The organism is Kocuria dechangensis (assembly GCF_014636775.1).
GTDB classification, from domain to species: Bacteria; Actinomycetota; Actinomycetes; order Actinomycetales; family Micrococcaceae; genus Kocuria; species Kocuria dechangensis.
On the sequence record NZ_BMEQ01000009.1, the window covers coordinates 56,455 to 113,476 of the forward strand.

Annotated in this window: 51 protein-coding genes and 1 tRNA gene (2 of these 52 running past the window's edge); 12 read left to right on the forward strand and 40 right to left on the reverse strand. The window is 73.8% G+C overall.

The annotated features are described in order from the left end of the window. Together IEW07_RS10100 and clpS are read right to left on the reverse strand one after the other, a co-directional pair. Positions 1 to 82: the 5' portion of a DUF2017 domain-containing protein gene (locus IEW07_RS10100; RefSeq protein ID WP_188536818.1), read on the reverse strand. 479 nt of this gene lie to the left of the window's left edge; only the first 82 of its 561 coding nucleotides appear in the window; its start codon is at positions 80 to 82; the stop codon falls past the left edge of the window. Further along, positions 82 to 456, reverse strand: a complete 375-nt coding sequence (clpS, locus tag IEW07_RS10105) for an ATP-dependent Clp protease adapter ClpS (protein WP_188536819.1) — start codon at positions 454 to 456, stop codon at positions 82 to 84. Before clpS ends, IEW07_RS10100 begins: the two co-directional genes overlap by 1 nt. A gap of 124 nt (positions 457 to 580) precedes the next feature. On the opposite strand from clpS, the gene IEW07_RS10110 reads away from it, so the two are divergent. Next, entirely contained in the window at positions 581 to 1,876 is a 1,296-nt protein-coding gene (locus IEW07_RS10110; protein WP_188536952.1) for a nicotinate phosphoribosyltransferase, read from the forward strand. A 55-nt stretch (positions 1,877 to 1,931) separates the two neighbouring features. After that, positions 1,932 to 2,540: an isochorismatase family protein gene (locus tag IEW07_RS10115; RefSeq protein WP_188536821.1), complete on the forward strand. Its 609-nt coding sequence runs from the start codon at positions 1,932 to 1,934 to the stop codon at positions 2,538 to 2,540. Positions 2,541 to 2,564: 24 nt separating this feature from the next. Here the strand turns inward: IEW07_RS10115 and IEW07_RS10120 are convergent, their stop codons facing one another. The 4 genes from IEW07_RS10120 to IEW07_RS10135 all read right to left on the reverse strand — a co-directional run bounded on the left by IEW07_RS10120 (position 2,565) and on the right by IEW07_RS10135 (position 7,545). Beyond that, positions 2,565 to 4,367: a DEAD/DEAH box helicase gene (locus IEW07_RS10120; RefSeq protein WP_188536823.1), complete on the reverse strand. Its 1,803-nt coding sequence runs from the start codon at positions 4,365 to 4,367 to the stop codon at positions 2,565 to 2,567. Positions 4,368 to 4,612: 245 nt separating this feature from the next. Continuing rightward, complete coding sequence (locus IEW07_RS10125; RefSeq protein WP_188536825.1) at positions 4,613 to 4,945, reverse strand: DUF3039 domain-containing protein; 333 nt, start codon at positions 4,943 to 4,945, stop codon at positions 4,613 to 4,615. Between the two features lie 99 nt (positions 4,946 to 5,044). After that, the gene (locus IEW07_RS10130) at positions 5,045 to 6,703 is read right to left on the reverse strand and encodes a hypothetical protein (protein WP_229741733.1); all 1,659 of its coding nucleotides are present in this window, start codon (positions 6,701 to 6,703) and stop codon (positions 5,045 to 5,047) included. Continuing rightward, positions 6,685 to 7,545, reverse strand: a complete 861-nt coding sequence (locus IEW07_RS10135) for an ABC transporter ATP-binding protein (RefSeq protein ID WP_229741734.1) — start codon at positions 7,543 to 7,545, stop codon at positions 6,685 to 6,687. Before IEW07_RS10135 ends, IEW07_RS10130 begins: the two co-directional genes overlap by 19 nt. 409 nt (positions 7,546 to 7,954) lie before the next feature. On the opposite strand from IEW07_RS10135, the gene IEW07_RS10140 reads away from it, so the two are divergent. Then, positions 7,955 to 9,754, forward strand: a complete 1,800-nt coding sequence (locus IEW07_RS10140; protein WP_188536827.1) for an HNH endonuclease signature motif containing protein — start codon at positions 7,955 to 7,957, stop codon at positions 9,752 to 9,754. 363 nt (positions 9,755 to 10,117) lie between these two features. Here the strand turns inward: IEW07_RS10140 and IEW07_RS10145 are convergent, their stop codons facing one another. Then, complete coding sequence (locus IEW07_RS10145) at positions 10,118 to 11,095, reverse strand: tetratricopeptide repeat protein (protein ID WP_188536829.1); 978 nt, start codon at positions 11,093 to 11,095, stop codon at positions 10,118 to 10,120. Positions 11,096 to 11,289: 194 nt separating this feature from the next. On the opposite strand from IEW07_RS10145, the gene IEW07_RS10150 reads away from it, so the two are divergent. After that, the gene (locus IEW07_RS10150) at positions 11,290 to 12,594 is read left to right on the forward strand and encodes an AI-2E family transporter (RefSeq protein WP_188536831.1); all 1,305 of its coding nucleotides are present in this window, start codon (positions 11,290 to 11,292) and stop codon (positions 12,592 to 12,594) included. 94 nt (positions 12,595 to 12,688) lie between these two features. Here IEW07_RS10150 and IEW07_RS10155 read toward each other — a convergent pair whose 3' ends face one another. Then, entirely contained in the window at positions 12,689 to 13,477 is a 789-nt protein-coding gene (locus tag IEW07_RS10155; RefSeq protein ID WP_188536834.1) for an alpha/beta hydrolase, read from the reverse strand. Between the two features lie 40 nt (positions 13,478 to 13,517). Next, positions 13,518 to 13,862 (reverse strand): Rv1322 family protein, encoded by a 345-nt coding sequence (locus IEW07_RS10160; protein WP_188536835.1) that lies wholly within the window; start codon positions 13,860 to 13,862, stop codon positions 13,518 to 13,520. 62 nt (positions 13,863 to 13,924) lie between these two features. Between IEW07_RS10160 and nucS the strand changes: the two genes are divergently transcribed. Both nucS and IEW07_RS10170 read left to right on the forward strand, forming a co-directional pair. Further along, positions 13,925 to 14,620: an endonuclease NucS gene (nucS, locus tag IEW07_RS10165; protein WP_188536837.1), complete on the forward strand. Its 696-nt coding sequence runs from the start codon at positions 13,925 to 13,927 to the stop codon at positions 14,618 to 14,620. Positions 14,621 to 14,931: 311 nt separating this feature from the next. After that, positions 14,932 to 15,135 carry a cold-shock protein gene (locus tag IEW07_RS10170; protein ID WP_188536839.1) on the forward strand — a complete coding sequence of 68 codons (204 nt, stop codon included), beginning with the start codon at positions 14,932 to 14,934 and terminating at the stop codon, positions 15,133 to 15,135. Positions 15,136 to 15,230: 95 nt separating this feature from the next. On the opposite strand, the gene murA is transcribed toward IEW07_RS10170, so the two are convergent. From murA to IEW07_RS10245, 15 genes are all read right to left on the reverse strand, one after another. After that, entirely contained in the window at positions 15,231 to 16,505 is a 1,275-nt protein-coding gene (gene murA, locus IEW07_RS10175) for a UDP-N-acetylglucosamine 1-carboxyvinyltransferase (RefSeq protein WP_188536841.1), read from the reverse strand. Between the two features lie 133 nt (positions 16,506 to 16,638). Beyond that, positions 16,639 to 16,914 (reverse strand): F0F1 ATP synthase subunit epsilon, encoded by a 276-nt coding sequence (locus tag IEW07_RS10180; protein WP_188536843.1) that lies wholly within the window; start codon positions 16,912 to 16,914, stop codon positions 16,639 to 16,641. Between the two features lie 2 nt (positions 16,915 to 16,916). Then, a complete protein-coding gene (gene atpD / locus IEW07_RS10185; protein WP_188536845.1) occupies positions 16,917 to 18,383 on the reverse strand; it encodes a F0F1 ATP synthase subunit beta in 1,467 nt (488 codons plus the stop codon). Positions 18,384 to 18,437: 54 nt separating this feature from the next. Beyond that, positions 18,438 to 19,349, reverse strand: coding sequence for a F0F1 ATP synthase subunit gamma (locus tag IEW07_RS10190; protein WP_188536847.1), 912 nt, complete (start codon positions 19,347 to 19,349; stop codon positions 18,438 to 18,440). Between the two features lie 60 nt (positions 19,350 to 19,409). Continuing rightward, complete coding sequence (atpA, locus tag IEW07_RS10195; RefSeq protein WP_188536849.1) at positions 19,410 to 21,035, reverse strand: F0F1 ATP synthase subunit alpha; 1,626 nt, start codon at positions 21,033 to 21,035, stop codon at positions 19,410 to 19,412. 167 nt (positions 21,036 to 21,202) lie between these two features. Then, a complete protein-coding gene (locus tag IEW07_RS10200) occupies positions 21,203 to 22,015 on the reverse strand; it encodes a F0F1 ATP synthase subunit delta (RefSeq protein WP_188536851.1) in 813 nt (270 codons plus the stop codon). Next, on the reverse strand, positions 22,015 to 22,566 hold the full coding sequence (locus IEW07_RS10205) for a F0F1 ATP synthase subunit B (RefSeq protein WP_188536854.1): 552 nt from the start codon (positions 22,564 to 22,566) through the stop codon (positions 22,015 to 22,017). Before IEW07_RS10205 ends, IEW07_RS10200 begins: the two co-directional genes overlap by 1 nt. A gap of 47 nt (positions 22,567 to 22,613) precedes the next feature. Beyond that, entirely contained in the window at positions 22,614 to 22,817 is a 204-nt protein-coding gene (gene atpE / locus IEW07_RS10210; RefSeq protein ID WP_017833261.1) for an ATP synthase F0 subunit C, read from the reverse strand. A 117-nt stretch (positions 22,818 to 22,934) separates the two neighbouring features. After that, on the reverse strand, positions 22,935 to 23,666 hold the full coding sequence (gene atpB / locus IEW07_RS10215; RefSeq protein WP_229741736.1) for a F0F1 ATP synthase subunit A: 732 nt from the start codon (positions 23,664 to 23,666) through the stop codon (positions 22,935 to 22,937). 93 nt (positions 23,667 to 23,759) lie between these two features. Continuing rightward, the gene (locus IEW07_RS10220) at positions 23,760 to 24,149 is read right to left on the reverse strand and encodes an AtpZ/AtpI family protein (protein ID WP_188536858.1); all 390 of its coding nucleotides are present in this window, start codon (positions 24,147 to 24,149) and stop codon (positions 23,760 to 23,762) included. Next, positions 24,146 to 24,541, reverse strand: coding sequence for a hypothetical protein (locus tag IEW07_RS10225; RefSeq protein ID WP_188536860.1), 396 nt, complete (start codon positions 24,539 to 24,541; stop codon positions 24,146 to 24,148). Before IEW07_RS10225 ends, IEW07_RS10220 begins: the two co-directional genes overlap by 4 nt. A gap of 8 nt (positions 24,542 to 24,549) precedes the next feature. Next, a complete protein-coding gene (locus IEW07_RS10230; RefSeq protein WP_229741738.1) occupies positions 24,550 to 25,662 on the reverse strand; it encodes an MraY family glycosyltransferase in 1,113 nt (370 codons plus the stop codon). Beyond that, positions 25,659 to 27,572: a polysaccharide biosynthesis protein gene (locus IEW07_RS10235; protein WP_371870228.1), complete on the reverse strand. Its 1,914-nt coding sequence runs from the start codon at positions 27,570 to 27,572 to the stop codon at positions 25,659 to 25,661. Before IEW07_RS10235 ends, IEW07_RS10230 begins: the two co-directional genes overlap by 4 nt. A gap of 61 nt (positions 27,573 to 27,633) precedes the next feature. Next, entirely contained in the window at positions 27,634 to 28,437 is an 804-nt protein-coding gene (locus IEW07_RS10240; RefSeq protein ID WP_188536960.1) for a glycosyltransferase, read from the reverse strand. Between the two features lie 73 nt (positions 28,438 to 28,510). Then, entirely contained in the window at positions 28,511 to 29,434 is a 924-nt protein-coding gene (locus IEW07_RS10245; RefSeq protein ID WP_188536862.1) for a glycosyltransferase family protein, read from the reverse strand. 274 nt (positions 29,435 to 29,708) lie between these two features. On the opposite strand from IEW07_RS10245, the gene IEW07_RS10250 reads away from it, so the two are divergent. After that, on the forward strand, positions 29,709 to 30,680 hold the full coding sequence (locus tag IEW07_RS10250) for an NAD-dependent epimerase/dehydratase family protein (RefSeq protein WP_188536864.1): 972 nt from the start codon (positions 29,709 to 29,711) through the stop codon (positions 30,678 to 30,680). Positions 30,681 to 30,694: 14 nt separating this feature from the next. On the opposite strand, the gene IEW07_RS21625 is transcribed toward IEW07_RS10250, so the two are convergent. The 9 genes from IEW07_RS21625 to argS all read right to left on the reverse strand — a co-directional run bounded on the left by IEW07_RS21625 (position 30,695) and on the right by argS (position 43,026). Next, positions 30,695 to 31,780, reverse strand: a complete 1,086-nt coding sequence (locus IEW07_RS21625; RefSeq protein WP_308738225.1) for an L-threonylcarbamoyladenylate synthase — start codon at positions 31,778 to 31,780, stop codon at positions 30,695 to 30,697. Between the two features lie 4 nt (positions 31,781 to 31,784). Further along, positions 31,785 to 32,699 (reverse strand): peptide chain release factor N(5)-glutamine methyltransferase, encoded by a 915-nt coding sequence (gene prmC / locus IEW07_RS10260; protein WP_229741742.1) that lies wholly within the window; start codon positions 32,697 to 32,699, stop codon positions 31,785 to 31,787. Positions 32,700 to 32,712: 13 nt separating this feature from the next. After that, the gene (prfA, locus tag IEW07_RS10265; RefSeq protein ID WP_188536865.1) at positions 32,713 to 33,795 is read right to left on the reverse strand and encodes a peptide chain release factor 1; all 1,083 of its coding nucleotides are present in this window, start codon (positions 33,793 to 33,795) and stop codon (positions 32,713 to 32,715) included. Between the two features lie 108 nt (positions 33,796 to 33,903). Beyond that, positions 33,904 to 36,105, reverse strand: a complete 2,202-nt coding sequence (gene rho / locus IEW07_RS10270) for a transcription termination factor Rho (RefSeq protein WP_188536867.1) — start codon at positions 36,103 to 36,105, stop codon at positions 33,904 to 33,906. A gap of 323 nt (positions 36,106 to 36,428) precedes the next feature. Next, entirely contained in the window at positions 36,429 to 37,388 is a 960-nt protein-coding gene (thrB, locus tag IEW07_RS10275; protein ID WP_188536869.1) for a homoserine kinase, read from the reverse strand. Between the two features lie 6 nt (positions 37,389 to 37,394). Beyond that, the gene (gene thrC, locus IEW07_RS10280; protein ID WP_188536871.1) at positions 37,395 to 38,501 is read right to left on the reverse strand and encodes a threonine synthase; all 1,107 of its coding nucleotides are present in this window, start codon (positions 38,499 to 38,501) and stop codon (positions 37,395 to 37,397) included. A gap of 65 nt (positions 38,502 to 38,566) precedes the next feature. Continuing rightward, on the reverse strand, positions 38,567 to 39,901 hold the full coding sequence (locus IEW07_RS10285; RefSeq protein ID WP_188536873.1) for a homoserine dehydrogenase: 1,335 nt from the start codon (positions 39,899 to 39,901) through the stop codon (positions 38,567 to 38,569). After that, complete coding sequence (gene lysA / locus IEW07_RS10290; protein ID WP_188536875.1) at positions 39,902 to 41,350, reverse strand: diaminopimelate decarboxylase; 1,449 nt, start codon at positions 41,348 to 41,350, stop codon at positions 39,902 to 39,904. It lies immediately after the preceding gene. A gap of 5 nt (positions 41,351 to 41,355) precedes the next feature. Next, positions 41,356 to 43,026, reverse strand: coding sequence for an arginine--tRNA ligase (gene argS / locus IEW07_RS10295; RefSeq protein WP_188536878.1), 1,671 nt, complete (start codon positions 43,024 to 43,026; stop codon positions 41,356 to 41,358). Between the two features lie 107 nt (positions 43,027 to 43,133). Here argS and IEW07_RS10300 point away from each other — a divergent pair. Both IEW07_RS10300 and IEW07_RS10305 read left to right on the forward strand, forming a co-directional pair. Next, positions 43,134 to 43,206, forward strand: a tRNA-Arg gene (locus tag IEW07_RS10300). 186 nt (positions 43,207 to 43,392) lie between these two features. Next, positions 43,393 to 46,116: a PEP/pyruvate-binding domain-containing protein gene (locus tag IEW07_RS10305; protein ID WP_188536880.1), complete on the forward strand. Its 2,724-nt coding sequence runs from the start codon at positions 43,393 to 43,395 to the stop codon at positions 46,114 to 46,116. Positions 46,117 to 46,217: 101 nt separating this feature from the next. Here IEW07_RS10305 and IEW07_RS10310 read toward each other — a convergent pair whose 3' ends face one another. The 4 genes from IEW07_RS10310 to IEW07_RS10325 form a co-directional block, all read right to left on the reverse strand. Next, complete coding sequence (locus IEW07_RS10310) at positions 46,218 to 46,601, reverse strand: hypothetical protein (protein WP_188536881.1); 384 nt, start codon at positions 46,599 to 46,601, stop codon at positions 46,218 to 46,220. Positions 46,602 to 46,747: 146 nt separating this feature from the next. After that, positions 46,748 to 47,575 (reverse strand): ABC transporter ATP-binding protein, encoded by an 828-nt coding sequence (locus tag IEW07_RS10315; protein WP_188536883.1) that lies wholly within the window; start codon positions 47,573 to 47,575, stop codon positions 46,748 to 46,750. 3 nt (positions 47,576 to 47,578) lie between these two features. Further along, positions 47,579 to 48,517 carry an ABC transporter permease gene (locus IEW07_RS10320; RefSeq protein WP_188536886.1) on the reverse strand — a complete coding sequence of 313 codons (939 nt, stop codon included), beginning with the start codon at positions 48,515 to 48,517 and terminating at the stop codon, positions 47,579 to 47,581. A gap of 152 nt (positions 48,518 to 48,669) precedes the next feature. Then, positions 48,670 to 49,671, reverse strand: a complete 1,002-nt coding sequence (locus IEW07_RS10325) for an ABC transporter substrate-binding protein (protein WP_188536888.1) — start codon at positions 49,669 to 49,671, stop codon at positions 48,670 to 48,672. A 230-nt stretch (positions 49,672 to 49,901) separates the two neighbouring features. Between IEW07_RS10325 and hrpA the strand changes: the two genes are divergently transcribed. Then, positions 49,902 to 54,005 carry an ATP-dependent RNA helicase HrpA gene (hrpA, locus tag IEW07_RS10330; RefSeq protein WP_188536890.1) on the forward strand — a complete coding sequence of 1,368 codons (4,104 nt, stop codon included), beginning with the start codon at positions 49,902 to 49,904 and terminating at the stop codon, positions 54,003 to 54,005. Between the two features lie 10 nt (positions 54,006 to 54,015). Here hrpA and IEW07_RS10335 read toward each other — a convergent pair whose 3' ends face one another. Together IEW07_RS10335 and IEW07_RS10340 are read right to left on the reverse strand one after the other, a co-directional pair. Next, complete coding sequence (locus IEW07_RS10335) at positions 54,016 to 54,444, reverse strand: HIT family protein (protein ID WP_188536892.1); 429 nt, start codon at positions 54,442 to 54,444, stop codon at positions 54,016 to 54,018. An 84-nt stretch (positions 54,445 to 54,528) separates the two neighbouring features. Continuing rightward, on the reverse strand, positions 54,529 to 55,191 hold the full coding sequence (locus IEW07_RS10340) for an MBL fold metallo-hydrolase (protein WP_188536894.1): 663 nt from the start codon (positions 55,189 to 55,191) through the stop codon (positions 54,529 to 54,531). Between the two features lie 136 nt (positions 55,192 to 55,327). Here IEW07_RS10340 and IEW07_RS10345 point away from each other — a divergent pair, with 136 nt between their 5' ends. Both IEW07_RS10345 and IEW07_RS10350 read left to right on the forward strand, forming a co-directional pair. Next, entirely contained in the window at positions 55,328 to 55,756 is a 429-nt protein-coding gene (locus IEW07_RS10345) for a Fur family transcriptional regulator (RefSeq protein ID WP_188536896.1), read from the forward strand. 79 nt (positions 55,757 to 55,835) lie between these two features. Next, positions 55,836 to 56,750 (forward strand): diacylglycerol kinase family protein, encoded by a 915-nt coding sequence (locus tag IEW07_RS10350; RefSeq protein WP_229741744.1) that lies wholly within the window; start codon positions 55,836 to 55,838, stop codon positions 56,748 to 56,750. Positions 56,751 to 56,774: 24 nt separating this feature from the next. Here the strand turns inward: IEW07_RS10350 and IEW07_RS10355 are convergent, their stop codons facing one another. Continuing rightward, positions 56,775 to 57,022, reverse strand: partial view of a metal ABC transporter permease gene (locus IEW07_RS10355; protein WP_188536900.1) — the final stretch only. The gene runs 631 nt beyond the window's last position; only the last 248 of its 879 coding nucleotides appear in the window; its start codon lies beyond the right edge, outside the window; it ends in the stop codon at positions 56,775 to 56,777.

Sequence of the window (57,022 nt, forward strand, 5' to 3'; positions counted from 1 at the left end):
AGAGCTTCTGCAGCAGCTCCTTCTCCGGTTCCTCGAGGCGCGCGGTGATGCCCTTGCGGGTCGCGCGGAAGCCCTGCGCCATCACTCGCCCCCGGCCTTCTCGAAGGTGGCCCACAGCCCGAAGCCGTGCATGGCCGCGGTGTGGGTCTCGGCCTCCTCGAGGGAGCCGCTGGCCACCACGGAGCGGCCGCGGTGGTGGACCTCGAGCATCAGGGCGCGCGCCTTCTCCTCCGGGTAGCCGAAGTAGGAGCGGAACACGTAGGTCACGTAGCTCATGAGGTTGACCGGGTCGTCCCACACGACCACGTTCCAGGGCAGGTCGGTCGCCACGGACGGCGCCGAGGCCTCGGACACCGCTCCGGCGGGGCGGGTCTCCGGCGGGGCGCTGACGGTGAGCACCGCGGGCAGAGCGGTGCCGGCGGCCTGGGGAGCGGCGGGAGCGAGGGTGCAGTGCATGGTCCGTCCATCGTAGCGAGTGGCGCGTGCGGGCCGGCACCGGGAGCCCGGGCGGGGTCCCGTGGCTAGAGTGGTGCCCGTGAAACAGCGCACCCCCGGGTGGGCCCCGCCGCCCACGTCCCTGATGACCGACCACTACGAGCTCACCATGCTGCAGGCCGCCCTGCACTCGGGCACCGCGCACCGGCGCAGCGTGTTCGAGGTGTTCGCCCGCCGCCTGCCGGCCGGGCGCCGCTACGGCGTGGTCGCGGGCACGGGCCGCCTGCTCGAGGGGCTCGAGAGCTTCCGCTTCGGCGACGACCAGCTGCGCTTCCTCGCGGACACGGGCGTGGTCAACCGCGCCACCCTGGACTACCTGGCCGGCTTCCGCTTCCGGGGCGCGATCTCCGGCTACGCCGAGGGCGAGGCCTACTTCCCGCACTCGCCGCTGATGGTGGTCGAGGCGACGTTCGCGGAGGCGTGCGTGCTGGAGACGTACTTCCTGTCCGTGCTCAACTACGACAGCGCCGTGGCCTCCGCGGCCTCCCGCATGGTCGGGGCGGCCGCGGGCCGGCCCTGCATCGAGATGGGCTCGCGCCGCGCCCACGAGGAGGCGGCGGTCGCCGCGGCCCGGGCGGCGGTGATCGGCGGCTTCGACTCGACGTCGAACCTCGAGGCCGGCCGGCGCTACGGGCTGAAGACCGTCGGCACCGCCGCCCACTCCTTCACCCTCCTGCACGACACCGAGGAGGACGCCTTCCGCGCCCAGCTCGAGTCGATGGGCCGGGACACGACGCTGCTGGTCGACACCTACGACGTCGAGGCCGCCGTCCGGAAGGCCGTCGAGCTGGCGGGCCCCGAGCTGGGGGGCGTGCGGATCGACTCCGGCGACCTGGTCACCCAGGCCGGGTGGGTCCGGGAGCTCCTGGACGGCCTGGGCAACGCGAGCACGCGCATCACCGTGACCTCGGACCTCGACGAGTACGCGATCGCCTCGCTCAACGCCGCCCCCGTGGACTCGTTCGGGGTCGGCACCCGGGTCGTCACCGGCTCGGGCGCGCCGACGTCGTCGATGGTCTACAAGCTCGTGGCCCGCGAGGACTCCTCCGGCGAGCTGCGCCCGGTGGCGAAGGCGGCGAAGGGCAAGACCTCCGTGGGCGGGCGCAAGCACGCCCTGCGCCGCCTCGACCCGACGGGCGTCGCCACGCACGAGATGGTGGGCGTCGGGCGCACGCCCGACGACGACGGGGACGACCGGCCGCTGCTGCAGGACTTCGTCCGCGACGGCGAGCTGCTCGACAGCTGGACCGGCGCCGAGGGCGTCGTCCGCGCCCGTGAGCGGCACGCCGCGTCCGTCGCGGAGCTGCCGCGCTCGGCCCGCCGGCTCAGCGAGGGCGACCCCGTGATCCCGACCGTCATCGAGCCGGAGGCACTGGCCTGACCGGCCGGGCCCCCACCGCACCCACCACCCCCACACCGCACCGAGGAGGAACGAGATGAGGACCGCACTGATCGTCGTGGACGTGCAGAACGACTTCTGCGAGGGCGGGTCGCTGCCCGTCGACGGAGGCGCGGAGGTGGCCGCGGCCGTGTCCGAGCACCTCGAGGAGCACCACGCCGACTACGCCGCGATCGCCGCCACCCAGGACTGGCACGCCGACCCCGGAGAGGACGTCCCGGACGAGCCGGAGGGGGCGGACTCGTGGCCCGTCCACTGCGTGGCCGACTCCCGGGGCGCCGCACCGCACCGGGACCTGGACACGGACTGGATCCAGGCGTGGTTCCGCAAGGCCGACCACGCGGCGGCGCACTCGGGCTTCGAGGGCCTCCTGGCCCCGGACGCGGACGTGCCCATGGGCGACGACGAGGACGTGGTCGAGGACGACGTCAGCCTCGACGACTGGCTGCGGGAGCGCGAGATCGAGGCGGTGGAGATCGTGGGCCTCGCGACCGACCTCGGCGTCCGGTCCACGGCCCTGGACGCGGTCGAGGCCGGCTACGACACCCGCGTGCTCGTGGACCTGACGGCGGGCCGCGCCGAGGAGGCCACCGAGCGGGCCCTGCAGGAGATGGCCGACGCCGGGGTGGAGATCGTCCGGTCCTGACCGGGCCCCTCCCCCGCGCCGGCGTCACTTGCGGCCGATGAACCAGTCCTGGAGCTTCTTGACCCGCGCCTGGAGCTGGGCCTCGTTGGCCTGCGCCACGGCCGGGCCGCCGCACACGCGGCGCAGCTCGTTGTGGATCACGCCGTGCGGGGTGCCGGTGCGGGACGCCCACGCGGAGACGTTCTTGGACAGCGTGGAGCGCAGCTCCTTGAGCCGGCGGTGGTCCGGAACGGCGTGCTGCTGGGGTGCGGCCCCCACCGCCGAGCGGTTGCGGGCGTGCTGGCGCTGGCGCTCCCGCAGCAGCTCCGAGACCTGGTCCGCCTCGAGCAGGCCGGGGATGCCCAGGAAGTCGGCCTCCTCCTCGGAGCCCACCGCGACGCCGCCGCCGAACGCGCCGCCGTCGAAGAGCACGCCGTGGAAGGACGCGTCCGACTCGAGCGCCTCGAAACGGCCCTGCGCCAGGGCGGAGGACGCCTTCTCCTCCCGGTTGGCGGCCTCGAGCAGGTCGTCGTCCCAGCCCTCCTCCATCGGGTCCGCGGGCAGCCCGGTCTCCGCCGCGCCGGGCCGGTCGAGGGCGTGGTCGCGCTCGGCCTCCATCTCGTTGGCGAGGTTCATCAGGGCGGGCACGGACGGCAGGAAGACCGAGGCGGTCTCCCCGCGCTTGCGGGCGCGCACGAAGCGGCCCACGGCCTGGGCGAAGAACAGCGGGGTGGACGTCGACGTCGCGTAGACGCCCACGGCCAGGCGCGGGACGTCGACGCCCTCGGAGACCATGCGCACCGCGACCATCCAGCGGGCGTCGCCGGCCGAGAACTCGTCGATCTTGTCGGACGCGGTCTTGTCGTCGGAGAGCACCACAGTGGGCTTCTCCCCCGTGATCCGCCGCAGCTGCTCAGCGTAGGCCTTCGCGTCCTGGTGGTCGGTCGCGATGACGAGGGCCCCGGCGTCGGGCACGGTGCGGCGGACCTCCGTGAGCCGCTGGTCGGCGGCCTGCAGCACCGAGGGGATCCACTGCCCGTTGGGGTCGAGGGCGGTGCGCCACGCCTGGGAGGTGATGTCCTTGGTGAAGCCCTCGCCCAGCTCCGCGGCCATCTCCTCGCCGCTGCTCGTGCGCCAGCGCATCTGCCCGGAGTAGGCCAGGAAGATCACGGGCCGGACCACGTGGTCCTTGAGCGCGTCGCCGTAGCCGTAGGTGTAGTCGGAGGACGAGCGGCGGATCCCGTCGGCGTCCTCGTCGTAGCGCACGAAGGGGATGGGGGCGGTGTCCGAGCGGAAGGGCGTGCCGGTCAGGGAGAGGCGGCGGACCGCGGGGTCGAACGCCTCGCGCAGGCCGTCGCCCCAGGTGAGGGAGTCACCGGCGTGGTGGATCTCGTCCATGATGACGAGGGTGCGCCCGGCCTCGGTGCGGGCCCGGTGCAGCAGGGGCTTCATGGCCACCTGCGAGTAGGTCACGGCCGCGCCGAGGTAGTCGCGGCCGTGGTGGCCGTCGGCGTTCTTGAAGTTGGGGTCGAGCGCGATGCCCGCGCGGGCGGCGGCGTCCGCCCACTGCCGCTTCAGGTGGTCCGTCGGGGTCACCACGGTGATCCGGTTGACGGTCCCCCGGTCGACGAGCTCCTTCGCGACGCGCAGCGCGAAGGTGGTCTTGCCGGCGCCGGGGGTCGCCACGGCCATGAAGTCCCGCGGCTGGGACTGGAAGTAGCGCTGCAGCGCCTCGGCCTGCCAGGCGCGCAGCTTGGGGGCGGTGCCCCAGGCGGCCCGGTCGGGATACGCCGGGGGGAGGTCGGCGGCGGCGGCGCCGAACAGGGAGAGCTGGTCGTCCTGGGACACTCTTGCGACGTCCTTTCGCTCGTGGTCTGGTGGGTCTCGCTGGGGCGCCCGGGCCGGCACGGGCTAACCGGCGCGGGCTTGGCGGCCCGGGTTTGCCGGCACGGGTTTGCCGGCCCGGGCGCACCGGCACGGTGCCGCGGCACCGCGGGTTCAGGGCCGGCGGTCCCGGGCGTGCTCCGGACCGGGCGTGCCGGGGCCACGCAAAAGCGCCCGCCGGCGGCGGGCGCTTCGTCGGGGAACGGCGCTCAGCCCTTGTCGTCGTCCTTGCCGGGGCGGAGGCCCTCGTAGATCTCCTTGCAGGTCGGGCAGACCGGGAAGCGCTGCGGGTCGCGGCCCGGGAGCCATACCTTGCCGCACAGGGCGATCACGGGCTCCCCGGACAGGGCGGACTCCATGATCTTCTCCTTGCGCACGTAGTGCGCGAACCGCTCGTGGTCACCGGGCTCCTGCAGCTCCCGGGTCTCCTCGCGCTCGATCGTCGAGGTGCCGCCCGCGGGCTGCGCCGGATCGGTGCCGTAGGGGCTGTCGTCCAGCCCGTTCGTCGGGGTGCCGGTGGTCGCCGCTGAGAAGAGGTGCATGGGCGCCAGTTTACCCCGACCGTCACCCGGACGCCGTCCGACCGCCGCCCGGGGCCGTCACCCGGCGGCTCACGGCCCGGCTGCGGCGAGGGGCCCGGCTCAGCGGTACTGCGCGACCTCCTGCAGCAGCTCGGGGGCGCGGCGGTCGTACCAGCGGCCGCCGAGGACGATCCCGCCCCAGCACACCAGCGGCCCGAGGACGACCCCGGTGCCGAGGGCCGTCCAGCCCCAGGACGGGTCGCCGGTGAACACCTGGATCAGCACGAGCACCGCGGCCGGCAGCACCAGCAGGACGATCAGGCCGAGCGCCACGAACTGGACCAGCACGTTGAGCACCGTGAAGCCCTGGGGGGTCTTGAAGGGCGACTGGCCGGGCGCGGCCACGGGGTAGGTGTAGCGGGCGGACATGACGGAGGCGAGCCCGGCGCCGCCGAGCAGGGCCAGCACCGTGGCCCCCGCCAGGCCCGGGAGCAGCTCCCAGCGGCCCTGCAGCACGAACGGCAGGAGCAGCCCGATCGCGGACAGCGGCACGGCCACGACCAGCAGCGCGAGGACCCGGCCCAGGCGGTCGTGCAGACCCCGGACGCCGGTGAGCACGTGCAGGCTCACGGCGGTGTTGTCGAAGGACACGTCCCCGGAGATCTGGTACGCGAGCAGCGCGGCGAACATGGGGCCCAGGGCGTAGAAGAGGAAGTCCATGCCGTCCTGCGCGCTCGAGAACCAGACGACCGCGGCGATCGCGGGCACCACGACCAGGGCGCCCGAGTAGCGGGGGTCGCGCACCCAGTAGAGCAGGCAGCGCGCCGCCACGGCGGCCCATGGGCGCTCGGGGATCCGGTCGAACAGGCCCGCGCCCGCGTCGGCGCGGGGCCCGGCCCTCCGTTCCGTGGTCGCGGAGGTCAGGGCGCGGGCCTGCGCGACCCGCCAGCACAGGACGAGGACCGCGACGCTCGCGACCGTGAGCGCCGTGCGCGCGGCGGCTTCCGGCCAGCGCCCCGCGGCGACGTCGGCGGGAACGGCCCACACCGCGCCCACCGGGGTCCACGCGAGCGCCGCCGCCCACTCCGGCAGGCGGTCCCACGTGCCCTCGAGCCCGTTCATGGCGCCTGCGAGGAGCGGGCCCATGAGCACGAGGCCCAGCAGGGCCACGAGGGACAGCACCTCCGTGGCGCGGCGGCGCCGGCCCAGGCCCACGGCGAGGGCCGTGACGAGCCGGGAGCCGCTGACCACCAGCGCCAGGGCGAGCGGCAGACAGAACACCGCGGCCACGACGGCGGGGACGGAGGAGCGCCACGAGGACACGGAGGCGATCAGCGCGACGGTCGTGAGCGCGCCCGGGACGCCGACCAGCGCGCCGACGGCCTGGCCCCACTGGACCTGCCCCACGCCGAGGGGGAAGAGGGCGAGCCGGGCGGGGTCCAGGGTGGCGTCCGCGCGCGAGGCGAGCACGGGCAGGAGCCACCAGGCGAGCGTCGTGCCGCCGCCGGCCAGGACAAGGACGGTCCGCACGAGGGACAGGTCCTGGCCGCCGAGCAGCACGAGCCCCAGCACCGCGAAGGCGAGCACGAACAGGAAGTAGGCGGCGCCCAGGATCGTTCCCACCAGCACCCAGGTGCTGCGCGTGACGGTGTTGAGCAGGATCCGGGCCTTGAGGCCGACGAGCCTGCCCACCAGCACGGCGGACCCGGCGCCGTGCACCGCCGGGGCGGGGGCGAGCGGGGGGACCGTGCCGGCCCGGTTCACTCCGGGCGCAGCCACGACAGGCCCTCCCCCGCCCCGGCGCGACCGCCCACGAGCTCGACGAACCGGTCCTCCAGGGAGGCCCCGGCCCGCACCTCGTCCACGGTCCCGGCGGCCAGCACCCGCCCCCGGTCGAGGACCGCCACGTGGTCGCACATCCGCTGGACGAGGTCCATGACGTGGCTGGAGACGACGACGGTGCCCCCCGCCGCCACGAATGCGTGCAGGATCGCCCGGATGTTGGCGGCGGAGACGGGGTCCACCGACTCGAACGGCTCGTCGAGCACTAGCAGGCTGGGGGCGTGGATGAGGGCGCCGGCGAGGGCGATCTTCTTGGTCATGCCCGCGGAGTAGTCCTGCACCTGGGTCCCGGCGTCCCCGGACAGGTCCATGGCGTGCAGGAGGTCCTCGGTGCGCCGCGCCACGGTCTCCCGGTCCATGCCGCGGAGCAGCCCGGAGTAGGTGACGAGCTGGCGGCCCGTGAGCCGGTCGAACAGGTGCACGCCGTCCGGCAGCACGCCCATGAGCTGCTTGGCGCGCCGGGGCTCCGCCCACACGTCCACGCCGGTCACGCGGACCGACCCGGCCGTGGGCCGCAGGAGGCCCGTCGCCATGGAGAGCATCGTGGTCTTGCCCGCGCCGTTGCGGCCCACGAGCCCGAAGAAGGAGCCGCGCGGCACGTCGAGGTCGACCCGGTCCACGGCGACCTTCGCCTCCGGCGTGCCGGGGCGGCCGAAGACCCGGACGAGCCCGCGCACGCTCAGCGCCGGTTCCCCGGCGCGGGGCGGAGGGGGCGAGGAGGCCGCGGACGGGTGCGGAGGCAGGTCGGGGGCGGCCGCGGCGGAGAACGGATGGCTCATGGTCTCCAGCCTAGGCAGGCGCCCCGCACCGCGGTGTCCGGCGCGCGGCGGACAGGATCCACGGCGCTCACGGCCGGCCGGGGAAGTGGTCCGCATCACGTCCTAGCGTGTCGGAGGCGGGCGCGATCATGGACCCATGACCGCGACCGCGCACCGTCCGGGACCGCGCCTCCGTCCGGGACCGCGCCTCCATCCGGGACCGCGCCTCCATCCGGGACCGCGCCTCCATCCGGGACCGCGCCTCCATCCGGGACCGCGCCTCCATCCGGGACCGCGCCTCCATCCGGGACCGCGCCTCCATCCGGCGGGGCCGTTCCTGCCCGAGGGTGCCTCACGGTGGGGGTCCCTGGAGGAGGCCCTGGCGCAGGAGACGGACCTGGCCGAGATCGGCGCCGAGTACGCCCGGGCCGTGACCGAGCTGGTGGAGGCCGCCCGGGCCGAGGCGCGGGCTGCCGGGGCGCAGTACCGGCTGATCCACCGGATGTGGGGGCTGGCCGAGGAGGCCCGCGAGCAGCGCTGGGCCGTGGAGGCCGCCTGGCTGCGCCGCGGCGCCGACCGCGTCGGGGCGGGAACCCTGGAGCCGGAGGAGCAGACCCTCCAGGACGTGGCCGACGAGATCGGCCCGGCGCTGGCCCTGCCCGCCGTCACCGCCCGGGCCCGGGTCCGCGAGGCGGTGGTCCTGGGGAAGGACCTGCCCCAGGTCCTGGCCGCCCTGGAGAACGGGCACGTCGGAGTCGCCCAGGCGCGGGTCATCGTGGGCCTGTGGCTGGAGCTGGCCGAGGACGCCGCCTCGCTGCCCGCGGCCCAGCGCCCGGAGCCGCGGGCGGTGCAGCGGGTCGTGGAGGAGCTGCTGGACCGCGCCCCGCAGCTCACCGGGGCGCAGCTGCGCGGACTGGCGCGCCGGCGCCGGGCCGGTCTGACGGCCGCGCACGCGGATGCCCGGCACCGGGCCGCCCTGGCCGACCGGCGGGTGTGGGTCGAGCCGTTGGCGGACGGCATGGCGCTGCTGGGAGCGATCCTGGACGCGGCCACCGCCACCGCCGTGCACGACCGTCTCACCTCCCTGGCCGAGCGCACCGACCCCACCCGGACGGGTCCGTCCGGGGCCCACGGGGCGGATCCCGTCGTCGACCACGCCCTCCCCGGCGGTGACTTCTCGCGCGGCGACTCATCCGGCAGTGACTTTTGCACCACTGACTTTTGCACCACTGACTTTTGCAGCACCGACTCCTGCAGCACTGACTTTTCCGGCGGCGACTTCTCCGCCGGCGACTTCTCCGCCGGCGACGCGACGGACGGTGTCCTGCTCGGCCGTGCCGGGTCCGGCGCTGGCACGACCCGCGGCGACTGCGCTCCCGTCCCCCGCACGCTGGGCCAGCGGCGGGCCGACGTCCTGGCCGATCTGCTGCTGGACGGGGAGCCCGAGCACTGGCCCGAGCGGCTGCGGGGGATCCGCGGGCAGGTCACCGTCACGGTCCCAGCCCTGGCCCTGCTCGCCCACGGCCTCCCGTCCCCGGCGCCGGACTCAGCCCGCGCCGGGACGGACCCCGGGGGGCTCCTGGAGTCCCTCGTGCGCGACCCGGGGTGCGCTCAGCTGGGCGGCTACGGGCCGATCCCGGTGGCGCTCGCGGCCCGGATCGCCGCCCGCGCCCCGTCGTGGGCGCGAGTGCTCACCGACCCGGTGACAGCAGTGGTGACCGACCACGACCGGACCCGCTACACGGTCCCGGCCGACCTGAAGCACCGGCTGCGGCTGCGCGACGGGACCTGCCGGTTCCCCGGCTGCCGGCGCCGGGCCGAGCGCTGCGACCTGGACCACACCGTGGCCTGGGCCCACGGAGGGAGGACGGCGGCGGACAATCTCGCCCACCTGTGCCGCCACCACCACCTGCTCAAGCACCGGACCGGCCCGCTGGGGCGGTGGCAGCTCGAGCACCACCGGCCTCCCGACCCACCGGTCGGCGCCTCGACGGCCGGCGCGGCAACGACCGGTACGTCGACGACGGGCGCAACAACGACGGGCGCATCGACAACGGGCACATCGACGCCCGGCGGGGTGATGACGGGCACGACATCGGGCCGCGCGCCGCGGCCCGCCGCGGAGGGCGTGCTGGTCTGGACCTCACCGGCGGGGCGTACCTACCGCACCCACCCCGACGGCCACCGTCATCCTGACCACCACGACGATCAGGACCCGCCACCGTTCTGAGCAGGGTCAGGTCCCGGACGCACGCTTCGGTGCCAGCGGGGGCGAACCCACGAGTCGGCCCCGGGCGGACACCGGACGCACATCGGCACCCGTGTGCTGCGGGGCTGGCCCGGCTCACGGCATCCGGGGATGCGGGGCCGGACTCGCGGCACCCGTGTGCTGGGGGACCGAGATGGCGCGGGCCGGACTCGCGGCACCCGTGTGCTGCGGGACCGAGATCGGGGGCCGGACTCGCGACACCCGTGTGCTGCGGGGCCAAGATCGCGAGGGCCCGGCTCGCGGGAGCAGCCTCGCCGACCTCCGGCGGGCCCCGGGCCCCGAGCCCCGAGCCCCGAGCCCCGAGCCCCGAGCCCCGAGCGGACCCTAGAACAGCGCGCGCATGAGGGCGGCGCGCGCCGTCACGACGCGGGGATCCTCGGCTCCCACCACGTCGAAGAGCTCCAGCAGGCGCACCCGCACGGTGTCACGGTCCTCCCCCGCCGTGCGCCGGAGCAGGTCGAGGAGCCGCCGGAAGGCGTCCTCGACGTGCCCGCCGGAGACGTCGAGGTCGGCCACGGCGAGCTGCGCCTGGACGTCGTCCGGGGCCGAGGCCGCCGCTGCGCGGGCCTGGGCGGCGTTGAGCGGCAGCACGCGCTTCAGCAGGTGCACCTGGGCGAGGGCCAGCTTGGCCTCCCGGTCCCCGGGGTTCTCGGTGATCGCCTGGTTGTAGGCGGCCTCAGCGCCGTCGAGGTCGCCCGCCTCGAGGGCGTCCACGGCCTTCTGGTGCAGCGGGGGCAGAGGCTTCTCCTCCTCGGCCTGCACGGGCTCAACGGTGCCCGTGATGCCGTTCTGCTCCGCGAGCGCGAGCAGCTCGTCGAAGAACTGGGCGACCTGCTCCGGCGGGACCGTGCTGTTGAAGAGCGGCACCGGCCGCCCGCCCAGCAGCGCCACCACGGTGGGCACCGACTGGGCCTGGAACATCTGCGCGATCTCGGGCGAGGCCTCCGCGTCCACGGACGCGAGCAGGATGCGCCCGGCGTAGCGGTCCACCACCTGCTCCAGCGTGTCGGCGAACGCCACGGACTGCTGGCTGAAGCGGGCCCACAGCGCGAAGACCACGGGGACCTGGGTCGAGAGCTGCGCGACCTCCTGGAAGTCCGCGGCCGTCACCTCGCGCCGGTAGCCGCCGGCGCCCCCGGCCCCGCCGCTCGGCGCGGCCGCCGGTCCGGCGGCAGGTGCGGCGGCGGAGCCGAGGTCCACGGCTCCTCGCACCGAGGCCGGCAGCTCCTCCCCGGGCCGGGCCTGGGGGTGGGCGGCGGACCGGTCCGGTCGGCTCGGCGGCTGGTGCTGGAACTCGTTCACGGGGCTTCCTCTCACGGGGGTGATCGGCGCCGGTCGGGCGCCGCGGGTCTCCCGTCGATTATCGGCCGCGCGCGGCGGCTCGGCCACCGGGACCGCCCGGTGTACGCTTCCGGCGTGACCGCGACCCTGCCGGCGGCCCCGAGGAACCGGCGGCACCGGCCCGCGACGCCACACCGACCCCCACGGGAGCAGCGATGACGCCACCCGAGCCGGGCCCCCCGCCGGGGCCGGTGCCGCCCGAGCCGTCCCAGCCGTCCCAGGCGTCCCAGCCGTCCGGGACGCCGGGGAGTCCCGGCGCGCCGGACGCCCCGGCGACGCGCGCCGTGCGGCCCCGCCGCGCCGAGCTCCTCGGCCGCTTCCTGCGCCCCCTGCCGGGCGCGCGCCCCCGCCCCCGCTTCGAGGTCCCGCCCGAGGAGCGCGCCTCCGCGGAGCGGAGCCCCTCGTCGTGGGCCGAGCCGGCGCGGCCGGTCCAGACCGGCTTCCTCCTGGCGGTGGGCGTCGGCCTGGCCCTGCTGTGCTGGTGGGTGCTCGCGAACGTGGGGCCCCTGGTCGGGTGGGTCGTGACGGCAACGTTCCTCGCCCTCGGGCTGGAGCCCCTCGTCCGGTGGCTCGAGACCCGCGGGGTGCCGCGCCCCGGCGCCGTCCTCCTGGTCGTCCTCGCCCTGGCGGGCGCCTTCGCGCTGCTCATCGTCGTGGTCGTGCCGCGGGTCGTCGCCGAGGCCTCGCTCCTGGCCGGGCGCGTCCCACAGCTGATCGACGACTTCCTGGGCTCCGAGGCGTTCGAGCGGCTCGACCGGCAGCTCCGGATCCGCGACTCCACCGAGCAGTGGGTGCAGGACCTCTCCGGGCGCATCGCCGCCGACCAGGACTTCCTGGGCGGGCTCTTCGGCGGTGTCGTGGGCGTGGGCACGGTCGTGCTCAACGTCCTGGCGGGGACCCTGATCGTCCTGGCCCTCACGCTGTACTTCCTGTTCTCGCTGCCGATCATGACGCAGTGGGCCTACCGCCTGGCCCCGGCCTCCGGTCGCGCCCGCGTCCAGGAGCTGGGCGACCAGATGGTGCGCGGCGTCGGCAACTACGTCGTCGGGCAGACCTGCGTCGCCCTCCTCAACGCCGCCGTCGCGCTGGTCCTCATGACGGTCACCGGTGTGCCGTTCGCGGCGCTGCTGGTGGTCTTCGTGGCTGTGCTGGCCTTCGTGCCCCTCGTGGGCGGCGTGCTCGCCGGCCTGCTGGTGACGCTCGTGGCCCTGACCGCCGACTGGGGCACGGCCCTGCCCTACGCGATCGGCTACTTCGCCTATCTCCAGGTGGAGGCCTACTTCGTCTCGCCGCGCATCATGCGCCGGGCCGTCGCGGTGCCCGGGGCCATCGCCGTGATCGCGGTGGCGGCCGGCGGCGCCCTGTGGGGCGTCCTCGGGGCCCTCATCGCGATCCCCACCGCCGCCGCCGGTCTCCTGCTCGTGCGCGAGGTCTTCGTCCCGAGGCAGGACCGGCGCTGAGCCGCTGAGCAGGACGACGGCGCGGAACATCGGCATGGGAAGACCGCGCCGACGGGCTCGCCGGACGACCACGCGGGACGACGGCGCGCCGCGCTCAGCTGCCCTTGGCGGTGGGCCCCGACCACGTGGCCGGGAGCCGGACGGGCTCGCCCAGGACGGTGGAGGCGATCTCGTCCAGCGCCCGCTGCACGAACCGCTCCCCCACCCACAGGTGCTTGGCCCCGTCCACGCCGGTCAGCTCGGCCTGCGGCACGCGGGCGAAGCGCCGCGCCGCCTCCTCGGGCCGCAGGTAGTCGTCGAACTCCGGCACCAGCACCCGCAGCGGCTTGCGGGAGGCCGCCCACCGGTCCAGGTCCGCGTCGCCGGCCCGGTGCAGCGGCGGGGAGAGCAGGATGCCGCCCTCGACCCGGTCCGCGACCGGGGGCACCGCCCCGTACTTGAGCACGAGCTCGGAGCCGAAGGACCAGCCCACCAGCCAGCGCTGCGGCAGGCCCTGCGCCATGGCCCACTCGGTGGCGGCCTCGACGTCGTACCGCTCGGCGTCACCGCCGTCGAAGGCGCCGGTGCTCGTCCCTCGGGGCGAGGAGGTGCCGCGCAGGTTGAAGCGCAGCACCGCGATGCCGGCGAGCGCGGGCAGCCGGTAGGAGGCCTTCTTGTACACGTGGGAGTCCATGAAGCCCCCGTGCGTGGGCAGCGGGTGGAGGGTCACCAGGGTGGCCCGGGGCTCGCCGCGGGCAGGGAGGGCGATCTCGCCGACGAGGGTCTGCCCGTCCTCCGTGCGCAGCTCGACGTTCTCCCGCCGGGCGGGCAGGACGGTCGCCGCCCGGATCTCGACGGGTTCATGGTTGGCCGTGTACACGAGGGTGGAGGGGTCGGAGCTCATGCCCGCCAGTGTATCCAGGGCCGGCGGGCGCCCCCGCGGCTCAGCGGCGCGTGCGCCAGCAGCGCTCGTGCCAGTGCCGGCGGTCCTCGAACGCGGTCCGGGAGCCGAGCAGGGAGTCCTGCTGCCAGACCACCAGGTGGGGCGTGCCGGGCGGGACGGTGCGCCCGCAGCCGGGGCACACGTAGTTCTTCACGGCGTTCGCGGGCCGGACGTGGCGGACCATCCAGTCGCCGTCCGGGGCGCGCTCCACGGTCGGGGCCGGCTCCAGGACCCGGTCGACCGACCAGGGCTCGCGCATCGCCCCGCGCTGCCACTTGCTGGCGCGGGCACCGTCGGCCGGACCGCCCTGCCGGCGGCCTCGCGAGGAGTGGTTGGAGCGCGGCACGGCCAGATTGTCTCACACGGGCCCGGGCGCGGGGCGCGCCGGACGTTCGCTAGGCTGTCGGGGTGCGTCTCGTCATTGCCGATTGCTCCGTCGACTACGAAGGGCGTCTGCGCGCCCACCTGCCCGCCGCCCGCCGCCTGCTGGTCGTGAAGGCGGACGGCTCCGTGCTCGTCCACTCGGACGGCGGCAGTTACAAGCCCCTCAACTGGATGAGCCCGCCCGCGCGCCTGCACGTGGGCGAGCCCGACCCCGAACTCGCCGCGGAGGGGGTCCTGCAGACCTGGACGGTCCAGGCCGCCAAGAGCGACGACCGGCTGGTGATCCAGGTCTTCGAGATCCACGAGGACGTCTCCCACGAGCTCGGCGTCGATCCCGGCCTGGTCAAGGACGGCGTCGAGGCCGATCTGCAGCGCCTCCTCGCGGAGCAGATCCACCTCCTGGGCTCCGGGCACACCCTCGTCCGCAGGGAGTACCCCACCGCGATCGGGCCCGTGGACATCCTGGCCCGCGACCGCGACGGCGCCACCGTCGCCGTGGAGCTCAAGCGCCGCGGGGACATCGACGGCGTCGAGCAGCTCACCCGGTACCTCGAGCTGCTCAACCGGGACCCCCTGCTGGCCCCCGTGCGCGGGGTGTACGCCGCGCAGCTCATCAGGCCCCAGGCGCGGGTGCTCGCCGAGGACCGCGGCATCTCCTGCCTCACGCTCGACTACGACGCGATGCGCGGGTTCGACGACAGCGACTCCCGGCTGTTCTGACCCCTGCCGTGAAGACCCCTCCCGTGGAGCCGGGCTCACGCGCTGAGCGAACACGGGGCCAACACGCGGTGGTCAGCGGGCGAAGAGCGTTGACCGCCCCCGGGCGATGTGTGAAGCTGAACATGTTCTTCGTTCCATGTTCAGCATGCTCGCAGAACTGGTAAAGCGAGCGTGACGTTCGACCTGGACCTGGTTCTCCACCCCTCGGAACCCGCGGGACCGGAGCCCCAACCTCAGCGCATCTCGTGACACCGCCCTCGCGCACGACCCCGTGCGCATGTTTTTCCACCGTCTCGCAAGGAGAGATCTTCATGGCCCAGGGCACCGTCAAGTGGTTCAACGCCGAAAAGGGCTTCGGCTTCATCACCCCCGACGACTCCGACTCGGACGTCTTCGTCCACTACTCCGAGATCCAGTCGGGCGGGTTCCGCACGCTGGAAGAGAACCAGCGCGTCGAGTTCGAGATCGGCCAGGGCCAGAAGGGCCCGCAGGCCACCGGCGTGACCATCATCTGATCCGTCCACCCGGACGCTTCGACAGCGAAGGGCCCCGCATCCGCTCCGGATGCGGGGCCCTTCCGCGTGGCGGACAGGTGCCGGGCCGGGGTCCGTCAGGGCGTGCCGGCGATCCGGCGCTCGACGGCGGCGCCCGCCCCGGCCAGCTGCTCCACGAAGTGCTCGTAGCCGCGGTCGACGTGCTCGACCCCGCTGACCTCCGTCTGCCCCTCCGCGGCCATCCCCGCGATCACCAGCGCCGCCCCCGCGCGGATGTCCATGGCCTCCACCGGCGCCCCGGACAGCTCCGGCCGGCCCGCGACCAGGGCGTGGTGGCCGTCCAGGCGCACGCTGGCCCCGAGCCGCTCCAGCTCCGCGGTGAAGCCCCAGCGGGCCTCGAAGACGTTCTCCGTGACCATCCCCGAGCCCTCCGCGACGGCGTTGAGCGCCACCACGAACGGCTGCAGGTCGGTCGGGAAGCCGGGGTAGGGCAGGGTGGAGACGTTGATGGCGTGCGGCCGGTCGGGACCGGCGACGACGAAGCGCCCCTCCTCCGTCTCGATCCGGCAGCCGGCGGCCCGCAGCTTGTCGAGCACCACGGCGAGGTGGCCGGGCTCGGCCCCCTCGATCTGCACGGTCCCGCCGGTCACCGCGGCGGCGAACGCCCACGTCCCGGCGACGATCCGGTCCGGGACGGTCCGGTGCTCGACGGGGTGCAGCGCCTCGACGCCCGTCACCCTCACCGTGCTGGTGCCGAGCCCCTCGATCCGGGCGCCCATCTCCTGCAGCATCCGGCCGATGTCGACGATCTCCGGCTCCCGGGCCGCGTTGTCGATCACCGTGGTGCCCTGGGCGAGGGTCGCCGCCATCATGAGGTTCTCCGTGGCCCCCACCGACGGGTACTCCAGGCGGTACTCCGTGCCGCGCAGCACGTCGGGCACGCGGGCCACGAGGTAGCCGTGCTCGATCTGCAGCTGCGCGCCCAGGGCCTCGAGCCCCGCCCGGTGCATGTCGAGGCCGCGGGAGCCGATGGCGTCCCCGCCGGGCAGCGCGACCTCGGCGACGTGGCAGCGGGCGACCAGCGGCCCGAGGACGGAGATGGACGCGCGCATGGCCCGCACGAGGTCGTAGTCCGCCTGGTGGTGCAGGTCCGCGGGGACGTCGATCCGGACGCTCTGCGCCACGCGGTCGTAGGCCACCGCGCAGCCCAGGCGCCGGAGCAGCTCGGCCATGATGGCGACGTCCTGGATCTCGGGGACGTTCGTGATGGTCGACTCGCCCTCGGCGAGCAGGGCCGCGGCCATGAGCTTCAGCACGCTGTTCTTCGCGCCCGAGACCCGCAGGGTGCCGTTGACCGCGGTGGGCCCGTGCACGACGATCTTCTCTTCCATCGACTCTCCTGAGCGAGCTCGGCCGGGCGCCCTCCGGCGCCCGGGTACGACCGCGGCCCCCGCACCCTGGGGGTACGGAGGCCGCGACTGGGATGGTGCGGGGGACGCGCGTCCCCGGGGGGCCCGGGTGGGGTCAGGCGGCGGCGGAGCCGGTCAGCTCCACGTTGTCCGCCACGATCGTCACCCGGTTGTTGTCCATGAACACGAAACCGGCGTCGATGGTGCCCTCGATCCGGGCGCCGTCGACGGGGTCGACCGCGAACCCACCCGGCTTGAGGATGCCGGCCACGGCCTCGTGCCCGGGAAGGATACCGATGTCGCCCTCCGTGGTGCGGACCCGGACCTGGCGCGCGGTGCCGGTCCAGACCGAACGGTCGAGAGCCACGACTTCGACGATCATCTCAGCCACGATTACTTGCCACCGGTCCGCTGCTTGATCTGCTCCCACTGCTGCATGACGTCGTCCAGGCCGCCGACGTTGTAGAACGCCTGCTCCGGCACGTGGTCGAACTCGCCCTCGCAGATCTTCCCGAACGCCTCGATGGTCTCGGCGAGCGGGACCGTCGAGCCCTCGACACCGGTGAACTGCTTCGCGGTGTAGGTGTTCTGGGAGAGGAACTGCTCGATGCGGCGCGCGCGGGCCACGACGACCTTCTGCTCCTCGGAGAGCTCCTCGACGCCGAGGATCGCGATGATGTCCTGCAGCTCCTTGTTCTCCTGGAGGATCGCGCGGACGCGGATCGCGACGTCGTAGTGCGCCTGGCCCACGTACTGCGGGTCGAGGATGCGGGACGTCGAGGACAGCGGGTCGATCGCCGGGTACAGACCGCGGGAGGCGATGTCGCGGGAGAGCTCCGTGGTCGCGTCCAGGTGGGCGAACGTGGTCGCCGGGGCCGGGTCGGTGTAGTCGTCGGCGGGCACGTAGATCGCCTGCATCGAGGTGATCGAGTGGCCGCGCGTCGAGGTGATGCGCTCCTGCAGGACGCCCATCTCGTCCGCCAGGTTGGGCTGGTAGCCCACGGCGGAGGGGATGCGGCCCAGCAGGGTCGAGACCTCGGAGCCGGCCTGGGTGAACCGGAAGATGTTGTCGATGAACAGCAGCACGTCCTGGTTCTGCACGTCGCGGAAGTACTCCGCCATCGTGAGGCCGGTCAGGGCCACGCGCAGACGCGTTCCGGGCGGCTCGTCCATCTGGCCGAACACGAGCGCGGTGTCCTTGAGGACGCCCGCCTCCTCCATCTCGACCCACAGGTCGTTGCCCTCACGGGTGCGCTCGCCGACGCCCGCGAAGACCGAGGTGCCGCCGAAGTTGCGGGCCACACGGGTGATCATCTCCTGGATGAGCACCGTCTTGCCCACGCCCGCGCCGCCGAACAGGCCGATCTTGCCGCCCTTGATGTAGGGGGTGAGGAGGTCGATCGACTTGATGCCGGTCTCCATCATCTCCGTGGAGCCCTCGAGCTCCGCGAAGGACGGGGCCTTGCGGTGGATCGGCCAGCGCTCGGTGATCTCCAGGGAGGAGGTCTCGACGTCGAGGGCCTCGCCGAGCACGTTGAAGATGTGGCCCTTGACCACGTCGCCCACGGGCACGGAGATCGGGGCGCCGGAGTCGTGCACGGCCGTGCCGCGGACCAGGCCGTCGGTCTGCTGCAGGGAGATCGCGCGGACCATGTTGTCGCCGAGGTGCTGCGCGGTCTCGAAGGTGATCTTCTTCGTCTCGCCGCTGAGCACGTACTCGGCCGACAGGGCGTTGTAGATCGCCGGAACCGCGTGCTCCGGGAACTCGATGTCGACGACCGGACCGATGACTCGGGCGATGCGGCCCGTGGCGCCGCCCGAGACCGGCTGGCCGGCCTGTTCGCTGATGGTGGCAGTCATTTCTCTCGCTTCACTGATTGCGGTGGGTGGTTGCTGGATCGCCGGTCGGGCCCGTCAGAGGGCTTCGGCGCCGCTCACGATCTCGGTGAGCTCGGTGGTGATCTCCGCCTGGCGGGCGTTGTTCATCAACCGCGTGTACTTCTTGATCAGCTCGTCCGCGTTGTCGCCGGCCGACTTCATCGCGCGCTGACGGGCCGCAAGCTCGCTCGTGGCCGCGTTGGCCAGGCACGAGTACAGGCGGGCGTCGATGTAGCGCGGGAGGACCGCGTCGAGGAACTCCTCCGGGTTCGGCTCGAACTCGAAGTTGTGGCCGCTCTCCTCGATGTCCTCGTACTCGCGGGCCACCTCGTCCGTCAGCGCGTTGGCGTCGACGACCTCGAGCGGCAGCAGGCGCAGCACGCGCGGCTCCTGCACGACCATCGAGCGGAACACCGTGTAGACCACGTGGATCTCGTCGACCCCGCCGTCCTCGTACGGGGTCTCCAGGTCCCCGACCAGCACCTCGCGCAGCTCGCGGGCGAGCTCCGCCTTGGCGTTGTCGGTGTCCCCGGTCCAGTTCCGCTCGAAGGGGCGCCGGCGGAAGTCGAAGTACGCCTGCGCCTTGCGGCCGACCAGGTACACCTTGACGTCCTTGCCCTGCTCGCGGAGCAGCTCCATGAGGGACTCCGCCTCCTTGAGCACGTTGGAGGAGTAGGACCCCGCCAGACCGCGGTCGGAGGTCATGATCACCACGGCCGACCGCCGGACGTCGTCGGTCCGGGTGGTGAGGACATGGGAGACGTTGTGCTGGGTGGCGACCTGCGAGACGGCGCGGGTCAGCGCGTTGGCGTACGGACGCGCCGCCGCGACCTTCTGGCGGGACTTGTTGATGCGCGAGGTCGCGATCATCTCCATGGCCTTGAAGATCTTCTTCATGGACTTGGTCGACGAGATCTTGTTCCGGTAGACCCGGATCTGCGCTCCCATGTGACTTCCTTTCGTCACGGTGGCCGGTGCGCCGCCGAGGCGGCGCACCGGACCGGCCGGCTACTTCTTGACGATCCGTTCCTGGACGACCTCGGACTCGTCGAGGGGCTTGTGCTCCTCGTGGCCCACCTGGATGTCGTGCTTCGTGCCGTGGAAGTCCCGCTTGACCTCGGCGACGGCGGTCTCCAGGGCCGCGATCGCGTCGTCCTCGAGCTTGCCCGTCTGCGCGATGGAGTCGAGCACGTTGGTCGTGCGGCGCACCTGGTCGAGCAGGGCCTGCTCGAAGTCCAGCACGGACGCCACCTCGACCTCGTCGAGGTGGCCGTTGGTGCCGGCCCAGATCGACACGACCTGGTCCTCGACCGGGTACGGGGTGTACTGCTTCTGCTTGAGCAGCTCCATCAGGCGCGCACCGCGGGTCAGCTGCTGGCGGGAGGCCGCGTCGAGGTCGGACGCGAACATCGCGAAAGCCTGCATCGAGCGGTAGGACGCCAGCTCCAGCTTCAGCGTGCCGGAGACCTTCTTCATGGCCTTGATCTGCGCGGCGCCGCCGACGCGGGACACGGACACGCCGACGTCCACCGCGGGACGCTGGTTGGCGTTGAAGAGGTCCGACTGCAGGAAGATCTGGCCGTCGGTGATGGAGATGACGTTGGTCGGGATGAAGGCCGACACGTCGTTCGCCTTCGTCTCGATCAGCGGCAGACCGGTCATCGAGCCGGCGCCCAGCTCGTCCGAGAGCTTGGCGCAGCGCTCCAGGAGGCGGGAGTGCAGGTAGAAGACGTCACCCGGGTAGGCCTCGCGTCCCGGCGGGCGGCGCAGCAGCAGCGAGACCGCACGGTACGCCTCGGCCTGCTTGGACAGGTCGTCGAAGACGATGAGGACGTGCTTGCCGCCGTACATCCAGTGCTGGCCGATGGCCGAGCCGGCGTAGGGGGCGAGGTACTTGATGCCCGCGGGGTCGGAGGCCGGGGCCGCCACGATCGTGGTGTACTCCAGCGCGCCGTTGTCCTCGAGGGTCTGGCGCACGCCCGCGATGGTCGAGGCCTTCTGGCCGACCGCCACGTAGATGCAGCGCACCTGCTTGTTGACGTCGCCGGACTCCCAGTTCGCGCGCTGGTTCAGGATGGCGTCGACGGCGATCGCCGTCTTGCCGGTCTGGCGGTCGCCGATGATCAGCTGACGCTGGCCGCGGCCGATCGGGATCATGGCGTCGATGGCCTTGATGCCGGTCTGCAGCGGCTCGTGGACCGACTTGCGCATGGTCACGCCGGGGGCCTGGAGCTCCAGGGCGCGGCGGCCCTCGGCCTCGATCGGGCCGAGGTCGTCGATGGGCTGGCCCAGCGGGTCGACCACGCGGCCGAGGTAGGCGTCGCCCACGGGCACGGAGAGGACCTCGCCGGTGCGGTGCACCTCCTGGCCTTCCTGGATCTCGCGGAATTCTCCGAGGATCACGACGCCGATGTCGCGGGTGTCGAGGTTCTGCGCGAGGCCGAGAACGCCGTTCTCGAAGCGCAGCAGCTCGTTCGCCATCACCGAGGGGAGGCCCTCGACGCGGGCGATGCCGTCGGCGGCGCTGCTGACGCGGCCGACCTCTGTTCGTTCTGCGGTGCCGGGCTCGTAGGACGCGGCGAACTCGCTCAGCGCGCTACGGACTTCGTCGGCATTGATGGTCACATCGGCCATCTGCTGTCCCTGCTCTCCTGGTTCGTGATCACTGCGGAGCAGTGACCGTGAGTACTTTCCTTCGGCGGACCGTTCTGCGGTTCCGCCGGCCCGTTCTGCGCGACCGGCGGAACGTCAGGCCCGCGACGGCATCGTTCGGGATCCCGGACCCGGCGCTCCGGGGCGGATCAGGCCCTGATCCGCTGCTGCAGCTCGTCGAGGCGGGCCGCGACGGAACCGTCGATGACCTCCTCGCCGACCTGCACCCTCAGCCCGCCGAGCAACGCCGGGTCGACGTCGAGCGTGAGCTTCAGGTCCTTGCCGTACAGCTCGTTGAGCTGGTGCTGCAGGCGCCGGAGCTGCTCCTCGGTCAGCGGCCGGGACGTGGTCACGTGCGCGATCCACCGCTGGTGGCGCGCCACGACCTCGTCCGCGAAGCGCTCGACGAGACGGCCGACCAGTGCGCCGCGCGGCGAGAGGACCGCCTGCTCGATGAGCAGGCGGGTCTCCTCCGAGGCGCCCGGCGCGAGCCGCTGCACCAGGCGGGTCTTGGCGGCCACGTCGGCCCGCTGGTCGCTGAGGACGCGCTGGACCTCGTGCGAGTCGTCCACCACGCTCTTGAACGCGATGAGCTGGTCGACGAGCTGCTCCAGGCCCTGGACGCCGCCGCGGTTCTCCGCGGAGGCGGCCGTGAGCGTCACGCCGGCGTGCTCGAGGGCGTCGACGAACTCGCGGTCGTCGCTCCACCGGCGCTCGGCCAGGACGGCGATCAGCTCCACGGCCTCCGGGGAGACCTTCCCCGTGAACAGGCGGCGGATGACCTGCGCCCGCGCCTCCCCCGGGTAGGAGGGGTCCGTGATGGAACGGCGCAGCGCGCCGTTCTCGTCGAGCACGGCCAGCACGCCGAAGACCTCACGGGCCAGGGCAGGAGTGGCAGCCCCTGCCCAGCGCTCGACCGCCAGCGCGGTCTGGTGTCGGGATTCGTTCGATGCACCTGTCATTACCGAGCCGCACCTGCGTTCCGCTGCTGCTCGGTCTCCAGGTCCGCGAGGAACCGGTCGACCACACGGTTGGCGCGCGCGTCGTCGTCGAGGGACTCGCCCACGATCTTGGACGCGAGCTGGGTGGCCAGCGCGCCGACCTCGGTGCGCAGGGAGGCCACGGCGGCCGAACGCTCCGCCTCGATGGTCCGGTGGGCGTTCTCGGTGATGCGCGCCGACTCGGCGTTCGCACGGTCCTTGAAGTCCGCCAGGATCTTGTCGCCCTCGAGCCGGGCCTCCTCGCGGATCTTCTGAGCCTCCAGGCGCGCGCTCTCGAGCTGCTGGTTGTACTCGTCACGGGCGGCCGCGGCCTCGGCCTGGGCGGCCTTGGCCTTGGCCAGCCCGCCCTCGATGGCCTCGGTGCGCTCGCTGTAGACCCGCTCGAAGGCCGGCACGACGAACTTGACCACGAGGAAGAGCAGGATCAGGAACCCGATGAGGGTGATCACCATCTCCCACACGTTGGGGAAGAGAGGATTCGCCCCTGCCTCGGCTGCCAGCAACAGTGTCATGTGCGCGATTCCTGTTCTCTAGGAAGGACGGGTACGGGGTGCGCCACTCAGGCGATGAACGCGAGCACGAAGCCCAGGATCGCGAGCGCCTCGACGACGGCGAAGCCGAAGAACAGCATCGGCTGCAGCACACGCTGCGACTCCGGCTGACGGGCGACGGACTGCATGTACGCGGCGAAGATCAGACCCACGCCGATGCCACCGCCGATGGCAGCCAGACCGTAACCGATAGCACTGAGCGAACCAGTCATGAGGGGTGTTTCCTTTCTAGGTGCCCGGGGGCCGGGCGTCGTAGCCGTGTCGGCTCTGAACAGTTGTGAGGATGGACTGTCGGTGTCCGGGAGTCCCGGACCGGTTCCCCGTCTGGGTCAGTGGCCCTCTTGCAGGGCGCCCTGGACGTAGACGGCGAAGAGCAGGGTGAAGATGTAGGCCTGGAGGACCTGAATGAGGATCTCCAGGAAGTAGATGAAGATGCCGAGCACCGCGGAGCCCACCGAGACGACGCTGATGAGGCTCGCCTGCGAGATGAGGTACCCGGTCATGGACGCCGCCACCATCAGGGCGAGGTGACCGGCGAACATCGTCGCGAACACACGCAGGGCGTGCGTGACGGGGCGGATGATCAGGTTGGAGAGGAACTCGATCGGGATGAGGAAGATGTAGAGCAGCTTCGGGACGTCCGGCGGCATCGTCATCTTGCCCATGAACCCGCCGAGGCCGTGGCGCTTGATCCCCATGAAGACCCAGGTGACGTACGCGATGCCGGCCAGGACGTAGGCGGAGCCCGCGTGGGACAGGGTGGGCAGCTGCAGCACGGGGATGGAGCCGAAGAGGTTGTTCACCAGGATGAAGAAGAAGAAGGTGAACAGCAGCGGGATGTAGGGGCGGAACTCCTTCTCGCCGATGATGTCGCGGCCGAGGTGGTTGCGCACGAAGCCGTAGCCGGCCTCACCGAGGTACTGCGCCTTCGACGGGACGAGGGCGTGGCGGCGGATGGCCCACATGAAGAAGCCGGCGATCAGGACGACCGACAGGAGGATCAGCAGCATCTGCTTGCCGAACTCGAAGGTTCCCAGCTCGAAGAACGGAGGAAGGTGCATCTCGTCGACTGTCGGAGCGGTGAATCCTCCGGTGGCGGGAAGCCTGAGGGCGGCGTTCAATGCGGGTCCTTTCTGCAGTGCTCTGGCCGGTGGTCACGGTCGGGGCGCCGAGTCCGGGCCGGACTGGTGCGGGTTGTCAGGATCTGCACCGTCGGAGGACTGGCTGCGACGGAGCCCCTCCTGCATGTGGAGGTACACGACGAAGATCCCGGAGGCGGCGCCTATGCACGCACCCAGGATCACGATCCACCGGGTTCCCAGCACGCGATCCGCACCCCACCCTACCAAACTCCAGAACCCCATCCCGATCACCACGTACAGGAGTGTCGTGAGGCCTCCGGCCAGGCCACCGGCCTCCACGAGCTGGCCCGCGGTGCGCAGCGAGGGCTCCTTCCGGGGCCCCGGCCCGGCGGGCTCGGAGGTCTCCGGCTGCTCGGGGGGCTCCGGCCGCTCGGGCCGTCCTCCGTCGTCGTGCGCGCTCATGCGGTCGGTCCTTCCTTCTCGTCCACGGGCGTGTCCGCGGGGGTCTCGGCGGGGGCTTCGGTGGGTGTCTGGGCGGGGGCGTCCTGCGCCGCCCGGTCCCGCTCGAGCTCCTCGCGCGCCCTCCGGCTCGCCCGGGCGGCCGTCGCGGCCGCGAGCGCCAGCCAGCCGGCGAGCGCGGCCAGCACCCCGGCGGCGAGCCACCCTGGGCGCAGCCAGGCCGGTGCGGGGACGTAGAACAGCACCCAGCCGAGCACGAGCACCTTCACCAGGTACGTCATGGCCAGCAGTGGGGCGGCGGCCGTCCCGGGCAGCCGGGAGCCGAGCAGGGCGACCAGCAGCGTGATCACGTAGCTCACGCTGATCAGGCCGGCGCCGGCCAGCGCGCTGGCCACGGCCCCGCTCATCCGAGGGCCCCGTCGCGGGCCCGCACGGCGGCACGGCGCCCCAGCAGGTCGGGCAGGAAGAGGTAGACCAGCAGGACGCCCACGACGAATGCGCCGGCCAGCGCGGTCGCGACCGGGCCCGTGCGCAGGCCCACGACGGAGGCGACGCTGACCAGGACCGTCGCGCCGGTGACCACGAGCGCGGAGCCCAGGTGCGAGAGACCGACGTCGGTGAGCCTCTGGTAGACGTGCTTGCGGTGGGGCCGGTACCACGGCTCCCCCGCCCGGATGCGCCGGAGCAGCGTCACGGTCGTGTCCGCGACGTAGACGGCCAGCGGGGGCAGCAGGTACTCGACGTAGACCCCGGACAGGAACGCGGCGACCGCGATCCCGGCCAGGGAGCCGCCGAGCAGGTAGGAGCCGACGTCGCCCAGGAACACGCTGCCGCGGGCGAGGTTCCAGGGCAGGAAGCCCGCGAAGCCGCCCGCCACGGCGAGGCCCGCCGCGACCATCCACGGGAGGTCGTTGGAGGCCCCCGCCCAGGCGTAGAGGAGCCCCGCCGTCAGCCCGTGCAGGCCGGAGATGCCGTTGATGCCGTCCATGAAGTTGGCCATGTTGACGTACGCGGCGATCGCGAGCGTGCCCACCGGCAGCCACCAGCCGGAGGTGCCGAGGACGGCCGTGAGCACGGCCGTCGCGCCGAGGCCGAGGCACAGCTGGGCGGCCAGGCGGGCGCGCACGGACACCCCCCGGTAGTCCTCGGCCCAGCCCAGGGCGGCGGACAGGGCCGCGACCGCGAGCACCACCAGCGCCACCGACCGGTCCACCCGGACCGCGCCGGTGAGCAGCGCCAGGCCGTAGGAGGCCAGCACCGCGGCCGCGACGGCGAGGCCCATGCCCCGGATCACGGTCCTCCGGTGGGAGGAGCGCTCGTTGGGGATGTCCAGGACTCCCCAGCGGGCCAGCAGGGGCTTGACCGCGAAGGGCAGCAGCAGGCTGAGCACGAGGGCCGGCACGCCGACGGTGAGCACGGTCTCCGCCAGCTGGCGCAGCTCCTCCGGGCCGGGGGCGGCGCCGGGATCGGGGACGGGCACGGCGGCCGGCGGGGCGGTTCCCACGTCGGCCCTCACGACGCCGTCCCGGTGGCGCTGCGGGGACGCTGCACGGAGGTGGGCGGCGGCTGCGTGGACGGCGCCACGACCGGGATGGTGCCGGTGTAGACCATGCCGCCGCGCACCTTCCAGGTGTGCCGGTCCAGCTGCGCGGGGTCGAGGCGGTCGGCCCGGGTGTGGGAGATCTTGGGGTGGAACGGCCGCTCGTCCTGCTCGCCGAGGCCGATGAGGTCCTCGTGCAGCTTCTCCCCCGGGCGCAGGCCGGTGATCTCGATCTCGACGTCCTCGCGGCCGCTCATCACGCGCAGCCGCTCGGCGATGTCCATGATCCGCACGGGCTCCCCCATGTCGAGGATGAGGACCTCCCCGCCGCGGGCGATCGCCCCGGCCTGGATCACGAGCTGGCAGGCCTCGGGGATGGTCATGAAGTACCGGGTGGCCTCGGGGTGGGTCACCGTGATCGGGCCGCCCTGCCGGATCTGCTCGGTGAAGAGGGGCAGCATCGACCCGCGGGAGCCGAAGACGTTGCCGAAGCGCACGGACGCGTACCGCCGCCCGGTCCGGTCCGCCGTCCAGGCCGTGAGCTTCTCCGCGACCCGCTTGGAGTGCCCCAGCGCGGTGGTGGGGTTGGCGGCCTTGTCCGTGGAGATGTTCACGAACACCTCGACGTCGGTCTCGGCCGCGGCCTGCAGCACGTTGAGGGTGCCGAGCACGTTGGTCTTCCACGCCTCGTCCGGGTACTGCTCGAGGAGGGAGACGTGCTTGAGGGCGGCCGCGTGGAAGACCACCTCGGGCCGGCGGTCGCGGAAGATCGCGCGCACCGTCTCGGGGTCCCGGATGTCGGCCAGCACGGTGTCGCGGCCGTCGAGCAGGCCGCGGCCGGTGATGGAGATCTGGGTGCCCTGCAGCGCGGACTCGTCGCGGTCGAGCATGATCAGCTCGCCCGGCTCGAAGCCCACGAGCTGGCGGCACAGCTCGGAGCCGATGGACCCGCCGGCGCCGGTGACGAGCACCCGCCGGCCCTTCACGTAGCCCGCGATCTCCTCGACGTCGATGTCCACGGGACGGCGGCCGATGAGGTCCTCCATGCTGATGTCGCGGAAGTCCGGGGCCGTGTGCTTGGCCGTGAGCACCTCCCCGAGCGGCGGCATCGTCATCACGCGGATCCCGGTGCCGGCCACGGCGTCCGCGACCCGGTGCATGATCCGCGGCTCGGGGTCGGACATCGCCACGATGAGCACCGAGGCGCGGGTGTGGGCCATGACGTCGCGCAGGTCGTGCAGGGTGCCCAGCACCGGCACGGAGGAGATCCGCAGGTGCTTCTTGGCGGGGTCGTCGTCGATCAGGGCCACGGGCAGGAACTCGGAGTTCGGGTCCTGCATCATGCGGTGGACCAGGAAGGTGCCGAGGTAGCCCGCCCCGAAGATCACGACGTTCTGCGCCGACGCGCCGGGGCGGGTGGAGGCCTCCTGGTACATCCGCTTGAGGTAGCGGAAGGCCGCCATGAACAGGCAGGCGAAGGGGAAGGCGATCAGCGCCGTGGAGCGCGGGATGCCGATGCTGGTGCCGAGGACCAGCAGCAGCACCTGCACCACGGCGGTGACGATGACGGTCACGACCACGAGCAGCTTCGCCTCGTCGAAGCTGCCGAACGAGTAGCGCCCCTTGTAGAGGGCGAAGGAGAAGCCGACGACGAGCTGCGCGGCCACGGCCACCGCGGACACGAGCAGCAGGCCCGGGACGCTGAGGAACTGCCAGTTCATCTCGTAGCGCAGCACGAGCGCGAGCACGAACGCCACGACCCACGCCGCGGAGTCGAGGAGCATCTGGATCCACAGCCACGCGACGGGCTTGTCCTGCTGGGGCGGACGGGGCGGGGGTGCCGTGCTCTCGGCCGCGCCGGGGGCGCGCTCGGGCTCACCACTCATCGAGTCGTTCCTTTCGTGGTCGGTGCCGGAGCCGGTCGGCCGGGTCGGGTGCCGGGGGCGGTCAGCGGCGGGGCGCGCCGACCATGGCCCGGTAGGCGATCTCGCGGAACCGGGTGGGCACGAAGCGGTAGCCGCCGCGCACCACGACGTTGCGCACCCATTGTAGGAACCCCACGTGCCCGGCCGCCCGGAGCCGGGCCTGCAGGGCCAGCTCGGCCCGGAACACGCGGAACCCGCCACGGCGCTCGTAGGAGCCCGCCGAGACGCGGTAGCCCACGAGCGGCTCCGCCACGTTGCGCACGTCGGAGCCCGCGCGGAGCATCCGCACCCACAGCCAGTAGTCCTCGGCGAGGGGCACGTCCTGGTAGCCGCCCACGGCCGCCACGGCGGAGCGCCGGAACACCACGGTCGGGTGGCTCACGGGGTTGCGGTGGCGAGAGACGGCCAGGATGTCGCGGGCCCCTACGGGGGCGCGCCGCAGGGCCAGCGGGCGGGTCTCGTCGTCGCCGATCTCGTGCATGGAGGAGCCGACCAGGTCGGCCCCGTCCTCGACGAGGGGCAGCTGCACGGCGAAGCGCCGGGGGTAGGAGACGTCGTCGGCGTCCGCGCGGGCCACGACGTCGTGGGCGCACCGGGCCAGCCCGGCGTTCAGGGCGGCGGTGAGCCCGGCGTTGCGCTCGAGGTCCACCCGGACGACGGGCACGGGCAGCTCCCGGGCCAGCCGGTCCAGCTCCGCCTCCAGGGGGGCCGGCACGGGGCCGTCGCGCACCAGCACGAGCTCGGCCGGACGGCGCAGCTGCTCGACCGTGCTGGACTCGGCGGCCCGCCGCACCCGCTCCGGGGTGTCGCCGTGGTACACCGGCATCAGCACGGAGAACTCGACCGGGAACCCGGCCGGGCCGCCGGGGGCGGACGGCGCCGAGGGGTCGGTCACGGGGTCACCGGGGCCCGCCGAAGCCGCGCCCGCGCATGCCGCCGACGTAGCGGCTCGCCCAGAGCGCCAGGCCACGGGGGTCGCGCCGGCGCAGGTAGTGCAGGGGGTAGCCCAGGAAGTCCGCCCCGAGCTGCACGACGCGGCGGTGCCGCCAGCTGATGTAGCCGCGGTTGCGGAAGAAGTGGGCGCGCTTGAACTCCGTCTCGGGGACCAGCACCTGCAGGCGGCCGGGGATCACCATCTGTTCCTCGCCCCACCCCGGGGGGTGCGCCACGGCGGTGCGGGTGGTGGTGCCGAACGGCAGGCCGGACCCGCGCAGCCGGAGCAGGAAGTCGATCTCGTCCCCGCGCAGGAACAGCTTGAGGTCGGGCAGCCCGATCCGGAAGAAGACGTCCTCCCGCAGCAGCGCCCCGTTGAAGAAGTCGGCGTGCCCGGGCAGGAAGCCCTGCGGCTCCACCGCGGCGCGGGAGTGGGTGATCCGGCCGTCGACGCGCCGGGGGAAGGCCAGCTTCCCGTGGTCCTGCGGCGCCACGATCAGCGGGGAGACCACGGCCAGCTCCCGCCGCTCGGCCTCCTCCAGCAGGATGCCCAGGGTGTCCGGGCCCTCCGGGTGCGCGTCGTCGTCCATGAGCCACACGCGGTCCGCGCCCGTGGCCAGGGCCGTGAGGATCGCCAGGGCGAAGCCGCCGGCCCCGCCGAGGTTCGCCAGGGACCGGACGAGCCGCAGCTCGAACCGCCCGCCGATCGCCTCCCGGAGCCGCTCCTCCGGCACCGCCTCGCGCCCGGCGTCGACGAGGCACAGCGACGCCACGGGCGCCGTCTGCCCGCGCAGCGCCTCGACGAGGGCGAACACGTCGTCGTGGCGGTCCTGGGTCACGCACGCCACCGCCACCGCGGGGGTCGGCGCGGGGGTGGGCTCGGACGGCATGCTGCTCCTCCTGTGCGGCGCGGGGGCGCTCGCGGGGCTCGGGGTCGGGTGCACGGACGGGACCGCCCGGCGGCGGCGCGGGGCACGGCGCGGGGCGGGATCGTGCCGAGTGTAGCAAGCGGGGCCGGACGGGCCCCGGACGGACGGCCCCGTCCCCCGGCGAGCGGGAGGCCGGTCTGTACGATGAGCGCAGGGTCCCGGTCGGGCCGACGGCGGACCGGCGGGGCCCCGCAGTGACCGGGAGACCGGCAGCGACCGACTGAGAGGAAGCACCGTGACATCGACGACCTGGGCAGTCCTCGGAGCGACGGGGTTCGTGGGCTCCGCGACCGTGGCCCGGCTGCAGGCGGAGGGCCGCAGGGTGGTGCCGGTCTCCGCTCCCCGCCTGGCCTCCGGCGCGCACACGGTCCACCACCTGCTGGAGCAGGCCGGCCGGCTGGAGTCGGTGATCGACTACCTCGCCGAGTCCTTCGCGGGCGCCCACGTCGTGATCAACGCCGCGGGCCTCGCCGCCCCGGACCAGACGCACGAGGAGTCCCTGGTGGGGGCCAACGCGCTGCTGCCGGTGCTCGTGGCGCTCGCCGCCCGGCGCACGAGCGTGCGCCGGGTGGTCCACCTCAGCTCGGCCGCCGTCCAGGGGGACATCGACGTCCTCGACGAGACCCCCACGACCCGCCCCTTCTCCCCCTACTCCTTCTCCAAGGCCCTGGGCGAGAGCGCGCTGCTGAAGCTGCGCCGCGACTGGGCCGGCGAGGAGGGCGCACCGGTGGCCACCGTGCTGCGCGCCACCTCGGTCCAGGGCTCCGGCCGGCGCACGACCGAGCGGCTGGCCCGCTTCGCGTCCTCGCCGCTGTGCTCCGTGGCCGGCGACGGCACCGCCCCCACGCCCGTCACCTCGGTGCACGCCCTCGCGGAGTTCGTCTCCCGGGTGGGCTGCCACCCGGAGGAGCTGCCCCCGGTCGTGCTGCAGCCGTGGGAGGGTGCCACGACCGCCTCGATCCTGCGGGACGCGGGCCGCCGCGAGCCCCTCCACCTGCCGGCGCTGCTGTGCCGGCTGGTCGTGGACACCGGGTTCGGCCTCTCGGCGCTGGCGGGCAACCGCTGGCACGGGGCCGTGCGCCGGATCGAGGTCACGTGGTTCGGCCAGCGCCAGGTGCGCGGCTGGGCCGAGGAGCACGGCGCGGTGCCCGAGCCGCGGATCAGCGAGGTGCTGCGCCAGGCGCACCTCGCCCTCGGCAGGGGCTGACCCGCCGGGCGGGCTCAGACCCCGTCGAGCCCCCGCGCGACCAGCCGGGCGGCCTCGTCCACGGACAGCGGCCGGGTCTCCCCCGCCCGGCCCTCCGGCGCGGTGCGGGTGCGGTCCTGGTCCACTGTGGGCCGCCCCGCCGCGCCGCCGGCCGAGCGCGCCACGAGCGAGGCCGCGAAGCCCTGGGCGGCGGCGGCCTGCGCCGGGTCGGGGGCCGGCAGCTCCTCGGCGGGAGCCGGGACCGGCGGCGTCCCGTCCTGCTCGTGCCGGCCGTAGTGGTCGTGCTCCCCGGCCGGGGCCCCGGCCTCCGGGTCGATCTCGCTCACCGCGTGGGAGCCGGAGGACGTCCTCGCGGTCTCCCCTGTGGTCTCTCCTCCGGCCTCGTCGGCCCCCCCGGCCGGTCCGTCGCCGAGCTCCTCGTCGCCGTCCGCCGGGATCACGGAGGGCACGACCTCGCGCAGCCGGGCGAGGCTCACGGCGCCGTGCCGCACGAGCACGGGGGTCTCCCCCGTGCAGTCGACGATCGTGGAGGAGACGGGGGCGTGCTCCGCGCCGCCCGCATCCCCGGCGGGGCGGGGGCCGTCGTCGAGGTAGAGCTCCACCGCGTCCCCCAGCATGTCCACCGCGGCCCGGGCGGTGAGGGCGGCCGGGTGGCCCGTCCGGTTGGCCGAGGACACGGCCAGCGGGCCGGTCTCGATCAGCAGCGCCTGGGCGACCTCGTCGTCGGGCACGCGCAGGGCCACCGTCCCGTGGGTCTCCCCCAGGTCCCAGCCCAGCGAGGGGTGGGCGTGGAAGATCAGGGTCAGGCCGCCGGGCCAGAACGCGCCGGCGAGGGCCCGGGCGTCGTCGGAGACCTCGTCCGCGAGCCCGTCGAGGACCCCGGTGTGCGCGATGAGCACGGGCGGGGGCATCGTGCGGGCGCGGCCCTTGGCCGCGAGGAGGGTCGCCACGCCCTGGGCGGAGAACGCGTTGGCGGCGATGCCGTAGACGGTGTCCGTCGGCATCACCACGCACGCGTCCGCGGCGAGGGCGCGGGCGGCGTGCTTGAGGCCCGCGGCGCGCTGGGCGATGCTGCTGCAGTCGTAGACGGTGTGGCTCACGCGGTCATTCTCCCACTTCTCCCGTGGCGGTCTCCTGCCCGCCCTCCTGCGCACCCTGGGGTCCGGCCGGCCGCCGCCCGGCCGTGGCGCGGTCGCGGCCGGTGAGGTCCTGGTGGCCCACCACGTCGACGAAGCCCGCCGCGCGCAGGGCGCGGGCCACGGCCCCGGCCTGGACCTCGGCGTGCTCCATCACGAAGAATCCGCCCGGCCGCAGCAGCCGCACGGCGGAGGCCAGGGCCGCGCGCGGGAGGTCCAGGCCGTCCTCGCCGCCCCCGTAGAGGGCGAGGTCGGGGTCGTGCTCGCGGGCCTCGGGCTCGCGCGGCACGGCGTCCGGGGGGATGTACGGCGGGTTGGAGACGACGACGTCGCACCGCCCGTCGAGCTCCGGGAACGCGGTGCGCAGGTCGCCCCGGACGAGCTCGGTCCGGGTGCCGCGCAGGTTCTCCGCGGCCCACGCGTGGGCGGTCTCCGACAGCTCGACGGCGTGCACGCGCGCCTGCGGCACCTCGTGGGCCACCGACGCCGCGATGGCCCCGGAGCCGGTGCCCAGGTCCACCACGTGCGGGCGGTGCACGCCCGCGGCCAGCTGCTCGCGCAGCTCGTCGACGACGGCCTGGACCACCGTCTCCGTCTCGGGCCGGGGCACGAACACGCCGGGGCCGACGGCGAGGACCAGGTAGCGGAAGTGGGCCACGCCCGTGAGGTGCTGCAGCGGGATCCGGCGGGCGCGCTCGGCGACCAGCTCCGCGTAGCCCGCGGGCTCGTCGGCGCCGATGATGGCGCGCGCCTCGACCTCCCCGCGGGACAGGCCCATGAGGTGGCCCGCGAGCAGCAGCGCGTCGGTGCGCGCGGCGTCGATCCCCGCCTCGGCGAGCACCTGCTCCGCCCAGCGCACCGCCTGGCCCAGCGACCTGTTCACGACCGGCCCCCGCTCAGCTGTCCTGCTGGCCGATGGCCTCGAGCCGGGCCTGCTCGTCCATCTCGATCGCGGACTGCACCACGGGCTCGAGGTCCCCGGCCATGACGTGGTCGAGGTTGTACGCCTTGTACCCGGTGCGGTGGTCGTTGATCCGGTTCTCGGGGAAGTTGTAGGTGCGGATCCGCTCGGACCGGTCCATCGTGCGCACCTGGGAGCGGCGCTGCGCGGCGCTCGCCGCGTCGATCTGCTCCTGCTGGTGGGCGAGGATGCGGGCACGCAGCACGCGCATCGCGGCCTCGCGGTTCTGCAGCTGGGACTTCTCGTTCTGCATGGCCACCACGATCCCGGTGGGCAGGTGGGTGATCCGCACGGCGGAGTCGGTGGTGTTCACGGACTGCCCGCCGGGGCCCGAGGAGCGGTAGACGTCGATCTTGAGGTCGTTCTGGCTGATCTCGACCTCCTCCGGCTCGTCCACCTCGGGGAAGACCAGCACGCCGGCGGCCGAGGTGTGGATCCGGCCCTGCGACTCGGTGACGGGCACGCGCTGCACGCGGTGGACGCCGCCCTCGTACTTCAGCCGCGCCCAGACGCCCTCGGCGGGGTCCGTGGCGCCGGACTTGATCGCGATCTGGACGTCCTTGTAGCCGCCCAGGTCGGACTCGGTGGCGGAGATGAGCTCCGTCTTCCACCCGCGGGCCTCCGCGTACTTCAGGTACATCCGCAGCAGGTCGCCGGCGAACAGCGCGGACTCGTCCCCGCCCTCCCCCGCCTTGACCTCGAGGATCACGTTGCGCCCGTCGTCGGGGTCGCGGGGGATCAGCAGCCGGCGCAGCTTCTCCTGGGCCTCGTCGAGCTGCGCCTCGAGCGAGGGGATCTCCTCGGCGAACTCCGGCTCCTCGGCGGCGAGCTCGCGGGCGGCGCCCAGGTCCTCCTCGAGGCTCCGCACGCGCCGGTGGGCCTCGACGACGCCGTTGAGCTCGGCGTAGCGGCGGCCGAGCTTGCGGGCCTTGCCCTGCTCGGCGTGCACGGCGGGGTCGGCCAGCTGCTGCTGCAGCTCGGCGTGCTCGTCGAGCAGGGACTGGATGGGATCCGGCATGGGGCGCTCCTTCGGAGGCGGCGGAGAGGGTCGGACGGTGGCGGGCACGACGACGCCGCCGCGGCCCCGTCCGGTCTGACCGGTCGGGGCCGCGGCGGCGGGGGCGTGCTAGCGGTCGCTCTCGGCGCGGGCCGACAGCGTGGTCTTCTGGACCTGCAGCAGGAACTCGGTGTTGGACTGGGTGTCCCGCAGCTTGTTCGTGAGCAGCTCCAGCGCCTGCTGCTGGTCGAGCCCGGACAGGACGCGGCGCAGCTTCCACATGATCTTGATCTCGTCGGGCGAGAGGAGGTTCTCCTCCCGGCGGGTGCCGGAGGAGTTGACGTCCACGGCCGGGTAGATCCGCTTGTCCGCGAGGTTGCGGGACAGGCGCAGCTCCATGTTGCCGGTGCCCTTGAACTCCTCGAAGATCACCTCGTCCATCTTGGAGCCGGTCTCCACGAGGGCGGTCGCCAGGATGGTGAGCGAGCCGCCGTTCTCGATGTTGCGGGCGGCGCCGAAGAACTTCTTCGGCGGGTACAGCGCCGCCGAGTCCACGCCGCCGGAGAGGATGCGCCCGGAGGCGGGGGCGGAGAGGTTGTAGGCGCGGCCCAGGCGGGTCATGGAGTCGAGGAGCACCACGACATCCATGCCCATCTCCACGAGACGCTTGGCGCGCTCGATCGCCAGCTCCGCGACCGTGGTGTGGTCGTCGGCCGGACGGTCGAAGGTCGAGGCGATGACCTCGCCCTTCACCGTGCGCTGCATGTCCGTGACCTCCTCGGGGCGCTCGTCGACCAGCACCATCATGAGGTGGACCTCGGGGTTGTTCGTGGTGATCGCGTTGGCGATCGACTGCAGCATGAGCGTCTTCCCGGCCTTCGGCGGGGACACGATCAGGCCGCGCTGGCCCTTGCCGATCGGCGCGACGAGGTCGACCACGCGGGGGCCGATCTTCTTGGCCTCGGTCTCCAGGCGCAGCCGCTCCTGCGGGTACAGCGGGACCAGCTTGCCGAAGTCGACGCGGTCCTTGTTGTCCTCGGACTTCTTGCCGTTGACCGTGGTCAGCTGGACCAGCGCGTTGAACTTCTGCCGGGGGCCGCCCTGCTGCTCGCCGTCGCGGGGGGCGCGGATGGCGCCGACCACGGCGTCGCCCTTGCGCAGGTTGTGCTTCTTGACCTGGGCCAGGCTGACGTAGACGTCGTTCGGGCCGGGCAGGTAGCCGGAGGTGCGCACGAACGCGTAGTTGTCGAGCACGTCCAGGATGCCGGCGACGGGCAGGAGGACGTCGTCCTCGGTCAGCTCCGTGTCGTCGACCTCGGGGCCGTTGCTGCGCCCGCGGCGGTTGCGGCGCTCGTTGCGCTCGGTGCGCTCGGTGTTGCGCTCGCTGCGGTCGCGGTCGCGGTCGTTGCGGTTGCGGTTGCGGCGGCTGCGGCGGCTGCCGCCCTCGCCCCGGCCATCGCCGTCCTGGCCGCTCTTGTCCTGACGGTCCTGGCGGTCCTGGCGGGACTCCTGCTGCTTGCCGCCCTCGGCCTGCTTGCCGCCCTCGGCGCGGTTGTCGGCGCGGTTGTCCCGCTTGCCGCGGTCCTGGCCGCCCTTGTCCTGAGCGCCCTTGTCCTGGCCGCCCTGGCCGCCCTGGCCGCCCTGGCCGCCCTGGCGGTCCTGGCGGGACTCCTGGCCCCGGCCGCCCCGGCCGCGCTCCTGGTCGGACTGCTCGGCGGTGCGCTCCTCGGCGGGACGCTCGTCCTCGCCGCGCTGGCCGCTGCCGTCCTCGCGGCCGCGGTTGCGGTTGCGGGTCCGGCCGCGGTTGCGTCCGCCCTCGCCGCCGTCCTGGCCGCCCTGGTCGGCCTGCTCGCCGGTGGCCTGCTCGGCAGCCTGCTCCGCGGCGGGGGCCTGCTCGGGCGTCCGCTCCGCGGCGGGGGCCTGCTCGGCGGCGGGCTCCTGGCCCGCCGTGACGACGCCGGAGCTGGTGGCGCGGCGCGAACGGGTGCGGCGCTGCGGCTGGGCGTCCTCGGCGGGGGCCTGCTCGCCGGCGGCCTGGGGCTGCTCGGGAGCCCTCTCGGCCGTCTTCTCGATCGTCTTCTCGACCGTCTTCTCGACGGTCTGGGCGATCTTCTGCTCGACCGCGCGGTCGCGGTCGGCCACGGCGCCGCCGCGCTGGTGGGCCGCGATGGCGTCCACCAGGAGGCTCTTGCGCATGCGGCGGGCGCCGGTGATGCCCAGCTGGGAGGCCAGCGCCTGGAGCTGCGCGAGCTTCAGCGCGGACAGGCCCGCGTTCCTGGGGTCGGCGGTGGTCTCTTCCGTACCTGTGGAAAGGTCGGTGGTCTCGGTCACGAAGTGTCCTTCTCCCTCGGTGGGGGGTCCGTGGATCTCAGAGTCCAGGACCGTGGATGGTTCCCGGCGGGCCGCGAGACGGGCCGCCGGCGGCAGGGGCGCGCGTCGGAGCGCGGCAGCCTGGGCGAACATGGTGGCACCCGGAGGAACTGGTGCGCACCGGACCGTGGTGGCCCGGACGCGCCGTCGGCATCGAAGGAGCCGGTGCCGGCGGGGGATCACCGGGAAGATCGGGGGGAACGGAGGTGAGGCGGTTGGATCATCGGATCCGGGGCTGAGCCCCTCGGGATGCCCGCTGTCCTCACCGCGCGGGGCGCGGTCTCCTACCCCTGGATCTGCTGCGGGTGCTGTTCCAGCTTAGCACCCTGCCCGTCGACGCGCAGACGGAGGACACGCCAGGAGACCGCACGGTCGTCCTGGCCCGGCCGCGTCAGCTCGGCCAGGGCGCGCTCGGCGCCGTCCGCCTCGGCCTCGCCGGCGGCGAGGACGAGCACCGTGGGGCCGGCCCCGGAGATCATGGCCGCGAAGCCGCGCCGGCGCAGTCCGCCCATGAGCCGGGCGCTCGGCGGCATGGCCGCGGCCCGGTACGGCTGGTGCAGCCGGTCCTCGGTGGCGGGCAGCAGCAGCTCGGGACGGCGGGTCATCGCCTCGACCAGCAGGGCGGTGCGCCCTGCGTTGACCGCGGCGTCGTGGTGCGGGACCTGCGCGGGCAGCAGGGACCGCGCGAGGCTGGTGGGGACCTCGAAGTCGGGGATCGCCACGATCGGCACGACGTCCTCGTGCACGGGCACCGGCGCGCTGCGCCAGCCGCCGTCGGCGTCCTCCCAGGAGATCACGAGGCCCCCGTAGAGGGACGGGGCGACGTTGTCGGGGTGGCCCTCCATCGCGGCGGCCACCTGCAGCAGCCGCTCGTCGTCCAGCGCACGCTCCGCCGGCAGCAGCGCGTTCGCGGCCAGGACGCCGGCGACGGCCGCGGACGCGCTCGATCCCATGCCGCGCCCGTGCGGGATGCGGTTGGTCGCCTCGAGGCGCAGGCCGGGCAGCTCGTCGACGCCCGCGGCGCGGAAGGTCGCGCGCATGGCCCGCACCACCAGGTGGTCGGCGTCCCTCGGGACGGACTCCGCGCCCTCCCCGTGCAGCTCGAACTCCAGCCCCGAGGCCAGGACCGTGACCGCGAGGTCGTCGTAGTGGCCCAGGGCGAGGCCCAGGCTGTCGTAGCCGGGTCCCACGTTGCCCGTGGAGCCCGGCACGCTGACGGAGACCCTGCGCCCGATCTCGAACACGCCGCTCTACTCCAGGCCCAGCGCGGCGGCCACGGCCACCACGTCGAACGGCACCCGCTTGGGCTCCACGAGGGAGGGGTCCTCCCGCTCGGCGGCCTTGATCGCCCACTGGGGGTCCTTGAGCCCGTGGCCGGTGACGGTGATGACGATCGTCCTGCCGGTGGGCGCCTCCCCCGCGGCGTGCTTCTGCAGCAGGCCCGCGACGCCCGCGGCGGAGCCGGGCTCCACGAACACTCCCTCCCTGGCGGAGAGCCAGCGGTGCGCGGTGAGGATCTCGTCGTCGGACACGGCGCCGATGAGCCCGCCGGACTCGTCGCGGGCCGCGATCGCGGAGTCCCACGAGGCCGGGTTGCCGATCCGGATGGCGGTCGCGATGGTCTCCGGCTCGGTCACGGGGTGGCCGAGCACGAGGGGGGCCGCGCCGGCGGCCTGGAAGCCCCACATCACCGGGAGCTTCGTCGAGGCGGCGGGCAGCTCCCCCGCCGGGGAGGCGAAGGGGCGGGAGTACTCCTGGTAGCCCTTCCAGTACGCCGTGATGTTGCCCGCGTTGCCCACGGGGAGGATGTGGAGGTCCGGGGCGTCGCCGAGGGTGTCCACGACCTCGAACGCGCCGGTCTTCTGCCCCTCGATCCGGTAGGGGTTCACGGAGTTCACGAGGAACACCGGGTAGGACTCGGAGAGCTTGCGGGCCACGTCGAGGCAGTTGTCGAAGTTGCCGTCCACCTGGATGATGTCCGCGCCGTGCGCGATCGCCTGGGACAGCTTGCCCATGGCGATCCGCCCCTCCGGCACGAGCACCGCGCACCTGAGACCGGCCTGCTTGGCGTAGGCTGCGGCCGAGGCCGAGGTGTTGCCGGTGGAGGCGCAGACGACGGCCTCGGCGCCCTCCTCCTTGGCCTTGGTGATGGCCATGGTCATGCCGCGGTCCTTGAACGAGCCCGTGGGGTTCATCCCCTCGAACTTGAGCCAGACCGTGTTGCCGGTGAGCTCGGACAGGGCGCGCGCCCGGATGAGGGGGGTCCCGCCCTCCCCCATGGTGATGACCTCGGTCGACTCCGAGACGGGCAGCCGGTCCCGGTACTCGTTGATGACGCCCTGCCAGACGTGTGCCATGTGCTGATCTCTTCCTTCGGACTGCTCGGGGACTGCTCGGGGGACGGGGTGCGGGACCGGGACGGTCAGTCGGCGTGCTCCACGCGGATCACGCCGGCGACCTCCTCGACGTCGGCCAGCTCGGCGAGCGCCTCGACCGTGGCCATGAGGTCCTTGTTCGCGCCCCGGTGGGTGACGAGCCGCAGCTCGGCCAGCCGCGGGGCGCCGCGGGGGTGGTCCTTCTGCTGCATCGTGTAGATCGACACGCCGTGGTCGGCGAAGACCTGGGCGATGCGGGCGAGCACCCCGAGGCGGTCGTGGACCACCAGGGTGATGGAGAAGCTGGTGCGCACCTCGTCCATCGGCAGCGCCGGCAGCTGGGCGTGCGGCTCCGCGACCTGGGCGGGACCGCCCAGGACGAGCCGCCGGGCCGCCGAGACGAAGTCGCCGAGGACGGCGGAGGCCGTGGCCGCCCCGCCCGCGCCGGCGCCGTAGAACATGAGGGAGCCCGCGTTCTCGGCCTCCACGAACACGGCGTTGTAGGCGCCGTGCACCCCGGCGAGCGGGTGCTCGCGCGGGATCATGGTCGGGGTGACCCGCAGGTTCACCCCGTCCGCGTACCGCTCGCACACGGCCAGCAGCTTGATGACGTAGCCCGAGTCCCTGGCGGCGGCCACGTCCGCGGCGGTCACGCCGGTGATTCCGCGGCAGTAGACGTCGTCGATCGTGAAGGTCGAGTGGAACGCCAGGGACGCGAGGATCGCGGCCTTCGCCGCGGCGTCGTGGCCCTCGACGTCGGCCGTCGGGTCCGCCTCCGCGTAGCCGAGGCGCTGCGCCTCGGCCAGCGCGTCCTCGAACTGGGCGCCCGTGGTGTCCATCTGGTCGAGGATGTAGTTCGTGGTGCCGTTCATGATCCCCAGCACGCGGTCGACCCGGTCCCCGGCGAGGGAGTCGCGCATGGGGCGCACGATGGGGATGGCCCCGGCCACCGCGGCCTCGTAGGACAGCGGCACGCCGGCGGCGTCGGCGGCGTCCTGCAGCTGCCGGCCGTGCCGGGCGATGAGCGCCTTGTTGCCGGAGATCACCGGCTTGCCGGCGTGCAGCGCGCGCAGGATGCGGCTGCGGGCCGGCTCGATCCCGCCGGTGAGCTCGATGACCACGTCCGCGGCGTCGATGAGCGCGTCCGCGTCGGTGGTCAGCAGCCCGGCGGGCAGCTCCACCGTGCGCCGGGCGGCGACGTCCCGCACGGCGATGCCGATCAGCTCGATGGGCGCGCCCACGCGCGCGGCGAGCTCGCCGCCGTGGTCGATGAGGATCCGCGCCACCTCGGCGCCGACGTTGCCGGCGCCCAGCAGGGCCACCTTCACGGTGCCGGGGGCGGTCTCGGAGGGTCGGGGGGTCTCGGGGGTGGAATCGCTCACTCAGGCTCCCAGGTCGCGTGCCAGCAGGTCGTCCTCGGTCTCGCCCCGCACGATCAGCCGTGCGTCCGGCTGCGCGCCCGCGGCGCGCACCGCCACGACCGGCGGGCGGGGGACCCAGTTGTAGTTGCTGGACAGTGCCCAGCAGTAGGCGCCCGTGGCGGGCACCGCGAGGAGGTCGCCGGGGGCGAGGTCCTCGGGCAGGTAGACGTCGCGCACGACGACGTCGCCGGACTCGCAGTGCTTGCCCACCACGCGCGAGAGCACCGGGGCGGCCGCCGACACGCGGTTGGCGAGCACGGCGGTGTAGTCGGCGCCGTAGAGCACGGGCCGGGCGTTGTCGCTCATCCCCCCGTCCACGGACACGTAGCGGCGCTGCGCGCCGGGCTCGACCGTGACGGTCTTCAGCGTGCCCACGGTGTAGAGGGTGCAGGCCGCGGGGCCGGAGATCGCGCGGCCCGGCTCGATCGACAGGTGCGGGACGGCGATGCCCAGCGCGGACGCGGCGGCCGCGACCCGGTCGGCGAGCGACTCGGCGATCTCGCGGGCCGGGCGCGGGGTGTCCGCCTCGGTGTAGGCGATGCCGTAGCCGCCGCCCAGGTCCAGCTCGGGCAGCTCGAGGCCGAAGCGCTCGTCGGCGCTGGCCATGAACGCGAGCACGCGCTCGGCCGCGGTGCCGAAGCCCTCGGCGTCGAAGATCTGGGAGCCGATGTGGCAGTGGATCCCGCGCAGGTCCAGGGCCGGGTCCACGACGCACGCGGCGACCGCCTGCATCGCGGGGCTGTCCCCGCCGTCCTCCGGGGCGGCCAGGGAGAGGCCGAACTTCTGGTCCTCGTGGGCCGTGGCGATGAACTCGTGGGTGGAGGCGTGCACGCCCGGGGTCACCCGGATCATCACCGGGGCGACGACGCCGAGCGTGCGGGCCAGGCGGGCGACGAGCTCGATCTCGGCGAGGGAGTCGACCACGATCCGCCCGAGCCCCGCGTCGAGGGCGCGGGTGATCTCCGCGGCGGACTTGTTGTTGCCGTGCAGCGCGATCCGGGCGGGCTCCATGCCGCCGCGCAGGGCGACGGCGAGCTCACCGCCGGAGGCGGTGTCCACGTTGAGGCCCTCCTGCCGGATCCACCGCACGACCTCGGTGGTGAGGAAGGACTTCCCGGCGTAGTACACGGAGACCTCGGCGCCGATCCGGGCGAAGGCCTCCCCGAAGGCGTCGCGGAACGCGCGCGCGCGGGCCCGCAGGACGTCCTCGGAGTAGACGTAGGCGGGGGTGCCGAAGCGCTCGGCGAGCTCCGTGGCCGGGATCCCGGACACGGTCAGCACGCCGTCCGGGCCGCGCCCGAAGGCCTCGGGCCAGATGACGGGGTCGAGGGCGGCGGGGTCCTCGGGCACGCTCAGCCAGGCGGGGGCCAGCGGGGAGCCGGCCGCGCGGTCGGTCCGTCCGACGCTCACGCCGATCACATCCTCTCCGGGGCCGTCACGCCGAGCACGCCCAGGCCGTTGGCCAGGACCTGGCGGGCGGCGTCGTTGAGCCACAGGCGGGTGCGGTGCAGGCCGGTGACCTCCTCGTCGCCCTGCGGGGCGACCCGGCACGCGTCGTACCAGCGGTGGTAGGTCCCGGCGATCACCTCGAGGTGGCGGGCCACGCGGTGGGGCTCGCGGAACTGGGCGGCCTGCGCCAGCACGGACGGGTACTGGCCGAGGGCGGCGAGCAGCTCGCCCTCCATGGGGTGGTCCAGCAGGGCGGCGTCGAACACCGGCGCTCCCCCGGCGTCCGTGCGGGAGACGCCCGCCGCCTCGGCGTTGCGGCCCACCGCGCAGGTGCGGGCGTGGGCGTACTGGACGTAGAAGACCGGGTTCTCGTTGGAGCGGCGGGTCAGCAGGTCCAGGTCGATGTCGATGTTGGAGTCCACCGAGAAGCGGGTCAGGGAGTACCGGGCGGCGTCCACGCCGACGGCCTCGACGAGGTCCTCCATGGTGACCACGTTGCCGGCGCGCTTGGACATCCGCACGGGCACGCCGTCCTTGACCAGGTTCACCATCTGCCCGATGAGCACCTCGACGCGGTCCGGGGAGTCCCCCAGGGCGGCCGCGGCGGCCTTGAGCCGGGCCACGTAGCCGTGGTGGTCGGCGCCGAGCATGTAGATGCACAGGTCCGCCCCGCGGTCCCGCTTGTCCTTGAAGTAGGCGATGTCCCCGGCGATGTAGGCGGCCTGGCCGTCGGACTTGATGACCACCCGGTCCTTGTCGTCGCCGTAGGCGCTGGAGCGCAGCCACCACGCGCCGTCGGCGAAGTAGAGGGCCCCGGAGCCCTTGAGCTGCTCGAGCAGGCCCTCGACGGCGCCGTTCTCGAACAGGGACTGCTCGTGGAAGTACACGTCGAAGTCCACGCCGAACTCGTGCAGCGAGGACTTGATCTCCGCGAACATCAGCTCGACGCCCGCCGCGCGGAACGCCTCCTGCGGGTCCCCCGAGTCGAGGACGCCGGGCTCCTCCGCGACGATCCGTCCGGCGATGTCGGTGATGTACTCCCCGCCGTAGCCGTCCTCGGGGGCGGGCTCGCCCTGGGCGCGGGCGAGCAGGGAGCGTGCGAAGCGGTCGATCTGCGCGCCGGCGTCGTTGAAGTAGTACTCGCGCACGACACTCGCGCCCTGCGCCTCGAGGACGCGGGCCAGCGAGTCCCCCACCGCCGCCCAGCGGGTGCCGCCCAGGTGGACGGGGCCGGTGGGGTTGGCGGAGACGAACTCGAGGTTGATGGCGGTGCCGGCGAGCGAGTCCGCCGTGCCGAAGGCGGCGCCCTGCTCCACGATGGAGCGCGCCAGCTCGCCGGCGGCGGCGGCGTCCAGGGTGATGTTGAGGAAGCCGGGACCGGCGACGTCCACGGACGCGACGCCCGCGGTGTGCTCCAGCCGGTCCTTGACGACGGCGGCGACGTCGCGGGGGGCCCTGCCGACCTTCTTGGCCAGCTGCATCGCGACGTTGGTCGCCCAGTCCCCGTGCTCCCGGTTCTTCGGCCGCTCGATCCGGACCTCCGGCAGCGCGGCCCCGTCGCCCAGGGCGAGGACGCCCTCGGACACGGCGTCCTGCAGGCATGCGGATACGGCGAGAGAAAGTTCTTCTGGAGTCACCGGACCAGTGTAACCGCGCGGCACGACCCGCCCGTGTCGGGCCGATCGACGGGGGCGGCCCGGAACCTGTAGTATCGTTGAGGTTCGTCGCCGGAAGGCGTCAGCCGGCCCGCGTAGCTCAGTGGATAGAGCGTCTGCCTCCGGAGCAGAAGGCCGTAGGTTCGAATCCTATCGCGGGCACCGTGCGATGTCCCAGGACATCGGAAGCCCCCGGATCCCTCGGATCCGGGGGCTTCGTCGTGCCCGGGACCTGCCGCCGCGCCGTCCCAGCGGCCCCTGAGGGGCGTTGAGCGGGCATTGAGCCCGGACCCGCGCGCTCCTACACTCGGGGCACCAGAGACGGCCGTTCCAGCCCCGGAGACGATCATGGACAGCGCCCAGCCGCACCCGGCCCTCCCCGTGGGCCCCGTCGTCGACCTCGCGGAGGTCGGGCGCGTCGCGCTCGACGCCGAGGGCCCGGGCACGAGCGAGGACGTGCTCGAGGCCGTGGGCGGAAAGGCCCTGCGGCTGGGGGCGATGCTGGCCGCCGGGCTGCCCGTGCCGCCGGGCTTCTGCGTGACGACCGGCGCCTACCGCCGGGCGGCCGCGACCGCCGGCCTCGAGCGGCTCCTGGCGTCCCCCGGCACACCGGCCTCCCGGCTGCGCGCCGCGCTCGAGGCCGTCACGGTGCCCGCCGACGTCGCCGACGCCGTCCGCGCCGCCTACGCGGCCCTGGGCGGGACGCACCCCGTCGCCGTGCGCTCCTCCGCCACGGCCGAGGACTCCCCCGAGGCCAGCTTCGCCGGGCAGCAGGACACCTACCTCAACGTGGTCGGCGAGGACGCCGTGCTGGACGCGGTCCGTCGCTGCTGGGCCTCCCTGTGGACGGACCGGGCCGTGGCCTACCGGCGCGACCACGGCATCGAGGAGGGCACCGTGGGCCTGGCCGTCGTGGTCCAGTCGATGGTGGCGGCGGAGGTCTCGGGGGTGCTCTTCACGGCGGACCCGCTCACCGGCCGCCGCGGGCGCAGCGTCGTCGACGCGGCGCCCGGGCTGGGCGAGGCCCTCGTCAGCGGCGCCGTCGACCCCGACCGCTTCGTGCTGGAGACCGCCACGGGCCGCGTCCTCGAGCGGGTGCCGGGCGGCAAGCGCACGGAGGTGCGCCCGGCCCCCGGTGGCGGGACGGAGCGGGTGCGGCACGCGAGCGGCGCGGACCGCCTGTGCCTCACCGACGAGCAGGTGCGCACCCTCGCCGCCCTCGGGGCCCGCGCGGAGCGGCTCTTCGGAACGCCCCAGGACCTGGAGTGGGCGATCGAGCCCGGCGGCCGGGTGCTCCTGGTCCAGTCGCGGCCCGTCACCACGCTGTACCCCCTGCCCGAGCCCGCCGGCCCCGGCGACCGCGTCTACCTGTGCGCCAGCCTGCTGCAGGGGCTGACCCGCCCGCTGACGCCCATGGGACTCTCCACCTTCCAGGCGATCGCGGACGGCTGGCTGGCGCAGGACGGAGGCGCCGACGCCCTGGCCTTGCGGTACGTGCAGGCCGGGCTCCGCCTGTTCACGGACGTCACGCCGCTGCTGCGCAGCAGGATCGGCCGCCACCTCGCGGTGCGCATGGCGCGCGCGGCCGACACCCGCTCGGAGGCCGTGCTCCGGAGCCTCATGGAGGACCCCCGCTTCGCCCCCGTCCGGTCCCGGACGCCGCCGAACCCCGCGCGCCTCGTCCGCGGCCTGCCCCAGCTGGGCGCGACCCCGCAGGTGCTCGCGGCCCTGGTCCGGCCGGAGGCCGCCGTGCGCCGCGGCGAGCGCGCGGAGCGGGAGCTGCGCGCTCGCCTCGTCCTCGACGGGCCCGTCACCGCCGCCCGCCGGCTGGACCTCGTCGAGCGGATGCTGACGCGGGAGATGGTCCCCTTCGTGATGCGGCAGCTGCCCGCCCCCGCGGCCGGCTACCTGTGGCTCGGCCTGGCACGGTGGCTGCTCCGGCCCGTGCTGGCTCCCGGCGAGCTGGCCGGCGTGCTGCGCGGGCTGCCGCGCAACGTGACCACCGAGATGGACCTGCGGCTGTGGCGCGCCGCGGTCGCCGTGGGGGCGGACCCGGAGTCCGCCCGGGCGCTCGCCGGGGAGCACCCGCGGGACCTCGCCGCCCGCTGGGCCGAGGGCTCCCTCCCCCCGGTCCTCCAGCAGATCCTGCGGGACGTCCTGGCCGAGTACGGGCACCGCGCCGTGGCCGAGATCGACATCGGCGTGCCCCGCTGGTCGGAGGACCCCACCCACGTCCTCAACGTCCTGGCCAACTACCTGCGGCTGGACGACCCGGAGCAGGCCCCCGACGTGCAGTTCGCCCGCGCGGCCGAGCGGGCCGAGGCCCTGGTCGCCGACCTGTCCTCCCGCGCCCGGGCCCGCGGCCGGCTGCGCGGCGCGCTGGCCGCCCGCGCCCTGCGCCAGGTGCGGCGGACCGCCGGGCTGCGCGAGCAGCCCAAGTTCACCATGGTCGTCGTGCTGGCCGAGCTCCGGCGCCAGCTCGCGCTCGTGGGCGGGGAGCTCGTCGCGGCCGGGCGGATCGGCACGCCCGCCGACGTCTTCTTCCTGGACCTGGCCGAGGTCCGCGCGGGCCTGGGTGGTGCGGACCTGCACGAGCCGGTGGCCGCGCGGCGGCGCGAGTACGAGCGGGAGCTGCGCCGCCGCCACATCCCGCGGATCCTGCTCTCCGACGGCACCGACGCGGAGGCGGCCGTGGCCGTGGCCGCCGGGTCGGCGGCCGGCCGGGACCTGCCCGCGGGGACCCTGCGCGGCGCCCCGGCCTCGGCCGGCACCGTCACGGGCACGGCCCGCGTCGTCCTGGACCCGGCGGCCGCGCGGCTGGAGCCCGGCGAGGTGCTCGTGGCCCCGTCCACGGACCCGGGCTGGACCCCGCTGTTCCTGACGGCGGCGGCCCTCGTGATGGAGATGGGCGGGCCGATCTCCCACGGAGCGGTGGTGGCCCGCGAGTACGGGATCCCCGCCGTCGTCGGCGTCCCGGAGGCCACCCTGCGGATCGCCACCGGGGACGTCGTCACCGTCGACGGCGCCGCCGGGACCGTCGTGGTCCACACCGGCGGGTCCGCGGCGCCCTGACCGCGGGCGCCCCGGCCGCGGACCTGCCGCGCACGGGTGTCCCGGCCGCGGTGGTCCCGGCCGCGGTGGTCCGGGTCACGGGCGCCCCGGCAGGGGTGGTCTCAGTCGCGGGCGTCGGGGTCCCGGTGCCCGGGACCGCGGAACCGGTCCGGGTCGAAGGGCCGCAGCGGGTCGTCGCCGAACTGCTCGTCGTCGAGCAGGTCCTCCGGGTGCGGCGCCTCGCCCGCCGAGCGGCGCCAGTTGAAGCCGAGGACCGCCAGCGCGCCGCCGCCCAGCAGCGTCACGGCCCCCACCGCTGTCGTCGCCGCGCCCCGCGCGCCCAGCGCCGCCCCCTCGGCGGAGGCCCGGGCGAGGTGGACGAGGGCCTCGGGCACGGCGAAGGTCGACACGAACAGTGCCACCAGCCCGACGGCCAGCATCCAGCCGCCCGTCCGGCGGCGGTGGGCGCGCCGGTGCTCGAGGGGCTCGTCGAGGGGATCGGTCACGGTGCTGCTCTCCTGGTTCGGTGGCCGGGCTGTGGGCGGACGTCTGCCGGGACGCGCGACGGGGCGGACCGGTCCCGGTCCGCCCCGTCGTCGCCCGCTCCGGGGGCGCCGCCCCGGGTCAGTGCTCCTGGATCAGCACCCCTGGGTCAGTGCCCCGGCTCGGTCTTGACGCTCTCGAACAGCGTAGCGTCGTCGAACGCCTCCTGGCCCGCTCCCGGCTGCAGCCGCCGGAACTGCTCCAGCAGGCCCGGCACGGTCATCGACCGCTTCTGCTCGGCGTCGAGCTCGAAGAGGATCCGGCCCTCGTGCATCATGATCAGCCGGTTGCCCAGGCGCAGCGCCTGCTCCATGTTGTGCGTGACCATCACCGTCGTGAGGTTCTGCTCGGCCACGATGTCCGCCGTCAGACGGGAGACGAGGTCGGCCCGCTGCGGGTCGAGCGCGGCGGTGTGCTCGTCGAGCAGCAGGATCCGCGGCTCCGAGAACGTCGCCATCAGCAGGGACAGCGCCTGCCGCTGACCGCCCGAGAGCAGCCCCACCTTGGCGCCGAGCCGGTTCTCCAGGCCCAGCTCCAGGCTCGCGAGCTTGTCGCGGAACAGCTGCCGCCGGGCGTTCGTGAGCCCCTGCGCCAGCCCGCGGGACTTGCCGCGCTGCAGGGCGATGGCCATGTTCTGCTCGACCGTCATGGTCGGCGACGAGCCCTTCATGGGGTCCTGGAAGACGCGGGAGAGGTAGCGGGCGCGCTTGTGCTCGGGCAGGCGCGTGACGTCGATGTCGTCGACCCGCACCGTCCCGGTGTCCGGGATCAGGGTCCCGGAGATCGTGTTGAGGATCGTCGACTTCCCGGCGCCGTTGGAGCCGATGACGGTCAGGAAGTCGCCCTCGGCGAGGGTGAGGGACACGCCGGCCAGCGCGCGGCGCTCGTTGACGGTCCCGGCGAAGAACGTCTTGTGGACGTTGTCGATGGTGAGCACGGGTCAGGCACCTGCCTTCTCGGTCGCAGGGTTGTCGGTGAGCTCGTCCACGAGACGTGCCGCCTCGCTGGCCTGGTGCTTCTCCCGGCGGCGCCGGAAGAACTGCAGCTGCGGGACGACGAGCGCGAGGACCACGAGCACCGCGGAGATCAGCTTCATGTCCGACGGGTTGAGCCCCGCCTGCAGGGCCACGGTGATGACCAGCCGGTAGACGATGGAGCCCAGGATCACGGCGAGCGTGGCGACGACCACGGTCCGGGAGCCGAACAGCCCCTGGCCCAGGATCACGGAGGCGAGGCCGACGACGATGAGGCCGATGCCCATGCCGATGTCGGCGAAGCCCTGGTACTGGGCCACGAGGGACCCGGCGAGGCCGACGAGCCCGTTGGACAGGCACAGCCCGAGCATCTTCTGGTGGTCCGTGTTCACGCCGAAGGAGCGGATCATGTCCGGGTTGTCGCCGGTGGCCTGCATCGCGAGCCCGGCGTCGGTGTAGAGGAACCAGTCGAGCAGCACCTTGACCACGGCCACTCCGGCCAGGAACAGGGCGATCCCGATCCAGGTGCCCTGCACGCCCAGCTCGGCGAGCGGGGTGAAGACCGTGTCCTCGCGCAGGAGGGAGAGATTGGCCTTCCCGTCCATGACGCGCAGGTTGATCGAGTAGAGGGCGGTCATCGTGAGGATGCCCGCGAGCAGGCCGTTGATGTGGGCCTTGGTGTGCAGCAGGCCCGTGATGAGCCCGGCGAGCGCGCCGGTCACGAAGCCGGCGGCGGTGGCCAGCCACGGGTTCCCCCCGCCGAGGATGATCATGGCCGTGGTGGCGGCGCCCGTGGTGAAGGACTGGTCGACGGTCAGGTCGGGGAAGTCGAGCACGCGGAACGTGAGGTACACGCCCAGGGCCATGACCGCGTACAGCAGTCCGAGTTCGATTCCGGCTATCACTTCAGGTGGATCCGTTCTTGAGTCGTAGGACGTGGGGCCTGTCCGCCGATCGGGCGGGGGCTCCTGGTGGGGCGGTGGGGCGGTGCGGGGGCCCGGGGTGACGGGCACCGGCACCGCCCGCGCCGGGTGGGAGCGGCCGGGGCGGCCGCGGGCTACTCGATGACCCGGTCGGCGGAGTCGCGCAACTGCTGGGGCACCTCGACGCCCATCCGCTCGGCGGCCTGCAGGTTGATGATCAGCTCGGTCTCCTCCTGGGACTCGACGGGCATGGACGCGGGCTCCTCGCCGTCCTTGAGGATGCGCAGGGCCATCTCGCCCGTCTGGCGGCCGAGCTGCTGGTAGTCGATGCCCTTGGTGATGAGGGCGCCGCGCTCCACGGAGTCGCCCTCGCCGGCGACCAGCGGAATCTGCTTGGTCTCGGCGGCCGAGACCACGGCCTCCAGCCCGGAGACCACCTTGTTGTCGGTGGGGACGTAGATGGCGTCGGTGTCGAAGGACTCGGCCGCCTGGGCGACCTCGGAGGTGTTGGTGACGGCCTTCTCGACGACCTCGAGGCCCTCCTCCGCGGCGGCCTCCTTGGCGAGGTCCACCTGGACCTGCGAGTTGGTCTCGCCCGAGCTGTAGATGATGCCGACGGAGGTGGCCTCGGGGTCGAGCTGCTTGATCAGCGCGATCTGCTCCGCGACCGGGTTCATGTCGGTGGTGCCCGTGACGTTGCCGCCGGGGCTCTCCAGGGACTCGACCAGCCCGGCCTCCACCGGGTCGGTGACGGCGGTGAACAGGACGGGGCGGTCCGTGACGGACTGGGCCAGTCCCTGGGCGGAGGGGGTCGCGATCGCGAGCAGCAGGTCCGCGTCCGAGGACGCGAAGTTCGACGCGATGCTGGTGGAGGTGCCCTGGTCGCCCGAGGCGTTCTGGAGGTCGACCGTCAGGTTCTCCCCCTCCGTGTAGCCGCCCTCCGCGAGCGCCTCCAGGAAGCCCTCCCGGGCGGCGTCGAGCGAGGGGTGCTCGACGAACTGGCTGATCCCGACGGTGGCCTCCTCGGCGGCCGCTCCCGACTCGCCGCCGGAGCCGGACGTGCCCGAGCCCCCGCAGCCGGTGAGCAGGAGGGCGGAGGACGCGAGGGCCGCCGTCAACGGGAACAGTCGCTTCATGGTGGGTCCTTTCTGGAAGGGGTGATGTCCCGGATATTACCCGCCGTCCGGTCGAGAAATGCGACGCAGCTCACAACTGGTGACGAAACGGCTTCGGGGACAGTCTCCCAGGCTCCGATCGTCCACCGGCGAGCCCCGCTCGTGCGGGCCTTTCCGGGCGTGTCCCGCAGCGCCTCCCGGGGCCGGGGGCCGCCCCGGGGCGGAGCCGTCCCCGGTAGGATCGTGGGGACATGTCAGCACCCGTGAGCAGCCCCCGAACCCTCGTCTACCCCGAGCACCTCCCCGTCTCCGCGCGGCGGGAGGACATCATGAGCGCGATCGCCGGCCACCAGGTGGTCGTGATCGCGGGCGAGACGGGGTCCGGCAAGACCACCCAGATCCCCAAGATGTGCCTCGAGCTCGGCCTCGGCGAGCGCGGGCTGATCGGCCACACCCAGCCCCGGCGGATCGCGGCGCGCTCCGTGGCGGAGCGGATCGCCGAGGAGATGGGCGAGAAGGTCGGCGGGACGGTCGGCTACCAGGTGCGCTTCACCTCCGAGGTCGGCGCCGACTCCCGGATCAAGCTCATGACCGACGGCATCCTGCTCGCGGAGATCCAGCACGACCGGCTCCTGCGCCGGTACTCGGCCATCATCATCGACGAGGCCCACGAGCGCTCGCTGAACATCGACTTCCTGCTGGGCTACCTGCGGCGGATCCTCCCCCAGCGCCCGGACCTGAAGATCGTCATCACCTCCGCGACCATCGACCCGGACCGCTTCGCCCGGCACTTCGCCCCGGTCCCCGACGACGGCGCCGAGCCGTCGCCGGCCCCGGTGATCGAGGTCTCGGGGCGGACCTTCCCCGTGGAGATCCGCTGGCGGCCCCTGTCCGAGCCGCGCTCCGGGGACGGCGGCACGGACGCCGAGGACGCCGGGGACGGGCTCGAGGACGAGGACCGGGACCCCATCGACGCGGTGTGCGACGCCGTCGAGGAGCTCTCCCACGAGGCCCCCGGCGACATCCTCGTCTTCTTCGCCGGCGAGCGCGAGATCCGCGACGCGCAGGAGGCCCTCCAGGGCACCCTCAAGCGTGTCCGCGGCATGGCCGACGCCGAGATCCTGCCCCTGTTCGGCCGGCTGTCGATGGCCGAGCAGCACCGGGTCTTCGCGCCGTCGGGCCGGCGGCGGATCGTGCTGGCCACCAACGTGGCCGAGACGTCCCTGACCGTCCCCGGCATCAAGTACGTCATCGACCCCGGCACCGCCCGCATCTCGCGCTACTCCGCGCGGACCAAGGTGCAGCGGCTGCCGATCGAGCGGATCTCGCAGGCCTCGGCGAACCAGCGCTCGGGCCGCTGCGGCCGCGTCTCGGACGGCATCTGCATCCGGCTCTACTCGGAGGAGGACTACCTCTCCCGCCCCGAGTTCACCGACCCGGAGATCCTGCGCACCAACCTCGCCGCCGTCATCCTGCAGATGACGGCGGTCGGCGTGGTCAACGAGCCCGGGGACATCGAGCGCTTCCCGTTCGTGGAGCCGCCCGAGTCCCGGTCCGTCAAGGACGGCGTGGCCCTGCTCCGCGAGCTGGGGGCCCTGAAGGAGCCGCGGGGCGCGTCCCCGCGCGGGCGCCGCGAGGAGGACTCCGGCGGGCCCCTCACCCCGGTGGGCCGCCAGCTCGCGCAGCTGCCGGTGGACCCGCGGCTGGGGCGGATGATCGTGGAGGCCGACCGGCGCGGCTGCGCCCGCGAGGTCATGGTGCTCGCCGCGGCGCTGACCGTCCAGGACCCCCGCGAGCGCCCGCTCGAGAAGCGCCAGCAGGCGGACGAGCTGCACAAGCGGTTCGCGGACGAGACCTCCGACTTCACGAGCTGGCTGCTGCTGTGGCAGTACGTCCAGGAGCAGCAGGAGGAGCTGTCCTCGACCCGGTTCCGGAAGCTGTGCCAGCGGGAGTTCCTGAACTTCCTGCGGATCCGCGAGTGGCAGGACCTCTACGCCCAGCTGCGCCAGATGGGCCAGCAGGTCGGCATCCGCGTCGGCAAGGGCCGGGAGGTGGACCCCGCGGGCAAGGAGCGGGAGATCCACGTGTCCCTGCTCGCGGGCCTGCTCAGCCACATCGGGCTCAAGGACGAGCGCAAGCGCGAGTACCAGGGTGCCCGCGGCACCCGCTTCGCGATCTTCCCCGGCTCCAACCTGTTCAAGAAGTCCCCGGACTGGGTGATGTCCGCCGAGCTCGTGGAGACCTCCCGGCTCTGGGCGCGCGTCAACGCCGCGATCGACCCCCTGTGGGCCGAGGAGCTCGCCCCGGGCCTCGTCAAGCGCAGCGTCTCGGAGCCGCACTGGTCCCGCGCGGAGGGCTCCGTCATGGCCTACGAGAAGGTCACGCTCTACGGCGTGCCGATCGTCGCCCGGCGCCGGATCAACTTCTGGCGCGTGGACCCCGCCGAGGCGCGGGAGCTGTTCGTCCGCCACGCCCTCGTGGAGGGCGACTGGCAGACCCGGCACCGGTTCTTCGAGCGCAACCGCAGGCGCCTGGCCGAGGTGGAGGAGCTCGAGAACCGGCTGCGCCGCAAGGACCTGCGGATCGACGACGAGACCCTGTTCGCGTTCTACGACGAGCGGATCCCGGCCTCCGTGGTCTCGGCCCGCCACTTCGACTCCTGGTGGAAGAAGGCCCGCCAGCAGGACGAGCACCTGCTCGACCTCGACCCCGAGTCCCTCATCGCCGAGGACGCCCGCGACTACGACGAGTCGCTCTACCCGCGGCAGTGGGTGCGGCGGACCCGCGACGGGGAGCTCGTGCTCGACCTCGACTACGAGTTCGCGCCGGGCTCCGACCACGCCGACGGCGTGACGGTGCGCGTGCCGGTGCTGTTCCTCAACCAGCTCGACCCCGAGCAGTTCGAGTGGCAGATCCCGGGGTTCCGCACCGAGCTCGTCACCGCGCTCATCAAGTCGCTGCCCAAGGCGGTGCGCCGGAACTTCGTGCCCGCCCCCGACGTCGCCCGGCAGGCGGTCGCGATGCTCGGGCAGGACTTCGACCCGGCCGTCGACGCCCTGGAGCCGTCGCTGGAGCTGGCCCTGCGCCGGCTCAGGGGCCACGTGGTCCCGCCGGGGTCCTGGAACTGGGACGCGGTGCCGGCGCACCTGCGGATGCGCTTCCAGGTCCGCGACCGCCGCAACCGCGTGCTGGGCGAGGGCGAGGACCTGGAGCTGCTGAAGGCGGAGCTGCACGACGAGATCCGGCGCGCCCTGGCCGAGTCCCTCGGCGCGGTCCCCGCCGCGGCCCGGGGCGCCGCCGGGACCTCCGGGCGCCCCGGCCGCGGGGACGCCCCGGCCCCCGCCCCGCGCGCGCCGGAGCCGGCGCGGCCCGCGCTGGAGCGGTCGGGGCTGACCGCGTGGCCGGAGCAGGACGTGCCGCGCACCGTCGAGTCCACGGTGGCGGGCCAGCGGATCACCGGCTACCCCGCGCTGGTCCCCGAGGAGCGGGACCGGACCGCGCCCGGGCGGAGCGGCAAGGACAGCAGGAGCGGGAAGGACAGCGGGCGCGGGAAGGACCGCAGGGGGGGCGGGCAGGCCGGGGCGCAGGGCGCCACGGTGGCCGTGCGCATCCTCTCCTCGGCCGCCGAGCAGCGGGCGGCCCAGCGCCGCGGCGTGATCGCCCTGCTGCAGCTGCGCCTCCCCTCCCCCGAGCGGTACGTGCTGGAGCACCTCAACAACCGGGAGAAGCTCGTCTTCACCCAGAACCCGCACGGGTCCGTGACCGAGCTCATCGCCGACTGCACGGTGGCCGCGATCGACAAGCTCGTCCCGGACGAGCCCCCCTTCACCCGCGCGGAGTTCGACCGGCTGCACGACCACGTGCGCGCCGAGCTCATCGACACGGTCTTCCAGGTCACGGCGCTCGTGGAGCAAGTGCTCTCGGGCGCAGCGCGGATCCGCAAGGCGCTCAAGCAGTCGGCGTCGCTGGCGGCGATCAACTCCCTCAACGACGTCAAGGCCCAGCTGGAGCACCTGGTGCACCCGGGCTTCGTGGCGGCGACCGGCTGGGAGCAGCTCCAGCACCTGCCGCGCTACGTGCGGGCCATGGAGGTGCGGCTCGAGAAGCTCGCCGGGCACCTGCAGCGGGACACGGCGGGCATGCTCGCCGTGCAGAAGCTGGAGGACGACTACGACGCCGCGCTCGACGCGCTGCCGGCCGCGATGGCGGTGCCGGACGAGCTGCGCCGGGTGGGCTGGATGATCGAGGAGCTGCGGGTCTCGCTGTTCGCCCAGGAGCTGGGCACCGCCCACACGGTCTCGGAGAAGCGGATCCGCAAGGCGCTCAAGGACGCCCTGGAGGCGGCACGGCCCTGACCGGCGCGCGTCAGCCGCGGGGGACGAACTCCCCGTGCCCGGCCTCGGTCAGCGCCGACCTCAGCTTCTCGGCGGCCTCGTCCATCCACGCCGGCTCGGGGTCGCGGATGACGTTGACGAACTGGAACTGCTCGACCGTGTCCGCGGGCCAGACGTGGATGTGGGTGTGGGGGACCTCGAAGCCCTGGATCATCTGGCCCACGCGCGCCGGGCGCCACACGGCGTCGAGGGCCCGGCCGATCTTCTGCGCGACCAGCATCAGGTGCGCGGCGAGGTCCTCCGGCAGGTCGATCCAGTGGTCGTGCTCCTCGCGCGGGACCACGAGGGTGTGGCCCTGGGAGAGCGGGTCGATGGACAGGAACGCCACGGCGCGGTCGTCCTGCCACACGAAGCGGCCGGGGATCTCGCCGTCGATGATCTTGGTGAACACGGTGCTCATGGGAGACCTTTCGTCGTCGTCGGAAGGGAGCGGAGGAGCAGGGGGAAGGGCCGGGGAGGCGGGAGCCGGGTCCGGGCCGGCGGGTCAGAGGACGACGCGCTCGCCCACCCCCAGGTGCCGGTACCGGACGCCGTACTTGGCGGCGAACGCCGAGACCTGCTTCTCGATGATGCGGAAGCCGGCGGGCGAGAGCAGGCCGTCGTGGATCTGGTGGACCTGCCGCGGCCGCACGGCCACGACGAAGTCGATGACCTCGGACATCTTGTTCCACGGGGCGTGGAGGGGGGCCAGCAGCACGGGCACGGACAGCCCGTGGGGGACCACGAGCGAGTCCCCGGGGTGGTAGACGGTGCCGTCGATCAGGTAGCCGATGTTGTCGACGGTGCGGATCTGGGGGTGGATGAGCGCGTGCTGGCCGCCGAAGGTCCGCACCGTGAAGCCGTCGAGCTCCAGGACGGTCTCCGGTTCCGCGTCGTGGACGGCGAACCCCTCCCCCAGCTCCTCGCGGAGCCCGGCGGCCACGGAGGCGGGGGCGTGCACCGCGGTGCCCGGGTGGGCGCGCAGGTGCGCCAGCAGCGGCTCGCGGTCCAGGTGGTCCGGGTGGACGTGGGTCACGAGCACGTGGTGGGCGCCGTCGAGCGCCTCCGCCAGCTCCCCGGGCTCCGAGAGGTTGCCCGGGTCGACCACCAGGACCCGGCCCGCCTTCTCGAGCCGGACGCACGAGTGGGTGTACTTGGTCAGCTCCATGGGGCTCAGCCTAGCCCCGCCGCCCGTCCCGGGGCGGGACGGGCGGCACGCGCCGGGCGGCAGTTGTTAAGCTGGGGGTGCAGCCCCCTCCGGGACCAGACGAGGACCACACGGGGACCATACGGAAGGACGAGGCGTGAGCGTGAGGACGACCGGGCGCGGCCCGAGCGAGGTGCGCAACACCCGCCAGCGCCGCGTGATCGCGGAGGCCCTGACCTCCCTGGAGGACTTCATCTCCACCCAGGACCTGCACGCGCTGCTGCGGGAGCGCGGCGAGTCCGTGTCCCTGGCGACGACCTACCGTATCCTGCAGTCGATGTCCGAGCTCGGGGAGCTCGACGTCCTGCGCAGCGACGACGGCGAGGCGATCTACCGCCGGTGCTCCGCTGAGCACCACCACCACCACCTCGTGTGCCGCCGCTGCGGGGCGGCGGTGGAGCTGGAGGCCCCCGCCGTCGAGGAGTGGGCCGGGCGCACCGCCGCGGCCCACGGCTTCACGGAGGTCGACCACACGGTGGAGATCACGGGCGTGTGCGCCGCGTGCAGCGCCCAGGACCGCGAGTGAGCCGCCCCTGTCCCGGCGGGCCCCGGTGACCGGCCCCCGGCGCTCCCCCCGCCCCGGGACGGGGACCTGGTTCCTGGCCGTGAACCCCACCGCCGGCCGCGGCCGCGCCCTCGAGCACGCGCACCGCGCCGCCGAGCTGCTGCGCACGGGCGGCGACGACGCCGTGGTGCTCGCCGCGCCCGATCCCGCGGCCCTGGTCGAGCTGGTCCGCGACCGGCTGCGGGCCTCCGCCCTGACGGCCCGCGCCCTCGTGGTCGTGGGCGGGGACGGGATGGTGCACGCCGGCCTGGGGGTGCTCGTGGAGCTCGCCGGGCAGGGCGTCGCGATCCCCCTCGGGATCGTCCCCTCGGGCAGCGGCAACGATCTGGCGCGCCACCTCGGCGTGCCGGACCGGGACCCCGAGGCCGCGGCCGGGCGGATCCTGCGCCGGCTCGACGAGCCCGTGCCCCGCCTGCTCGACGTGGGGCGCGCGCGCTTCGCGGACGGCCGCACCGCCTGCTTCGCGACGGCGCTGTGCGCGGGCTTCGACGCCGCGGTCAACGAGCGCGCCAACCGGTGGCGCCGGCCCGCCGGGTCCGCCAAGTACCTCGGCGCCGTGCTCGTGGAGCTGCTGCGGCTGCGCACCATCTCCTACCGCCTGGAGGTCGTGGACGCCGCCGGGGCCGTCCGGGAGGAGCGGCGGGAGGCGATGCTGCTCAACGTCGCGAACACGTCCTCGATCGGCGGGGGCCTGCGGATCGTGCCGGACGCCCGGCACGACGACGGGCTGCTGGAGCTGTTCAGCGTGGCCCCGATGGGCCGGGCCCGGTTCCTGCGGGTGTTCCCCACCCTGTTCACCGGCCGGCACGTGGGGCTCGACGCGGTGCGGATCGAGCGCGTGCGCTCGGTCGCCGTCGACGCCGCGGACGTCACCGCCTACGCGGACGGGGAGCGGCTCGCGCCCCTCCCCGTCCGCGTCGACGTCCTGCCCTCCGCCCTGCGCGTGCTGGCCTGAGCCCGGCGCCGCCGGAGGGCCCGGTCAGCGGCGGGAGCGCACGGTCGCGGCCGCGCGGGAGAGCAGCCAGAGCAGGAACGAGATCGTGGTGACGTACGGGCTGATGGGCAGCGACCCGCCCAGCGCCAGGAGGATCCCGCCGACCATCGCGAGCTCCGCGAACACCACGGACAGGACCACGATCCGCACGGGCGAGGCCGTGAGGTTCATGGCCGCCGCCGCCGGGGTGATCAGCAGCGCGAGCACGAGCAGCGCGCCCACGATCTGCACGG

Coding starts and splice junctions, on each gene's coding strand:
- clpS (WP_188536819.1), bottom strand. CDS start 456: ATGCACTGCACCCTCGCTCCCGCCGCTCCCCAGGCCGCCGGCACCGCT.
- IEW07_RS10110 (WP_188536952.1), top strand. CDS start 581: ATGACCGACCACTACGAGCTCACCATGCTGCAGGCCGCCCTGCACTCG.
- IEW07_RS10115 (WP_188536821.1), top strand. CDS start 1,932: ATGAGGACCGCACTGATCGTCGTGGACGTGCAGAACGACTTCTGCGAG.
- IEW07_RS10125 (WP_188536825.1), bottom strand. CDS start 4,945: ATGCACCTCTTCTCAGCGGCGACCACCGGCACCCCGACGAACGGGCTG.
- IEW07_RS10135 (WP_229741734.1), bottom strand. CDS start 7,545: ATGAGCCATCCGTTCTCCGCCGCGGCCGCCCCCGACCTGCCTCCGCAC.
- IEW07_RS10150 (WP_188536831.1), top strand. CDS start 11,290: ATGACGCCACCCGAGCCGGGCCCCCCGCCGGGGCCGGTGCCGCCCGAG.
- IEW07_RS10155 (WP_188536834.1), bottom strand. CDS start 13,477: ATGAGCTCCGACCCCTCCACCCTCGTGTACACGGCCAACCATGAACCC.
- IEW07_RS10170 (WP_188536839.1), top strand. CDS start 14,932: ATGGCCCAGGGCACCGTCAAGTGGTTCAACGCCGAAAAGGGCTTCGGC.
- murA (WP_188536841.1), bottom strand. CDS start 16,505: ATGGAAGAGAAGATCGTCGTGCACGGGCCCACCGCGGTCAACGGCACC.
- atpD (WP_188536845.1), bottom strand. CDS start 18,383: ATGACTGCCACCATCAGCGAACAGGCCGGCCAGCCGGTCTCGGGCGGC.
- IEW07_RS10190 (WP_188536847.1), bottom strand. CDS start 19,349: ATGGGAGCGCAGATCCGGGTCTACCGGAACAAGATCTCGTCGACCAAG.
- atpA (WP_188536849.1), bottom strand. CDS start 21,035: ATGGCCGATGTGACCATCAATGCCGACGAAGTCCGTAGCGCGCTGAGC.
- IEW07_RS10200 (WP_188536851.1), bottom strand. CDS start 22,015: ATGACAGGTGCATCGAACGAATCCCGACACCAGACCGCGCTGGCGGTC.
- IEW07_RS10205 (WP_188536854.1), bottom strand. CDS start 22,566: ATGACACTGTTGCTGGCAGCCGAGGCAGGGGCGAATCCTCTCTTCCCC.
- atpE (WP_017833261.1), bottom strand. CDS start 22,817: ATGACTGGTTCGCTCAGTGCTATCGGTTACGGTCTGGCTGCCATCGGC.
- atpB (WP_229741736.1), bottom strand. CDS start 23,666: ATGCACCTTCCTCCGTTCTTCGAGCTGGGAACCTTCGAGTTCGGCAAG.
- IEW07_RS10220 (WP_188536858.1), bottom strand. CDS start 24,149: ATGAGCGCGCACGACGACGGAGGACGGCCCGAGCGGCCGGAGCCCCCC.
- IEW07_RS10235 (WP_371870228.1), bottom strand. CDS start 27,572: ATGAGTGGTGAGCCCGAGCGCGCCCCCGGCGCGGCCGAGAGCACGGCA.
- IEW07_RS10240 (WP_188536960.1), bottom strand. CDS start 28,437: ATGCCGGTGTACCACGGCGACACCCCGGAGCGGGTGCGGCGGGCCGCC.
- IEW07_RS10245 (WP_188536862.1), bottom strand. CDS start 29,434: ATGCCGTCCGAGCCCACCCCCGCGCCGACCCCCGCGGTGGCGGTGGCG.
- prfA (WP_188536865.1), bottom strand. CDS start 33,795: ATGCCGGATCCCATCCAGTCCCTGCTCGACGAGCACGCCGAGCTGCAG.
- thrC (WP_188536871.1), bottom strand. CDS start 38,501: ATGGCACACGTCTGGCAGGGCGTCATCAACGAGTACCGGGACCGGCTG.
- IEW07_RS10305 (WP_188536880.1), top strand. CDS start 43,393: ATGGACAGCGCCCAGCCGCACCCGGCCCTCCCCGTGGGCCCCGTCGTC.
- IEW07_RS10325 (WP_188536888.1), bottom strand. CDS start 49,671: ATGAAGCGACTGTTCCCGTTGACGGCGGCCCTCGCGTCCTCCGCCCTC.
- hrpA (WP_188536890.1), top strand. CDS start 49,902: ATGTCAGCACCCGTGAGCAGCCCCCGAACCCTCGTCTACCCCGAGCAC.
- IEW07_RS10335 (WP_188536892.1), bottom strand. CDS start 54,444: ATGAGCACCGTGTTCACCAAGATCATCGACGGCGAGATCCCCGGCCGC.
- IEW07_RS10340 (WP_188536894.1), bottom strand. CDS start 55,191: ATGGAGCTGACCAAGTACACCCACTCGTGCGTCCGGCTCGAGAAGGCG.